A 57671-nucleotide genomic window follows, 5' to 3' on the forward strand; every position below is an offset into this window, starting at 1 on the left:
TTAGCTTCATTTCTGAAGCTAATAATTTTTGTTTGTTTGCACGATTTTGTTTGTTTAGTTTTCAAAGAACAATGTAATTTAAAACTTTTTTTCAAGTAGTCGTTCAAAAGCGACTCCATTAATTTATCATATCTCACATCATGATGTCAACAAGTTATTTAATTTCTTTTTTCGTTTGTTGACTCACTCGGTGAGGACGAGATTTAATATAACATGATAAATAAATGTTTGCAATATAATTTTAAAAGTTTTTTCAAATCTAATAGGTAAAGCTTTATTCCTTCATTAACATCATATAATAAATAGACTGTTAATCGTTACTCGTTTATGTGTAAAATCAAAGTAGATGTTTTTTCTTCGAAACAAAACTTCAGTCTTCAGACTGTGTAATTGGACGTGAACCTATGATGAGTAGTGTCGATATCGATATATTAATTAAATTAGGTATTTCTGCTGTTTTTGGACTTATTATCGGTCTGGAACGAGAATTAAAAAGGAAACCAGTTGGATTAAAGACAAGTCTAGTGATTTCTGTTGTGAGCTGCCTGTTAACGATTGTGTCAATTGAATCAGCGTACATGTTTCCTGATTCAGGTGATGTTAAAATTACTATGGACCCTCTACGCTTAGCAGCACAAATTGTGTCGGGGATTGGTTTTTTGGGTGCGGGTGTTATCTTAAGAAGGGGAAATGATAGTATTTCAGGATTAACGACAGCAGCCATGATATGGGGAGCAGCTGGAATTGGCATAGCTGTCGGCGCTGGTTTTTTCATAGAGGCTTTTGCCGGGGTTGCATTGCTTATACTTAGTGTGGAATTTGTTCCATTTTTAATGAAGATCATTGGTCCGAAACAATTACGGGAAAAAGAAGTCATGTTGCACTTGTTTATTAGAGATCAAAATCAAATTGATAAGGCGATTTCTTTCTTATTAGAAAAAAATTATATTGTTCGTAGACTTAAGATTAAAGATTTAGACAACGGGGACCATCTTGTTCAAATCTTAGTTGCAGTGGATTACCGTGAAAAGACAACCGATGTGTATTCCTCTGTTTCGAATTTAGAAGGTGTTCAGAAAGTTGAAATCGAAAGTATTGGCTAGAAAAAAATTTATGTAAATACAAAATTTTCTCTTGCAAGATAATAGTAATACAGATATAATTTTTCTTGTACCAATCAACTGGGGGATTAGCTCAGCTGGGAGAGCGCTTGCATGGCATGCAAGAGGTCAGGGGTTCGAGCCCCCTATTCTCCATTTTTTTAAAACCCTTGACCTTCAAGGGTTTTTTTCATTTCTACTTTAAAAGCAAATGGGACTGAATCATGTTCAGTCCCATTTTTCTTTTTATTTTTGATTTTTTTAAATGTATATTATCTTGGACCTTTTCTTCCCGAACCTGTTTTTGTACTGTTCCTTCCAGCTGAAACTGGATGGGACCTTTTTTCAGAGGCATTTCTTCCTCCAGATCTATTTTCCCTTTTTCCAGATTCATTTCGATTTCGTGATGTACCTGGCCGAGCCTTTCCCTTACTACCGTTATCTTTTTGACCAACAAAACGGCCTTTTTTCTCTTCATCCGCTTCACTATTACCATTATTTTGCTTTGGAATGATGATATTTAGCTCGTGCTCAATTGTTTCGAGCATGGGCCTGTCTGCAGAAGAATAAAAGGTAATCGCAAGACCTGTCATTCCTGCTCTGCCCGTTCGGCCAATTCGATGAACATAGCTGTCAGCATCTTCAGGGATATCATAATTAAACACATGGGTAACACCTTCGACATCCAACCCTCTTGCCGCCACATCTGTAGCAATTAACAATTGTATTTCCGCATCTCTAAAACGCTTCATTACTCGTTCCCTCTTCGCTTGAGACAAATCACCATGTAATTCATCGCAAGAAAAGCCATTTGCTTTTAGCACATCAAAAAGTTTACTTACTCTGCGTTTTGTCCGACAAAAAACTACCGCTAGATAGGGACGATACGTTTCCACTAATTGAATAAGTGTCGCTTGTTTTGCACGATCCGTTGTATGAATCGCAATTTGCTTCACACTTTCTGCAGGTCCCTGTGTTTTTTCAACTTGAATATACTCAGGATTACGCATATGCTTTTTGGCCAGTTGACGGATTTCAGGCGGCATCGTGGCTGAAAACAGCATCGTTTGCCTGCTTGCCGGAGTTTCTCTTATTATATCCTCCACTTCATTGAGGAACCCAATATGAAGCATTTGGTCTGCTTCATCCAAAACAAGAAAGGATATTTCTGATAAACGAATGGTTTCACGTCTAATATGATCTAATAGTCTGCCGGGAGTCCCAACAACAATTTGCATGCCCCTTTTTAATTTTTTCAACTGTTTATCGACATCCTGCCCTCCGTAAACAGCAAGGACATCAACGCCGTTGATGTCTGATATTAATTTTTCAATTTCCTCAGTAATTTGCAATGCCAGTTCTCTCGTAGGCGTCACGATAAGCGCTTGTACTTGCTCCGCCTCAAGGTTAATCTTTTCTAAAATTGGCAGGATAAATGCAAACGTCTTTCCCGTTCCTGTCTGCGCCTGCGCTATTATATCGGTACCCTTCAGCACTGATGGAATCGCTTGTTGTTGAATCGGTGTTGGCTTTGCAATTCCGTGACCGCGTAATTTTTCCACGATTGGACTTGAAATACCTAGTGATGAAAAATCTGACAAAAAAACCCCTACCTTCTATTTAACCTATCCCATTAATATTGATTGTTTATCAGTCCAATTGCAAATATACTTTTTCTTTCTCGTTAAAAATAATATAATGCTCAAAACATTTGTTGCCTTTTTCGATTAAACCAACTATAATTTCTGTATATTAAAACCAACTTAATTCATCGGAATAGTATACTTTGGAGGTGGAGAATCATATGAACCAAAATAGTTTTCTCATCATTCATGGCTTAGGCGGGAGCGGAGCGGATCATTGGCAAACATGGCTGGCCCATGAATTAGAACAAAGGAATCAACATGTTTGTTACCCAACCTTCTCAAACTTTGATTCACCTATTAAGAAAGTCTGGTTGGAGGAGTTGTCAGCTTCAATGAAGGCGATTCCGGAGGAAAACAATCTAACTGTCATTACACACAGTTTAGGATGCATACTTTGGCTTCATTATATCAGTAGTCAAAATAAACAGATTGCCAAAAGAGTTATTCTGGTTGCCCCACCTTCTCCATCAATCATTCTCTCAGCGGCAAAATCTTTTTATCCCGTTCCACTAGTTGGAAACCATCTAAAGAGAACAGCCGAAGAGATATTATTTGTCCATTCATCCAATGATCCCTATTGCAGTATGAATGATACAAAAAACTATTTTAATCTCGGGCATCCTTCCGTTACTATATCAAATGCAGGTCATATTAATCCGAAGTCAGGACATGGGAAATGGCATTGGATCTTAGACTTGTCTCTTTCTCCTAAAGAGTTAAATCAATATATATGCTAAAAAAGAAGGAGTGACATCTCCTTCTTTTTTAGTTTTTTCCACTGTTCTTATCCATTGATAGGTTAGTACTTTTTGATAAAATAATAGCTTGTACTTCCAAAATCCTTTTTGTCCAGTATCGTAAAATTCTGCACACTGCACCAAGCCTGTAGATTTTCTCTAGCGCTAGGGTCATTAAAAATAACCTCTATTATTTGACCTCGTTCTAAACTTCCCATTTTTAATAATAGGTTGTTTATTAATTCGCCAATACCTGCCAATTCTCCATCATAGATTAAATCAGGAATATAATGTAGTGCCATTTGGCTCTCCTTTAATAAATATTCATAAATATTACAAATTAAGAATCTCCTTTATTATAAGGAAATGATATGCTTATATAAAATCATTTTATCTATTTTTTCAATCATAATTAATCGATTATTTAAATACTTTCAGGAGATGACAGACATGGATTTGCATCAGTTGTATGTTTTTACAAAGGTGGTTGAACACAAAAGTTTTTCAAAGGCGGCAGAAGATATTTTTTTAAGTCAATCTACCGTTAGTTCTCATATTCAAGCATTAGAAAAGATGTTAAATATGAATCTTTTTGACCGTGTCGGAAGGGAAAGTATTCTTACTCCTCAGGGGGAACGCTTGTATCAATGGGCACTAAAACTCTTGCTCATTAAAGACCAAGCCTTGCTAGATTTAAAAGAGGGAATGACAGACCTCCGCGGAATGATTCGGATTGCCGCAAGTTCAGTTCCAGGGCAATTCATGGTCCCGCGAATGGTCAAGCAGTTTAGGGAACATTATCCTGAAGTGACGTTTCATATTAACCAATACTCTTCAAAAACAGTGGCTGAAAAGGTGCTTAATGGTTCAGTAGATGTGGGAATTTTAGGTGATAAGTACGAAAACGATAAACTGCATTATATTCCTTTATTAAAGGAAAAATTAGTCCTCATCACATCGAACCAAAACAAAATTGAAGGACCTGTCAATATCGAGGAACTTTTGGATTATCCTTTCGTGATGCGTCATTCTAACTCAGGAACGAATGCTCTTTTGGAACGCTTCCTTAAAAAGAGTAAGATTCATAAGGACCAATTAAATATTATCGCCTATACCGAAAGCGGTCAGAGTTTGATGCAATTTGTGATTCAGGATATTGGCATATCGATTATTTCTGAAATCGCTGCCAGTGAATATTCCTCAAAAAATATGCTTAAGATGCATGAAATCAATGACTTTAATCACGAAAGATATTTTTATCTGGTATACAACATTAATAAAACACAATCACTTTTATCAAAATTATTTATTGAAGAAGCGAGGGAATGAATTGCATTGCCAAAGGAAAACAAATTAATAGATTATTTAATTTTAAGTGGGAATTTTTTCTAGATAATAAAAATAAATACTGGAAAAACTAAATACATAAGACAGAGTGACTCCTCCCCTGAAAAATAAGTAGGTCACAAGCTAATTGGAGTGTTGCGTCATTGTCCATCAAAAAAAAGATGCCGTTGATTTTTTGCTTGCTGGTCTTTTTGATTTTAGTATCCAATAATACTATTCATTATCTTCGCTCAAAAAATCAGCTGCTCGCTAATAATGAAAGAGAAATTGAGATGATCACTCAAGAAGTGTCATTCCAAGTTGATAATATAAGAAAAGGTTCATTATATGTTGAAGATATTCTTGGCAGAGAATTAAGGATGGCGTCGTTAGCTATTAAGAATGCACTACCGCCAAATTATCAGGACATAACCAATGAACGGCTAAAAAAACTTGCACAAGAAGTAAGGGTCTCACATATAACCCTGTTAGCGAAAACGAAGGATGATATTATTGGTGTTAGATCCTCCGACCTAAAAGAAATAAAAATGTCTACAAAGGGTTGGGGCTATTGGTATGATGCCTACCAACAACTTTTCGCCTTAAAACCTGTTTCTGTTGGAAAAGGGTTAACCTTACCTCATTTTTGGTCAGGTCCAATTGAAGTTGCTTCCTCCAATCCAGATCATACGGATAAATGGGGCTATTTTTTTGATGGGACGACCAACTATATTATCAATCCCTACTTTCGTGACAATGAAGTACTAGACTATGAAAGACGGTTTGGTCCCGGGCAGGTCATTAAAGGTTTTACAAAAGACCGGGGAGTTTTAGAAATAACTGTTTTCAATCCCAAAAACTTTGGCAAAAAGAAAGAAACTGTCCATTTAAACGGTAATAGTTATATTCGTATATCAGCCCAACAAATTTGGTATGGGTCCTATAAGTATCGGAACGAAAAAGTGGATGCATCATTTATTCAACGGGCGATACAAACAAAACAAGTACAGACTTACAGGGATGATATTCAGGGCAAAAATTTGATGAAAACCTTTGTACCGGTTTTTTCAACCCCCGCAAAGCCATTTGTGATTGGTCTAGTCTATAATTACGGACTCATTAAGAAGGAACTCACGCATGAACTTTTTGTCCATTTACTACTCTCCTTCGTGATTATGATTATCGTCCTTATTATCAGTTTGATTTTTTCCCGTTCGATTACACAGCCAATCGGTTATATTGTGGAACAAGTGAATAGTATCGCTCAAGGAAACTTTGGTAATAAATTACACTTAAAACGAAAAGATGAATTAGGCCTGCTGACTGAAAATGTGAATGCATTATCCAATCATTTGCAGAATTATGTCAGTGATTTAAATAAGAGCAAGGAGTTTATTGAATTCCAAGCCTATCATGACCCATTAACCGGCTTGTCAAACAGAAGGTATTTTCAGGAAAAGTTAAAACCTTGCATCGATCATGCGAAAGAAACCGGTGAAACGGTGTCTATCTTATTCATTGATATGGATCGTTTTAAACAGGTCAATGACTCTTATGGTCATAACAAAGGAGATGAAATACTAAAAATCGTTGCCGAACGGCTTACTGAAAGTTTACCTAGTGATCATAGTATCATTACTAGACAAGGTGGCGATGAATTTATTATATTGCTAATGAATTTTGATCTCACAGCTACAAAAGCAGCAGCAGAAAAAGTTGTCAATAGTCTTAAAAAAACCTATCTGTTATATGGCAACGAAATTTATCTCAGTGCAAGCTGTGGGATTAGTTTATTTCCAGACCATACAAAAAATATCGACAAGCTTGTCGTCTATGCTGACATTGCTATGTACTCAGCGAAAAAGCAAGGCGGAAACAAAGTTATTGTTTACACAGAAAAATTATTAGAGTCAAACATCGAAAGGCCCAAACTCGAAGCACGATTGCGGAAGGCCATTGAAAATGGAAAGGTTGAGGTTTATTATCAACCGAAGCTTACTGTAGATTTAGGTAAAATATTTGGAATGGAAGCGCTCGTAAGATGGAATGATGAAGAATTCGGATTCGTCTCACCTGAACTATTTATTTCGATTGCTGAAGATATTGGCTTGATTCATCCTTTATGGGAATTTGTTATGAAGGAAGCATGTCTTCAGGTGAGCAAGTGGAATCTTAACCGCTCCGAGCCTCTCTCTGTTTCAGTTAATTTCTCGGCCCATCAATTTCAAGAACCTTGCAGCATGGTAGAAAAAGTCAAAGAGGTTCTGAGCGAAAGTCAATTGAGTCCTAGTAATTTTGAAATAGAAATTACCGAAAGTATCCTCCTCAATAATTCAACAGAAATTGTTCAATCACTTAAATCACTTCAAAGTATGGGTATCGCTATATCGATTGATGACTTTGGAACAGGCTATTCTTCCTTAAACTATTTGAAGAATCTACCGATTAATACCTTGAAGATTGATAAATCATTCATCCAAGACATACATGAAGATTATGCAAATTCAGAGATCCCGGAAGCAATTATTAATCTTGCTCGCAGCCTCCATCTCAATGTCATTGCAGAGGGTGTCGAAAAAGAGCATCAAAGAGATTTTTTACTATCGAAAAACTGCACTCAAATGCAGGGCTATTTATTTAGCAAACCGTTAAACTCAGAGGAATTTGAACGACTTCTTCAAAAAGAATAAAAAAAGGGAGAGATTATTTAATAAATCTCTCCACCGTTTTAACACTGCTTCCACAATAATCTATATTCAGTAATTTGGCAGACATCGTTGAGAATGCACTTTGCAAGCCTGATACAAGCTGGTTCCCTCTCCCTTTCTCAGTAAAACAAAGAACAGTTGGTCCCGCACCGCTCAGTGCCACTCCGAAAGCACCATTGGATTTAGCGACCTCTTCTATTTCTTGATAAAGGTTTATTAGCGGTTTTCGGTAGGGCTGGTGAAAAAGGTCCTGCTCCATCATTTTCCCTGCCATCTCCCAATTTTGAGTTAATAAAGCCGCTACCAAAAGATTGGCAGTGGATGAGGCTTGAATGGCTGCTTCCCGGGAAAATGTTGCTGGAAGCACCCCGCGAGAATCCTTTGTCAGGAGAATCTCGTCAGGAATAACAGCAACCATCTCAAAGGAAATATTCGAAATGCTCAGCATGTCTACTTCATTTTGTTGATAGGAGCCGATAACCAGCCCTCCGAATAAAGAAGCACCCACATTATCAGGATGACCCTCAATCTCAGTTGCAATTAACAGCTTTTCTTTTTGTGTGAGTCCTATTCTTCCAATCTTGTCAGCAAGTTCAATCCCCGCAACGATTGCTGCAGCACTTGAACCAAGCCCACGTGCTAAGGGAATATCACTGTCGACTTTTATTTTACAAGGATGTAAGTCGATTCCATAGTTTGCAGCTGTTTTAATCGCAATTTGACAGATAAAATGAGTCTCATCGGATGGAAAGTCCAATAATTCATCACTAGCCGACTGAATCTCCCACTTTACACTTTTCTCCACTTCTAACGTTAAATACAAATCAACAGCAAGTCCCATTGAATCAAAGCCTGGGCCAAGATTAGCTGTACTAGCCGGTACTTTTATGACAAAGCGATCATTTAGAGTCATCCTTTGACAACTCCTCGAATATGATATGTCACTGCTTTTTCGTTATTTACTGGTAAAAATTTTTTGTACGCTTCTAACAATCCCGGCCATCTCATAACGACTTTCGCACCACCTTATAGGCACTCTTTATTTCCTTGACTGCATTAAGATCATTTAATTCTTGTAAAATTTGATCGTAATTAGTTAACGAAGCTCGATGCGTTACTAATACAATTTCAGAGGTTTCATTTTTCTTAACTGGCAGCTGTAGGATTTTTTCAAAGCTGACGCCGTATTTCGCAAAGATTGTCGTAATATCAGCGAAAACACCAACCTCGTCCCGGACATGAATCCTTAGGAAATATTTAGAGTACTTCTCGCCATTGTCTTTTAGTTGTTTCGGATATTGAGGTGTCACAGCACTTCGTCCATTTACCCCTAGTCGTAGATTTTTGATGACCGCAACTAAGTCTGAAACAATGGCAGTGGCAGTTGGCAAGCTTCCAGCACCAGGTCCATAAAACATAGTTTCGCCTACCGACTCACCATAAACATATACAGCATTATACTCATTTTGTACCGAAGCAAGTGGGTGATTGTTTGATAAGAAGGTAGGGGCTACACTTACCTCAACTTTCTCCCCTTCACGATGGGCATAACCAATTAGTTTCATGGTATATCCCAATTGTTTTCCATAACGCAAATCTTCATCAGTCACCTTTGAGATACCGGATACTTGGACATCTTCTAAATCGATATGCATCGAAAATCCCAATGTCGCTAAAATCGTCATTTTACGGGCAGCATCTAGTCCTTCGACATCCGAGGTTGGATCTGCCTCGGCAAATCCTAGTTCCTGTGCTTCCTTTAGGACCTCCTCATAGGAACGGCCTTCGTCACTCATCTTTGTTAATATATAATTGGTTGTTCCATTTACAATACCCATTAGCTGCTTAATACGGTCCGAGGCAAGTCCATCGACTAATCCGCGTAGAATAGGGATACCACCGGCCACACTTGCTTCATAAAACAAATCACAGCCATGTTCAGAAGCAACTGTTAGCAGCTCAGAACCATGCAAAGCCATTAAATCCTTATTTGCTGTTACAACATGCTTGCCTTGACGAAGGGCAGTGATTAAATAATCTTTTGTATCCTGTACTCCGCCCATAACCTCAATTACAACATCAATTTCCTTATCGAAAAGGATTTCATCTGCGTTTGAGGTTAAAACCTTAGTATCTATTTCAACCGGTCTTTCTTTATGTAAATCTTGAACAAGTATCTTTTTTATGATAACTGGGCAACCCACCTGGTGGATTAATTTATCTTGATTTTTTTTAATGATTTTTACTACCCCACAACCCACAGTACCTAAACCTAATAACCCAATCGAGATTGCTTTCATGATTAATCCTCCCGCTCCCCTGTCCACTCAGGACACACATTTGTTTTTCTATTGTAGACATTATATGATTCTCTTTATTTTTTTACAATAGGTTTGTTTCTAGCAATTATACTGTAAACGGTTACTATCGCGCCATAAAAGGATTTCAAATTTGATTATTTTTTAGAAAAATTTGAAATTTCTTTTTTTATCACCTATAATAGCCCTTTCAAATCAAGCACCGTATCTAGAATATAGTCTGCTTCGTGCTTTTCAAAGTCACTTCTCGCATCTTTTCCTGACAGACCGGTTAACACCGCGGCAAACTGGCAGCCTAGTTGTCTTGCCGCTAGCAAATCAGCCAAAGAGTCTCCGACAACTAGAATTGTCTCCGCATTTTCAAGCGGTAATAATGTATTTAAACACTCCAGTACCGATGCCTCTTTTCCAAGTAGTCCCATGATATAGGTAAATGGATGCGGCTTCGACAGCGATTTCCGTTCAGGAAGCTCTTTTTCCGCCTTTAACACTTCATCAGCGGTGATGATTCGTTTTTCATCAAAATGCTTCAACCAATCTAAATGCTGAAATGGCTGAATCGTTTCAAGCTCTGGCCTGCCAGTTCCGATTCCAATCGAGAATCCTTCTGCATTTAGGAATTGAAATAACTCATCAATTTCCTGCTTCGGAGCTAATGTCGTTTCATTTGTGAGAAAGCCCTCTTTTCCCTTTTGAACCGATGGTCTCGCTGTAGAGGCGAGAACATGATCATCCCCCACATACCATTCTTGGGAAACATGCTCACAAACAGACCAAAGCTCACCCTTTTTAAAAATAGAAGTTTCTACTCCAAGTTTCTTTGCTGCTAGATCATTCAAATAACTAAACAATTCCTGCTTCGTTGCCTCTGAGTGTGCAAACTCCTCCACAAACAAACGGAAATCCAGCTTTACAGGATAATGACTTAACACCTGACCAATCTCCAATAATGTTTCTCTTGTAATTGGTGCCTGACACCAATTATTGACTTTCTCATATTCTGTATCCTTAATTTGTGACAACAGATAAATGAGTTGGTGGCAGAATGATAGGTAGATCATGTCCCAGTTGGCGTTTAGGCCGCGTGATTTCATAAATTTGAGTACTTTATCATTTTCAAATACTAACTCTCGTATTTCCTTGATTTGCTCTTCGTTATAGTTCGTTACAAACTGCTCTGGTTCGAGCCCCAAATAATTACTGCTAATCAACATTTCCCAGACCGTTAAAGCAGAAGCATCAAAATAGTGCTCCTCGCTTAAAAGTACCCCATCAACGTCAAATAAAATTGTTTTAATCACTTTCTCCACCCTCTTTTCCCAGTATACTTTTATACGTTATCGTAACACAGCAAGGTAAACGATTTGAAGTAAATTGTTCAATTAAACAGATATTAACAAAATATTAAAAAAGAACAAGCCGTGTCCGAAGTTTTCGGACTCCACGGCTTGTTCTTTTTACTATAAAGCTATCGTTTTAATTAGACTTTCTTTACTATAGGCTCTTATAAATCCAGACCTATTGATATATATTTTACTTCTAAAAACTCTTCGATGCCGTGGTGCCCGCCTTCACGGCCAAGACCGCTCTCCTTAAAGCCTCCGAATGGGGCTTGAACAACGGATGGAAGAGCATCATTCAAGCCAATAATTCCATACTCCAGTTGTTCTGTGATTCTAAAGGAGCGGCTTAGATTTTCTGTATACACATAGGCAGCTAATCCGTAACAGGAATTGTTTGCCCGTTCAATCACTTCCTCTTCCGTTTTAAAAGTAGAAATAGGAGCGAGGGGGCCAAAGATTTCATCCTGCATACATTCCATCCCATCCTTAATATTGGTCAATATGGTTGGAGCATAGAAATAGCCGCTGTCTTCCGCAGGCATAAGTCCACTATAAGAGACTATCCCACCCTTTTCAACTGCATCCTTAACCAATCCTCCGACTTTTCTATAAGCGGCTTCATCAATTAATGGACCGATATCCGTTCCTTCCTCAAGTCCGTTACCGACTTTTAGCTTTTCTACTTCTCCTTGAAACAGCTTAATAAATTCATCTGCAATCCCTTCTTGTACATAAACACGATTTGTACAAATACAGGTTTGACCCGCATTACGGAATTTAGATTGGACAAGTCCTGCCGCTGCTTTTGCCAAATTCGCATCATCCATTACGATAAACGGGGCATTTCCGCCAAGTTCAAGTGATACCTTTTTGACTGTTTCCGCAGCACCACGCATCAAGGTTTTTCCTACCTCTGTTGACCCGGTAAAGGTAATCTTTGTCACGCGTGGGTCTTTCAGCCATACTTCCCCTATTTCTGACGACCTTCCTGTAATTACGTTCAAAACACCGGCAGGTATGCCTGCTTCATGGGCAAGCTCAGCGATTTTTAGTGCCGTTAGCGGAGTTTGGTTTGCTGGCTTTACAACAGCTGTACAGCCTGCAGCAAGTGCCGGCGCTACTTTTCTGGTAATCATTGCTGCTGGGAAATTCCACGGCGTAATTGCGGCGATCACGCCAACTGGTTCTTTTCTTACCAATATTCTTTTATTGGGATGTGATGCCGGAATTGATTCACCGTACACACGTTTCCCCTCTTCGGCATACCAAGAAATGAAGCCATTTGCATACTGAACTTCTCCAAGTGCTTCTTTGAATGGTTTGCCTTGCTCAATTGTCATAATCCGAGCAACTTCATCCTTGTTTTCATCAATTAATTTAAACCATTTCATCAACAGATGGTAGCGTTCTTCCGCTGTTTTCTTTGACCAGATTCTGAAGGCTTTACTGGCCGCATCCACTGCCTCCTCTGCTTCATATGCTCCTCCTGTTGGAACGGCACCGATTACTTCCTTTGTGGCAGGATTGATAACTTCTGTTAAAACCTCATAGTCATTACCCACCCATTCTCCGTTAAGATACATGGGATAGATTTGATAATTTTTCTTAACAATATCCATCTTATTCCCCTCCAACAGTTAAAGCAGGATCATTTTTATAGACAGCTTCGATTGCTTCTTCAAGAATTTGTAAGCCTTCTTCGAGTTGGTCATCCGTGATTGTAATCGGCATAAGGAGACGAATAACATTGCTATAAATCCCTGCACTAAGTAACATCAAGCCACGTTCCGCAGCCGCTTTCACAATTTTCCCGGTTGCTTCTTTATCCGGTGTTTTCGATTGTCTATCCTTGACCATTTCCATTGCACACATCGCACCGAGGCCGCGAACATCACCAATGCCTTCGAAACGCTCCGCTAGAAGGTGCATCTTTTCAAGCACTCGGTTACCTATTTTCCGTGCCCGGTCATTGAGTTGTTCACTTTCAATGATATCCAATACAGTTAGCGCTGCCCGGCATCCAAGTGGACTGCCTGCATACGTTCCGCCGATTTCACCGACTTCAGCGCTATTCATAATTTCCGCCCTGCCAATCACACCGCTAATAGGCACCCCAGCCCCCATTGATTTCGAAATTGTCATTAAATCAGGAATCACATCAAAATGATCAATCGCAAAGTATTTTCCAGTCCGTGCGAACCCAGTTTGGATTTCATCTGCAATAAACAAGATCCCATACTGTGTACAGATTTCTCTGACCCGTTTCACAAAGGCGGTGTCTGGCACGATAAATCCGCCTTCGCCCTGAACAGGCTCAATCACGACAGCCGCAATCGTTTCAGGGGCGACTTCTGCAACTAAAAATTGTTCAAATTGCTCGATAATCATCGCGCTATATTGCTGCTCATTCATTCCTTCCGGACGGCGGTACATATAGGGATAGGGAGCCTTGTAAACTTCTGGTGCGAATGGTCCAAAGCCATACTTATAGGGTTTCACTTTACTTGTCATTGTCATCGTCATTAATGTCCGGCCATGGAACCCCCTCGTAAACGAAACAATTCCTTGGCGTTTTGTATATTTTCTGGCAATCTTTACGGCGTTCTCCACCGCTTCTGCACCACTGTTAAAAAAAGCAGCCTGCTTGTCAAAATCACCTGGCGCAAGCTCGCATAACCGCTCGGCTAAATTAATATACGATTCATACATCATGACATTAAAGCCCGTGTGGATATATTGACTTGCCTGTTCCTGTAACGCTCTAACTACTCTTGGATGTGAGTGGCCAACGTTTATCGTCCCAATCGCACCTGCAAAATCAATGTAACAATTACCGTCCACATCTTCGACCAGGGCTCCTTGTGCCTTTTTAACAAAGGCTTGGCTGTTATTTGAGATTCCTTTTGGGACATATTTATTTCTTCGCTCCAATATTTCCTTTGATTTCGGTCCGGGTATCTCTGTTTGGAGCTTAACATATTTCTTTTCCACTTCTGTGCTCCCCCTTTTAAAAAAATCATTATCCATTTATGTGTTCTAATACTTCTTTCAAGGTGTTGACTACTTTATTGACTTCTTCATAACTAATCGTCAATGCTGGCTCGATACGAATGGTTTTTGAGTTTATCAATGTCCCTGCAACTAGGATTCCTCTGTCGAACATTCCTTTTGAAACTTCATAGCCGATTTCATCTTGATGGAATTCTATTCCAATCATTAAGCCTTGACCACGGATTTCCTGAACCTTATCTTCATGACCTTTTGCCGCTTTTTTCAGTTCTTCAAGGAAATAGGCTCCTACTTCGGCTGCTCTTTCCGGTAACTTTTCTTCGATTAAAACCCCAATCGTCGCAATCGCTGCTGCACATGCTAATGGATTGCCACCAAAGGTTGTTGTATGCATAAACGGATTATCAAACCAGCTCTTGAATACATTCTCCGTGGCTACAACTGCACCTGCGGGCATTACACCGCCGCCAAATGCTTTTGCCAGACAGATAATATCCGGGACTACTTCATATAATTCTGCGGCAAACATTTTTCCCGTCCTGCCCATTCCTGTTTGTACTTCATCAAAGATAAGCAAGGAGCCGTACTGATCACAAAGCTCCCGAACCTGTTTTAAATAGCCTTCCGGTGGAAGAATAATTCCGCCTTCCCCTTGAATCGGCTCTAAAAGAACTGCCGCCACATCTTCGCCAACAGCAGCACAGACTTCAAACGTTTTTCTCATCATGTCAATATCGCCAAAAGGCACATGTCGGAAGCCCGGGATTAATGGTAAAAATGGTTTTCTGAACATCCCTTTCGCCGTCCCTGACAACGAGCCTAAGCTTTTCCCGTGGAACGCACGTGTCGTAGAGATAAATGTTGTCCGCTCACTGTACATCTTTGCTAGCTTTAAGGCTGCTTCCACACTTTCAGTCCCGCTGTTTGTAAAAAAGGCATACTTTAAATCTCCTGGAGTGATATCAGCTAAAATTTTTGCTAACATCGCACGAAGTGGATCGAGCAAATCCTGACTATGAAGCGCCTGACGTTTTAATTGGTCCGTTACTGCCTTAACAACTTTGGGATTGCGGTGCCCTACATTATAAATACCAAAACCGCCAAGGCAATCAATGTATTCCTTACCATTAACATCCTTAAAACAGGAACCATTATCCGACCATTCCACAGCTGCAAATTGGCCACCTTCAGTAACTGTCTTGCGGTATTCCAGGAATCCCGGGTTTACGTGTTCCCGGAAACCGTCAACCGTTTCTTTGGTAATCCAGGCCGCTTCCACTTCATTTATTTCCTCTTTTTCTATTAAACTTAGAACCTTATTAATATATTCACTTACATTTTGATTTTGCTCACTTTTTAATTCTTGTTTGAAATCGATACTCATATTTTATTCCTCCAATTTTATGTTTAGTTGGAAAACCAGCCAATAGGTTCTACCTGTAAATTGATATTAATCTGCTTTATTTCCTGAAATTCTTCCAGACCGAACGTTCCAAGACTGCGGCCAATCCCACTTTGCTTGTAGCCGCCCCATGGTGCCTCGTTATACGTCGGATGGTAGGAATTGACCCATGTAATCCCTGCACGCAGCTTTTTAATGACACGGAGACCCTTTGCACCATTATTGGTAAACACACCACCTGCTAAACCATAAATCGTACCATTTGCAAGTTTAATAGCTTCCTTTTCGTCCTTGAACTTCTGGATGACAACAACAGGACCGAAGATTTCCTCCTGGACAATTCGCATCTCTTGGTTCACATTGACAAAAACGGTTGGTTCAACAAAATAACCTTTTTCTAACCCGTTACCAACAATCCGTTTTCCACCGCATGCAATCTGCGCACCTTCTTGCTTGCCTATTTCAATGTAAGAAAGAACTTTTTCTAAGTGTTCCTGACTGACAAGCGGGCCCATCTCTGTTCCAGGGGCATTCCCGGGTCCTACTTGAATTTGCTTTGCTCTTTCAACAAATCGATCGACGAATTGATCATAAATGCTTTCTTCAACAAGGATTCTTGAACCTGCGGAGCATACTTGACCAGAACCTGCGTAGATACCAAATAAGGCATAATCGACTGCGGTTTCAAAGTCGGCATCAGCAAAAATGATATTAGGCGATTTACCGCCTAACTCTAAAGAAACCTTCTTCATCGTATCTGCTGCTGTTTTCATAATATGCTTACCCGTTTTCGTACCGCCTGTGAACGAAATCATATCGACCTCGGGGTGGGAAGCGATTTCATTTCCAACCACCGTGCCAGCACCCATCACCATATTGGCTACCCCTTTTGGCAATCCGACTTCTTCAAAAATTTCAAAAAGCTTTTTCGGGGTAACAGGTGTCACCTCAGATGGTTTAAAGACAATTGTATTTCCTGCAGCTAAGGCAGGAGCGATTTTCCAAACACTCATTAACAGTGGATAGTTCCACGGAACAATTAAGCCGCAAACACCGACGGGTTCACGGACAACCATTGCCTGCATTGGATCGGCGACATGATAGGTCTGTCCATCCGGCTTTGTAATCATTCCTGCATAATAGCGGAAACAGGCAGCTGCATCACCGACATCAAAGCCTGCTTCTCGCAATGGTTTCCCGTTATCCATCGTTTCTAACTGAGTTAATTCATCGGCATAAGCATCAATTTTATCAGCAATTTTTAATAAATAGGAGGCTCTTTCCTGAGCAGAAATCCCGGACCAGACTCCCTCCTCGAAAGCTCTTCGTGCTGCATAAATGGCTGAACGAGCATCAGCGGCCGTTCCTTCAGGGGCATATGAAATGACCTCACCATTTGCAGGATTAATGACTGGGCGTGTTTCTTGATTTTCGGCATCTTTCCATTCGCCATCAATAAACATCTTCAGGTTTACAACTCGTTTCTTTACCTCGACCATTTAAATTCCTCCTTTATTCACCCTCACTCTCATTATTGCAAGAAGCGTGCCAAAATCTAATGCCTTTCAAAATAGGCTTCCTTCAAAATATTCAAAAAACATTATGCAAATTTGCATAACCCTATTATTTCTTGCATAACAAAAAAAACTGCTTTAGATCTCAATGATCTAAAGCAGTTTTTACAGGGTAGACAAGTTTTCCATTTTCATATTTTTCTCATTTAATATTTTTTGGTACTTCCTGCTCACGGATGATTGGCTGATTCCTAAGGCTTTAGCAGCTTTCGTTGTTGTTTTGTACTGATTCATTGCCATTACAATTAACTGCTCCTCGACATAATCGACAGCCTCCTGCAAGGGAATGACCCTTGTGATGACAGGCTTCATCTTTTTATGTTCAAAGCCCATTGATAAAAATTGACTGACGAACTCCGCATCAATTGATGCATGTTCGGCAGTAACTACTAATCTTTCAATAATATTTTGTAGTTCCCTGACATTACCCGGCCATGGATAAAACTCTAATACATTAATCGCATCAGGGGTTAAATGGTAATTCCGCTCATATTTCTCATTCAATTGCTGAAGGAAATGAAAGGCGAGCAGCGATATATCCTCTGTCCGTTCTCTTAACGGCGGAATGTGAATCGGAATGACATTCAAGCGATAGAACAAATCCTCGCGGAAGGTGCCCTCTTCTACCATTTTCTCCAGCTTTTTATTTGTCGCCGCGATAATCTGCACATTCACCTTAATGGGCGTAGTACTTCCAATTGGAATGATTTCCTGCTCCTGCAGAACTCGTAACAATTTTACCTGTAAATGGATTGGCATCTCACCGATTTCATCCAGAAACAAAATTCCGCCATCTGCCTGTTTAAAGTATCCTTCTTTTCCATTTTTATCTGCACCCGTAAAAGACCCTTTCGAATAGCCGAAAAGTTCACTTTCGAGTAAATTTTCCGGTATTGCCCCGCAGTTTAATTTAAGAAATGGCTTCGCCTGGCGCCTGCCTAATTGATGGATTGCTTGGGCAATCACTTCTTTTCCGACTCCGGATTCACCGTAAAGAAGGACTGTCGAAGAAAAATCGGCTATTTTCTTAGCTTGATTGATAATCATCTCCATTTTTGGGCTGCAGTAAATAAGTTTTTTCAAAAAGCGGTCCTTACTTTTAAAATCATCCAATTCCTTTTTATATTGTTCTGATATTTTTTTAATTTCATGAAGTTCACTTTTTAATTTAGTTGTTTCGGTAATATCACGTGATGCAATGATAATTCGGTCGAGTTCATTCTTTTCATTAAAGACAGGATTTCCGACAGCAAGAATTTTTCTTCCAGCCTTCGTTTCTTGAACCACGGAGACCTTTTTTCGCTTTTCCAAAACAAGTCTTGTGACCGATGGTGTAAACAACCCTTGGTCCTCAAGTTCGAGGATATTTTTCCCAATTAGTAGTTTTAAATCGACGTTCCAAAAATCCCGAATGAAATTTTCACTGTATCTGAGGAGCTCCCCTTTGTTATTCACGACGAGGATTTCATCATAGATACTGGACAAAATCGCATTCAGGTCTTTATTTAAATCTTTAATATATTCAATTTCCATCGCCATTTCTTCAACCATGGGCAAATCCTGAGCAACAATGATGATGCCATCGACTTCATTCTTATAGTTTAAAATCGGGCTATAATCGACAAGAATCCCTATTTCATTTTTAATGACCAGATGATTCAGCAACGTCTTGCCCGTTGCAAATACCTTATCAAGATGGGTTCGGCTAAAGATTTCATCTGCAGGAAGATTCTTAATCTTTTCGGCGGTTGATCGAATCATTTTTAATCCGGCTTCATTATAATTAATAATTTGTTTTTCTCTATCTAATACAAAAATCCCCATTGGAATCGAGGTTAAAATAATTTTTAGTAAGTCCACACTTTTATTTTCCTGTCTAAAAAGTTCCGCCAAAACGTCTTCTCTGCGAATATAACCTGCTGGTAAACCGTCATCGCCTCTAACGATGGCAAAGGGTTCGCCAATAATTTGGAACAAAACAGGCAAGGATATTTGATCGCTCAGATGGCAGATACTATCTATCGATTTTGCTTCTTCAAGCAGGGAGGCAATCGTAACTTGTTCTTTTTTATGGTTTTCCAGTAATACATAAGCAAATAAGTAATTTTGCCTTTTAAAAAACAAAAAGGGTTCCTTAAGGTTTTTTAAGGTAGACTGAAAAACAGCTTCATTTTCATCTACGTCTATTGAAATAATCGGTTTTACTTTTTCTTTGGCAACGGAAAACATGGTTACTTCCCCCCTTATCACCTTATCAATCTAATACTATCACTTTATGTGCAATAGTATAAATTAAATATTGCAAAAAAAAGAAGATGTGCGTCCCATCTTCTTTTTTCCATCCATTAATCGCTGCCAGTTACAAATAAATCTTCCTTTATATACGCCAGGACCATCCCCGGAATTACATAATCACCTTCCTGCACCTCAAGTGATTTAACTTCGCCGCTCAAACAAGTCTGAACTGGTTCTAATTCACCTGATTCAGATTTAATCATAAATAAGTTTTCCCATTCATAAATTCTTGACTCGCCCTTTATCGAAATCTTTTCCACCTGACCATGACAAGGGCTAATAACTACACCATAATACATGGAATATCACCCTCTATTCTATTTAATACTGCTCCTGAAATGGCCGTGTCTGTAATACTAAACTGAAAAATTCTTGAAATTCCGGGATATCCTCTTTTTCAATCCCCAGCCTTTCTGCCCAATGATGGTCTGACAAGGTATCTTCCTGGCAAAGTAAAACCATTTTTCCCGACTGAATCGAAGTAACCATCGCCTTCCCAAAAAACTGCTCTGAATAACCAATTGTCAAATCGTAGCGATGGTTATTCGAAATTAAGCAAAAGTAATGTAACAGTTGCTGTTCTTTTTGTTCAGTTAATATATCAAGTGTCATAAAAAGCAACCTCCCCTGTTAAAATTTCAACCAGCCTCGAAGCCTGGAGGCCTCTGCCAGCTTTTGAATTCCTTCAATATAAGCAGCAACTTTCATATTAACTCCATATCTTTTGGAGGTATGATAAACCTTTAAAAAGCTGGCTGTCATTTTTTCCTTGAGCCGCTCATCGACGATTTCCTCGGTCCAGTAATAGCCTTGATTGTTCTGACACCATTCAAAATAGGAGACAATAACTCCGCCAGAATTGGCAAGAATATCAGGGACAACAAGTATTTCTCGCTCATCAAGTATATTTAATGCTTCTTTTGTGGTAGGACCATTGGCTGCTTCAATGATAATATTGCAATTTAGCTTGCTCGCATTATATTTATTGATGACCCCTGAGATAGCTGCCGGAATGAGGACATCACATTCTTTTTCTAATAAATCCTGATTTGAAATTGAACTATTAAAGCGATTAGAAATAATGCCAAATGAATCTCTATTTTCTAATAGATAAGGAATATCTAAACCATTTTCATCATATAAACCGCCGAGCATATCTCCGATTCCAATTACTTTTGCGCCAAGCTCATCTAAATACCGGGCAAGGTAACTGCCGACATTTCCAAACCCCTGAATGATGACCCGGGTATCTTTTAAGTGCATTTTCCTTAATTCACAAACCATTTGCAGCGTATATAATACACCTTTTGATGTCGCTGTTTCCCTGCCCTTCGATCCCCCCAATGCAATTGGCTTTCCGGTGATAAAACTAGGAGAATCAAATTCACGGATATGATCATATTCATCGAGCATCCACGCCATAATTTGCGAGTTCGTATACATATCAGGTGCAGGAATATCCTTTGTTGGACCGACTAGCTGACTTACTGCTCTTACATATCCACGGCTCAACTTTTCCAACTCATCTAAGCTCATTTGACGAGGATCGCAAATGATCCCGCCTTTTGCACCTCCATAAGGAAGGTCGGTAATACCGCATTTTAAGCTCATCCATCCCGCTAATGCCTTTACCTCATCTGCAGTTACGTCCGGATGAAACCGGATTCCCCCTTTCGTCGGTCCTGAGGCATCATTATGTTGAGCCCGGTATCCCTGGAATATTTCTGTTTGTCCATTGTCCATTCGAACAGGGATACTTACTTCTAAAAATCTCATCGGCTTCTTTAGAAATTCGAATACTTGAGTCGGATAGTTCAGGATGTTCACTGCTTCCTTTAGTGTTTCTTGGAACTCAATAAGTGAATTGTCCTGTTCTCTTTCTTTTGTATTCTTCATATCTAGAGATTCAACTGCCATTCTAACACCTCATTTTTTATTGTTACCTAAGGATAAAGCAAGTTTCGTGCCAACTAATACATAGCGGTTTTTATACGGTAATCTGATAAATAGAGCCCATAACTATGAAAATTTGATTGAATTATTCATTTCTGCATACCTTTAAATACCGTATTTAAAACGTAAAAAAGCCAGGCCTGATGCCTGGCTTTTTAAGAAAATTTTTTTGCTAAAAGGAAGAAGTCTTTTCCGCGTCATCGATATTTAAATCCGCAATTTTGATTTTAAAGAATCTAGTTTGGAAAAGCATATAAATGATACCAATGACAATCCAAACAATTCCGCCCATGAGGGCATCAAATTGTAGGTTAGCCCACAAAATTCCCGTTAAACCCGCCCCAAGGATTGGCATGACTAGATAGGAGAAAATATCTTTAGCTGTTTTATATCTCTTTTGGCGGAAGACGAAATGGGCGATGACGGATAAGTTAACAAATGTAAAAGCAATTAACGCACCAAAGTTAATAAAGGAAGAAATCAACTCAAGACTCGGGGCAATCGCAAGCAATGAAACAACTCCAACCAAAACGACATTAAAAACTGGTGTCCTATATTTTGGATGGACATACCCGAAGGTCTTTCTAGGCAATACCCCATTTCGTCCCATAACGTACAAAAGCCTGGATACACTTGCATGGGATGCAAGTCCAGAAGCTACTGTTGCAGCAAAAGCACCTGATAGGAAAATGAGTTTAAAGATGGTCCCACCTACAAACAAACCAATTTCCGGTAGTGTATCATCCGTTATCTTAAAGTTCGATACATCCGGAAACAATGCTTGGGCGAAGTAACTACAAACGAAAAAGATCGCTCCTCCGATAAAGACTGTCAGCATAATCGCTCTCGGCATCGTTTTTTGGTCAATCGCTTCTTCTGCATACATGGTTACTGCATCAAATCCGATAAAGGAAAAACAAACCACTGTTGCCCCTGTCAAAATGGCCCCAAGGTGGATATCTGAATGAAAAAGCGGTGTTGCAGTAAAAATTGTTCCCTGTCCCATTCCCTTGGAAAGCTGGACCAAAGCAAGGACAATAAATGCGACAATTAACACCACCTCAAAAATAACAAGCAGTGAATTTAAACTGGATGTCTTCCCCATACTCCAAGCATTAATCGCAGTGACAATTGCTACATAAACGACAACCCAAATCCATGCCGGAACACTTGGAAATACTGATACCATATAAATTCGAATAATCAACGCATTTACCATTGGAAGCAATATATAATCAAGCAACGCTGCCCATCCGACTATGAAGCCAAGATGAGGGTTCATGGTTTCTCGGGTATACGTATAGGCCGAACCGGCACTCGGAAATACCCGGACCATTTTCCCGTAACTTATCGCTGTAAATACCATAACAACCAATGCTGCTAGATAGGCAAGTGGGACCACACCATTTGTTTCCTCAGAGACAATCCCAAAGGTATCAAATACAATGGTTGGTGTCATATAGCCTAATCCAAGCATTACGATCGCCCATAGTCCAAGTGAGCGTTTAAGAGTAGTATTCTCCAATCTAACCATCTCTCCTTTTAAATCCAAAAGTTTATAATCAAGTGGTTGTAAGCCCTTACAATTTGTTTTAAGCGTTGATGGTGTTATAAATTTTTATAAAATAAATTAATGTACGCAGGAAAGATCCTCCTTTCATTTTACTAGAAATATCTAACTATTTAAAATTATTGCAATTTTCATGCCAACTAAGATTTATCTAATCAGTTTGTTTGCCTAAACTTCTTTAAGCTAATTTGCAACTATTTTCATTCTTTTTCCAATGCAATTTTGCATAACCTACGCTAATATGCATAACAAAAAAGCAGTGAATCCATATTAGGAATTCACTGCTTCTTTGTTTATTTTATTGAGTTCAAGTAATACTATAATGGTCTTAGATATTTATCTCGCGAAACGGTGGTTACCGATGGTTACCGTTACTGGACGTGAGTAGATCCACTTACTTACTGCTGTTTTTGGATTATAGAAAAATACCGATCCATTCCCCTGGCCTCTAAAGGCAAGTGCTTCATTCACGGCCTTTTTTGAAGCTGCATCTGCTGCTCGGTTAATGGTACCATTTTTAACAGGCGTGAACGCATAATAGCCACTAGACTTTTCATAAATAACACCCTTAACGGTATTTGGAAAATCAGGACTAGAAACACGGTTAAGAATAACGGTAGCTACCGCTACTTTTCCAGCATACGGCTCTCCTACTGCCTCAGCTCGAACTAGACGGGCCATCAAATCTTTTTCTGCTGCAGTAATCGAAGAATTCGGGATTACTATATTTGTTCCCGCATAAAGAAGACTGCTAGATTTATTGTTTGCTTTTAATAGACTATTAACCGTTACACCATATTTACTTGCAATTTTCCAATAAGTATCACCAGATTGAACCTTATGTGTGGTCGTTGCTGCTTCAGTTGTACCATTTAACGTAAATGCTGACAAAGATAAAATTAGGCCGGTCGCAATCATTAGTTTTTTTAATTTATTCATTTTATGCCCTCCAATATATGACTTGCTTCTCTACTACTAAGGCTAACAGTTGTAACATTCGAATTCATTAACCAAAAAGTGGTAACATACGAACTGCTCAGTTAGCGCCCAGCATGAAGGCTTTCCACTATCAATTGGAACAAATACCCAATATTTATTTACTTCCTAAAAATAACTCAAATGGGTAGTTTAGGAGCGATTATTACATTCTGTTTCAGGAATGTAACACTCAATAAGGCAATATTGACCGTGGGTAACACAAAAACTTCACCAAATTGACAACAAATCCCTATAATTTGCACAGGATTTCCCGTCAAACTTTGGTAATAATAAAGAGAGGATAAAAAGGAGGTATTTTAAATGGAAAATCAGTTAGTCAGCATACTTAACAAACAAATTGCAAATTGGTCTGTTTTGTATACAAAGTTACATAACTATCATTGGTATGTAAAAGGTGGACAATTTTTCACCCTGCATGTCAAATTTGAGGAATTTTACAATGAGGCGGGCCTGCACGTCGACGAATTAGCAGAACGCTTGCTGGCAATTGGCGGAAAACCGGCTGCTACGATGAAAGAGTACTTAGAAATTTCATCGATTAAGGAAGCAACAGGAAATGAAACCGCTGATGAAATGGTTGAATCCGTCATCAAAGACTTCTCGATTATCATTGGCGAACTTAAAGAAGGCATGAGCTTTGCAGGTGAGAAGAATGATGAAACAACAGGTGACATGCTGCTTGCAATCCATTCTGGTCTTGAAAAGCATGTATGGATGCTAACTGCTTTCTTAGGCAGATCTATTTAACTTTTACTTAAACAGTCCAACCAATTTGTTGGACTGTTTTGTTATTTATAATAATTATTAAAAAGGATTGACTTTTATTTAGGAAATCTACTATTATTAAATTAAAGAAACTTACAAATTGGAGGTTTGCTAAATTGCCAACACCTGAAATTATCGTTTATAGCAGCACAGGCTGCCCTTACTGTGAAAAAGTTAAAACGTTCCTAAAAGATCACGGCTTTTCATATGAAGAGCGAAATGCTTCCATACATAAGGAATATTTTGATCAATTAAAGGAACGGAAAATTTATGGAACGCCCGCAACACTCATTGATGGTAAACTTGTTCTCGGCTTTCAGGAGAAAAAATTTAACAAGTTGCTTGGCATTTCGGAAGACCAAGCACCCGTGGTGAGCAATTCACAACCAGAAACAAGCGAAGCAAATGCAGATTCTATTTTTCAATCGGTTCATGATAAAGTTCTTGAGGAAGTCTATGATTTTGTCACCATCGGCGGCGGCCCCGCAGGTGCATCTGCAGCGGTTTATGCTGCACGCGGGAAATTAAAAACGCTTGTCATCGATAAAGCCCCCAAAGCTGGGACGCTTGCAATTACTCATAAGATTGCGAACTACCCAGGTGTGCGCGAAGAAGTAACCGGGCTCGAACTGTTAACAAGAATGCAAGCACAGGCAAAGGATTTCGGTGCAGACTTCGTTCGTTCAACTGTATTGTCGGTTGATTTCTCTGGTGATATCAAAAAAATTGAATTAGCTGAAGGAACAGTCCAAGCTAAAAGTGTCTTCATTGGTGTTGGTGCAAAAGCCCCTTCTGGCAAAATTAAAGGGGAAGAAGAATTTACCGGGCGTGGTGTAAGCTATTGTTCAACCTGTGATGCTGCCTTCTATCAGGACCGAGTTGTCGTTGTAGTTGGTGATAATGATGAAGCAATCCACGAGGCTGAAACATTGGCCAAGTATTGTAAAACAGTGAAATTGTTAATTCCGACTGAATTAAAGGGTGACGTGGATCTTTCTCATTTAGAAAATAACCCAAAAGTAAAGATCTATAAACGTCACCGTGTCAGAGAAATTACTGGGACGGATAGTGTTGAGAAAATTGTTGTTCTTACTGATAAAAAAGAAGAACAAGTATGGGATGTCGATGGAGTTTTCTTATATCTTGGCGGAATGATGCCGGGAACAGACTTCTTAAATGGGGCAGTTATGCGCGATGATGAAGGCTATGTCATGGTAGATGAGTACCTCCGTACAAATGTTGACGGGGTGTTTGCAGGCGGTGACGCAAGAAGAACACCGATTAAACAGGCGGTTATTTCTGCCGCTGACGGAGCGATTGCAGCATTAAGTGCCGAGCAGCATGTCAATAAACGAACTAAATTAAGACCACAATACTCATAAAAAAAGACGGCAGCCGCCGTCTTTTTTCTATGAGTTTTTAAACGAGAATCGTTTCTTTAACCACACCATTAATAACATAAGAAGGTGCTTCACCGTTTAGTACTTTCACGATGTTTTCTGACGCCATTTCCGCCATCGCATCTCGTGCCTCAAAGGTTGCATTCCCGATATGTGGAGTTAGGACAACGTTTTTCAAGCCTTTCAAGCCCTCCCCAATTTCAGGTTCGAATTCAAATACGTCAATGCCCGCTCCTTCAATTTGTTTTTCTTCTAACGCCTTGATAAGTGCTGCTTCATCAACAATTGGACCACGAGCACAATTTATCAAATATGCTGTTGATTTCATCATTTCAAATTGACTTGTGCTGAACATGTGTTTCATAGTCGGATTATAGGAACAATTAATGGTAATGAAATCAGATTCAGCCACTAATTCATCAAATGATACATAAGTCGCATTTAGGGCATTTTCAACTTCAGGGCTTTTTCGATTCGGACTCGTATATAGAACCTTCATATCAAAAGCTGCTGCTCTTTTCGCAACCGCTTGGCCAATTTGACCAAATCCGACAATACCAATTGTTTTTCCAGATACTTCACGACCGCGGAAATAGAGTGGAGCCCACCCGTTGAAGCCAACCGTACGGCATACTTCATCTCCTTCTACGACTCTTCTAGCTGCTGCTAGTAAAAGTGAAAGCGTGAGGTCAGCCGTTGCAGCTGTCGAAGCGATCGGTGTATTGGTAGTTGGAATTCCTTTTGCTGCCGCATAATCAAAATCGATATTATTAAACCCCGCTCCATAGTTCGCAATAATTTTTAATTGGGGAGCTTGGTCAATTACTTCCTTCGTTACAGGGGTAGATAATAAACTTAGCAGGGCGTCCTTGTCTTTGATACGCTCTTTTAATTCTGCTTCAGTAATCAATTTCTCGCCTGCAAATACCTCAACCACGTGATCCTTTGATAACAATTCTAATCCCTTTTGGGGAATCTCACCTGCTACTAAAATTTTTGCCATTACATAACACCTCTTCAGAAATATATGATGGTCTTTCCCATGAATGCAAATATCTGTATTTAATTATACTATATTAATATAAAGAAACTATTAATTTTATTAAAAGTAGCCGTAAAAAAAATAGCTGGCACTAAGTTGCATGATGCCTCTAAGTGCAAGCTGCTTATCGTACACAAATCCACTATTCGTTCGACCTTCTAAAATTCGGGTGTGGCCTTCTTCTCCTTTTTCCTTCTGAGCCCCTCCCTGCCTGCGCAAGCGTAATCAACCCTCCGCCGCACATCATAAGGATCCCGGCTAATTGATGGGCTGTGAGGATTTGGCTGCCAGCAATCAATAATCCTGTTCCAAATATCGCCATGACAATTTTCCTGGTTTGGTATGCCTGCTGCCCGATAACCTTTTTTTCAAAAGACTTAGAAGGTTGAATTCTAATTTCCCCTGATTCTAGCTGATCTATCAAATTAAATACCTTTCGTGATGTGGGGATTACTTTTAAAAAGGTATTTTTAACTTGGTCCAGCACCGTCTCTTTCGCGGGGGTAAAGGCTTCACTGCTCATGATATCTTCCACATAGGGTTTTGTATTCTTAATGAGATCAAAGTCCTTATCTAACCCATTGCAAATGCTAAAAACAGTCATAATGGCTTTTCCTAAAAAAGTAGTTCGAGATGGGATTTGAAAAGGCTGCTCATATAAAAACTCACGCAATTCTTCCAGAGATCCTTCGTTGTTAATCATGTCAACCTTGAAACCATCATCTGAAAAACCAGTAAGAATGACTTTTACATTCTTTGTTAACGCAGACTTATCCGCCTTTTTTCTTAAGAAGCCTAGATCATGAAAGGCTTCAACAATTCCACTGGCATCCTTAAGATAAATTGACATGGCAAGCTTCACCATATTTTCCTTCATATCATTTGAAATATGGCCAACCATCCCAAAATCAATATAGCATAGGGTCCCATCTTTTTTTACTAATAGATTGCCTGGGTGTGGATCGGCGTGAAAGAACCCATCCTCCATCAATTGCTTCAAATATGACAAATAAAGGATCGATGCTAGATTTTTCTTATTAATAGAGGCACCCTCTAGTTTATCAATCTCATTGATTTTTACACCTTCAATAAACTCCATAACGAGCACTTTACTTGTCGTTAGATCCCAATAAACCTTTGGAGTCGTAACTCCTGGAAAGTCATGGAAGGAAACTTGAAAAACTTCAATATTTTTTGCTTCCTTAATGTAGTCTAGTTCATCGGTGATCACTTCTTCAAACTCTTGATAAACGTCCTTTAAATCGACGAACTTGCCAACTTTTGTAAACCTTCTTGCAAAGGCAATCAGTATTTTCAAAGTCGCTAAATCGAGCGTAACTGTTGCTTCAATGCCAGGGCGCATCACTTTAACCGCGACATGCTCGCCCGTTATCAAAACCGCTTTATGCACCTGCCCTAATGAGGCCGCCGCAACAGGTGCTTGGGTAAAGGAATCAAACAGCTTGGAAACCTCACCAGACATCTCTTCTTCGATTCTTTTAATAGCAATCTCTGAATCTACCGGTGCTACCGAATCCTGCAGTTCTGATAAAATATCGGTATATTCCCTTGGTAAAATATCTACACGCGAGCTGACAAATTGACCTAGTTTGATAATGAGGCCGCCCATTTCGACAGCTATCCTAGCAAACTTTTTTGCTTGAGATGTATAAAGGGCCTTATATTTTTGAGTTACCTTATCTTTTTGTGAAAATCTCTTTGTTTTTCCTAACCACCAAAACTGTATAAAAAAGCCGATAAACATAAAAAACGTTTGTCGAAACCTCTTGTTGAATAGTAAGCGTAACATCTCACGCATACTTGTCCTCCCCTTTCATTCACAACTTCCACGGGACAAGCCTGCGTGGTTTTCTTCCAAACTTACAACTTATTCCTTTTCTCCATCGTCCTCGATATCTGTTTCTGTTTTTTCAAATATTTCTTTGGCAATTTTCTCGAACCTTTTCGACTTGTTAAAAAAGAAATTAGCAAACTTGTTCATAATCTCTGATTTCACTAAAATCACTGTTCCCTTTCTTGCATCACCAAAAACAACAAATTTCTCTCCAGACTTAATTCCTAATTCCTCTCGTGCTTCCGCCGGGATTACCACTTGGCCTCTTTCCCCCATACTGGTAGTTCCAAAAATTTTCCCATGATTCATCATCATCACTCACCTCTCCTCTGTAGGATAAATCATACTATTCGTACCAACAATGCACTTCACGGATTATACATATGTCGATATTATGACCGTTACAGGTACTTATCTGATTCCTTTTTTTTTCATAGTCAACGTTTGTCCATTTCAATTGTAAGCCTTCCTGCATAAATTGTTATTAGTTTATAGGTGGAGGAGGTGATAGTTGAATGTCTGAGCATGGTCATAATAACAACAACTTTGCGTTAATCGTTGTGTTGTTCATTCTATTAATCATTGTTGGTACATCCTTTATGTTCTAATTGACTAGTAAAGTTTGAGGCTCTCAACAGGAAAGAGCGGGAAACCATTGGTTTCACCGCTCTTTTCTGTGGAATCTATCTACTTTTTGCTACGTGCTACAATAATTAAGCTGATAGTAATGATCGTAAAAGCAATCAATGCTAATAACGGAATCGTAATAAAACCAAGCCAATTAATATAATCCTTTGAGCAGGGCACTCCCGTTGTGCACATTTCAAACTGTTGTAAGTAAGGAATTTTTTGTAATAATGTATGATAACCCGCAATAATTAAACCAATGATTGACAGCGGCAGAGCATAGTTAGCTATGCCTTTATCATTCCGGTAGACGGCAACCCCCAATATGATAGCCAGCGGGTACATGAATATCCTTTGGTACCAGCAAAGTGTACAAGGAATGAAATGCATAACCTCACTAAAATACAAGCTGCCAAGTGTGGCAATGATGGCAGTTATCCAGGAGAGAAGCAAGGGTTTATTCATACTATTCACCTTTTGAGGCTTTCTCTACCATGTCTTTTAAATCATCAATAGTTTGTCCCTCGAACTTTTTCCCATTAACGTAAATGGTTGGGGTTCCTGTTACACCTAATGTTGCAGCGTAATCCATATCTTTTTGCCAAGCATTATCGGACTTCTTAGATTGGAAATTTTTAACCACCTTGTCAACATCGCTAGCACTAGCCACCTCTTTTAAGGTATCAGTCAAAAAGGCTTCGGTAAAAACATCCATTTTCTCATATTTTGTATCTTCGGGCTGCTTTTTGTAAAGGAGATCATGGAATTTCCAAAACGTATCGTTTCCAAGCTCTTGAAATACAGATTCAGCAAATTTAGCTGATCGAGTCGAATCTACATTGATAAACGAATCATTCATAAAATAAAATTTAGCTTTGCCAGTATCAACTAGTTCCTGTTGGATAATCGGGACGACATCCTTGGTAAAGTTTTTACAATTCGGGCATTTATAATCGCCAAATTCAATAATCGAAACTGGGGCTGATTCCTTACCTAAATATGGCTGATTGCTATAATCGATTTTTGTGGTTGTAGTTTTTTCCTGTTGTTTTGAATGGTTACCCAAGAAAATAAAAGCTAAAATAAAAACCGCAACCAAGCCAATCATCCAAAAAATAAAGGCAGATGATGATTTTGCTTCTTTTTTCTTATTTTTATTATTTTTTGCCATAGTAGTCTCCTTTTTATTTATGGGCTTTTTCGACCAAGATAGTTTAAATATCACTTATCCGAAAGAATAATGCAAATAAAAGGTTCTACTCTAGCTTTTAAGAATATCCTCAATCCTAGCAAGTTCTTCTTCACAGAAATCAAGATTATTAAGAACAGCAACATTTTCCTCAATTTGACTCACTCTGCTCGCACCAATCAGGACAGAGGTAACCTTTCCTCCGCGTAAAACCCAAGCAAGGGCCATTTGTGAAAGACTTTGACCGCGCTCAAGCGCGATGTCATTTAACTTATGGACACGTTCAACCACATCAGCGGTTACATGATCTACACTTAAGAAACCGTTCGGACTTGCTGCACGTGAATCAGCTGGAATTCCTGTCAGGTATTTATTTGTTAATAAGCCTTGTGCTAACGGACTGAAGGCAATTGAACCCACACCATTCTCCTGAAGCACATCCTGCAAGCCACCCTCAATCCAGCGGTTAAACATGGAATACTTTGGTTGATGAATTAATAACGGAGTGCCCAATTGATTTAAGATTTTAATCGCTTCAGCTGTTTGTTCCGCACTATAATTGGAAATCCCTACATATAAAGCTTTTCCTTGACGAACGATGGAATCTAATGCTCCCATGGTTTCTTCTATTGGTGTATTAGGATCTGGACGGTGCGAGTAGAAAATATCGACATAATCAAGTCCCATCCGTTTTAGACTCTGATCCAGACTAGCTACCAAATATTTTTTTGACCCCCAATCCCCGTAGGGTCCTGGCCACATCGTGTAGCCTGCTTTTGAAGAAATAATCATTTCATCACGATAGGGAGCAAAGTCAGTTTTTAAAATTTTGCCAAGCATTTCTTCTGCTGAACCTGGCGGAGGGCCATAATTATTAGCCAAATCAAAATGAGTAATCCCTAAATCAAACGCCCTTCTAAGCATAGCCCGTCCATTTTCATAGGTATCGACACCGCCAAAGTTGTGCCAAAGTCCTAATGAAACGGCGGGAAGCTTTAGTCCTGAACGGCCGCTGCGATTATATCTCATTGCTTCATAACGATTTCCTGAAGCTTGGTAGACCATATTTGTTTCCTCTTTTCTATATGTATTGTTAAACTATTTATAGTTTAACTTAATAATATCAGAACAGAAGGTAAACATTGCATGGTTTGAGTTATGATTCGATATTTTGATAAAATAATCAGACTAAACTTTTTGAGGAGAGAAAAAATGACAACCAACAAAGAATATATCGGTTATATTGGAACCTACACCAAAGGGGACAGCAAAGGTATCTATTCCTTCACGTTAGATACGAATAAGGCTAGAATAGCAGATATTAAAGTAGCTGCCCAGTTAGAGAATCCTACATACTTAACAATTAGTAAGGACAATCGCTACTTATACTCGGTTGCAAAAAAAGGGGAAGAAGGTGGGGTCGTCGCTTTTTCGATCGAGGGGGATGGCTCACTTACCGAGATCAATAGTCAAATGCTTTCTGGCTCATCACCTTGCCATGTGAGTGTAGACAGCAAAAATTGCTATGCATTCAGCGCAAATTACCATAAGGGGTCCGTCGAATCGTATGTCATTAGCGAGGAGGACGGCTCTATTCAACCTCCAGCCTCTATCATTAAACATGAAGGTTCAGGTCCAGATCCACGACAGGAGAAGCCTCATACCCATTATGCAGGCGTCACCCCTGATGAGAATTATCTGGCCGTAGTTGAATTAGGTATCGATGCACTGATTACTTATGCAATTAATGATGACGGCACACTTTCTAAAGAGAAGCTGCTGCCTTTAAAGGCTGGGAGCGGACCAAGACATTTGGTTTTTCATCCGAATGGCAAATTTGCTTATATTATGACTGAATTTAGTTCTGAAGTCATTGGGTTAACCTATCATAAGGAAGATGGCCATTTTACCGAAAAACAGTATATTTCCACACTTCCAGCCGATTTTCCAGAAAATAATCAAGGCAGTGCGATTCATATTTCATCTGATGGGCGCTTTGTGTACGCGGGGAATCGCGGTCATAACAGTATTGCTGTTTTCCGTGTCGACCAAGAAACAGGTGAGCTTAGCTTGGTTGAACGTACTTCTACTGAAGGAGATTGGCCGAGAGATTTTATGTTTGACCCCACGGAGAAATTTATTGTGGCCTCCAATCAAGAGTCCAGTAATCTTGTACTGTATTCACGGGATGAGGAATCGGGGAGATTAACCCTTATTCAGTCGGATATCATTGTGCCATACCCTGTTTGTGTTAAATTCTTACATGTGTAATAGTGAAGACAGGATAAGTGACGAACTTATCCTGTTTTTTTTAATAAAACAAAGGTAAAAAATTAATAATCGGGCCAATACTAAGTGGGAAGCTTTATATGTAAAGGATGTGTCTTCGTTGGATTTCTTCCATAGCCAAGAAACCCTTAGTTCAATTGAATGGGTATTAAGAACGGTTATCGGGTTTTTCTTTTTGCTGATTGTTGCAAAAGTCATGGGTCGGCGCGCCATTTCCCAATTACGTTTACTTGATTTTATTATGGCATTAGTTGTTGGAAATATCATCGCCCATCCATTGTCAGATGAAAGCCTTGGGATGAAGGGTTCGATGATTTCTACCGTTGTTTTGGTGGTTTTGTATACCGGAGGTTTATTAATCAGCTTAAAATCGAGTCGGGTTGAAAAGTTCCTAGATCCAGCTCCATTTCCACTTATAAAAGAGGGCGAAATCAATTATAAAGGCTTAAAGAAAGCTAGAATTTCTATTGATTATTTACTAGCGGAGTTAAGAAAAGAAAAAGTAGAGGATATAAAGAAAGTAGCTCTAGCATTATGGGAATCTGATGGGAAAATCTCGTTTTTTTTGGATCCAAAATATGAAGCACTGACACCTGCAAGTTATCAAAAGAAAATTGAGCCCTTTGACCTTCCGCAGACAATAATTAAAGAAGGGAGTATAGATTTAAAGGAATTAAAACGAAGCGCCCTCGGAGAAGAGTGGCTAATAAATACGCTAAGAAGCCAACACCACACCGAGGTGGGAAATGTTTTACTGGCAACAATTGATAGAAGTAACAAATTAAATGTTTTTTTGTATAAATAATAGATGCTTACAATATAAGCCACTTCATAGAACTGGTGGCTTTTTATTGGGCAAATATACTTTTCGTTAGTACCAATGAAAGCACTTTTAAGAAATTTCTTTTATATAGAATTTTTGTCATGGATAGACTCGACCTTCCTATATTTTTTCAAATTAGACTTATTTCGATAAGCAGGGAAGAATTTTTTATTTGCTTCTTCACCATAATAATTCTCCCACTTCTTTGCCAAGCGTTAGTATACTAGAGGATTGTGAACTTTCTTCCCAATATAAAATGGGAGACGTCCATTTGGATTGAAGCGATACTTAAAATGATATAATGAGTCCTCCCCAATATGCCCTCCACCCAAATGGAATTTTTCTAGTATTGGAACGTACACCAAGGGGGACAGCAAAGGAATCTATTCCTTTACACTTGATACCAACGAAGGAAGAATAGTTGATATTAATGAGGCAGGCACAGTTAGAAAATCCTACATACTTAACAATTAGTAAGGACAATCGCTACTTATACTCGGTTGCAAAAAAAGGGGTAGAAGGTGGAGTCGTCGCTTTTTCAATCGAGGGGGATGGCTCATTTACATAGATCAATAGTCAAATGCTTTCTGGATCATCACCTTGCCATGTGAGTAGACAGCAAAAATCGCTATGCATTCAGCGCAAATTACCATGCGGGATCCGTCGAATCGTATGTCATTAGCGAGGAGGATGGCCCTATTCAACCTCCAGCCTCTATCATTAAACATGAAGGTTCAGGTCCAGATCCAAGACAGGAGAAGCCTCATACCCATTATGCAGGCGTCACCCCTGATGAGAATTATCTGGCCGTATTTGAATTGGGTATTGATGCACTAATTACCTATGCTGTAAATAGTGACGGAACTCTTTCAAAAGCGAATCTTCTTCCTTTAAAAGCTGGGAGCGGACCTAGGCACATGGTTTTCCATCCTAATGGCAAATATGCATATGTCATGACTGAATTTAGTTCTGAGGTCATTGTGTTAACCTATTATAAGGAAGATGGACATTTTACAGAAAAACAATATATATCCACACTTCCCGCTGATTTTTCGGAAAATAATCAAGGCAGTGCGATTCATATTTCTTCAGATGGACGTTTTGTTTATGCGGGTAATCGAGGACACAACAGCATTGCTGTTTTTAGTGTTGATGTAGAAACTGGAGAGCTTAGCTTTGTTGAGCACACATCTACTGAAGGAGATTGGCCAAGGGATTTTATGTTTGACCCAACGGAAAAATTTATTGTGGCATCGAACCAAGAGTCCAGCAATCTTGTCTTGTTTTCGAGGAATAAAGACGCAGGAAAACTCACCTTAATTCAAGCTGATATTGATGTTCCACATCCCGTTTGCATCAAATTTTTACATGTGTAATATCAAGACAGGATAAGTGATGTGCTTATCCTGTTTTTGTTTTTTTATAAAACGAATGTAACAAATTAATAATCCGAGACAATACTAAGTTGGATGCTTTTTATGTAAAGGATGTGTCTACATTGGATTTTTTTCATAGCCAAGAAACACTTAGTTCGTTTGAGTGGATTGCAAGAGCTGTTATTGCCTTTTTCTTTATGCTCATTATCGCAAAAATCATGGGTCAACGTGCCATTTCACAGTTACGGTTATTGGATTTTGTAATCACTTTAGTCTTAGGAAATATCATTGCACATCCCTTATCAGATGAACACCTTGGGATAAAAGGTTCGATGATTACAACCATTGTATTGGTAGTCTTGTATTCGGGGGGGGGGTATTTATCAGCTTAAAATCGACACTCATCGGAAAGTTTCTTGATCCAACCCCCTTTCCACTAATCAAAGAAGGTGAAATCATTTATAAGGGACTAAAGAAAGCTAGAATATCCATTGATCATTTATTAGCGGAGTTGAGAAAGGAAAAAATCGAGGATGTAAAAAAAGTAGCGTTGGCATTGTGGGAGTCCGATGGGCAAGTGTCTATATTTTTGGATCCTCAGTATGAGGCGGTTACCCCGTCAACCTATCAGATGAAAACAGAACCCTTTGATCTCCCAAGAACCATAATTAAAGAAGGTACGATTGATGCAAAAGTGTTAGAGGAATTAAACAAGGAGGAAGGGTGGCTCATAAATACACTTAAGAACTACCATCAAACTGAGTTAAAAGATGTTTTACTAGCTACGTTTGATTGTAAAAACAACTTGAAGATTTTCCTATATAAATAAATGAAACTAAATTACTTCATTTTTCTTCACTTTTTCCGCTTTGCCTTACCACTGTTAAGGACTAGCTGAAACAATAATCAGCAGTAAGCAACAGTCTGGGACAACTGGCTTTTAATGTGGTTAAAGGGAAAGTATACTTAATATATTAGTAAATTGGCCATTAAGACCTAAATATTCAGCCCCTAATGTTTGAATGAAAATGATTCTAGCTAAAAAACTAACGAATAAACTGATAAGTTGGCCGCCAACAGCATAACTGGTCGTGTCCCATTTGTATTCAGGATTGATAGATTTAGGATTTTTAAATCAATCGCAGTATTAGTTCATTTATAATACAACTTGCTTATTTTTATTTTCAATAACTCGGCATGGTACTCCTACAGCAGTACAATTATTAGGCAAATTCTTAAGTACTACAGAGTTTGCTCCGACCATAACATCATTGCCAATAGTTATCTCACCAACTACAACTGATCCAGCGTACAGTGTTACATTGTTTCCGATTTTCGGTATGACTTTGCTAAAATTATTTTCTCCAACTGTAACATTCTGAAATACTCGAAGGCATGTACCTGCGGTAATTGCACCAATAACGACCCCGACAGTATGATACATAAAGAAATCACTACCGATATCAGCTGCCGGTGAGATGTCACAAGAATGTAACAATATATTGAGATACCAAAAAAATTTAGACAATACCTTTAGCTTATGTTGATAACACCATGAACTTAATCTAAAAATAAATACAGCTCTTGAACTACTACCAATTAACAAACGACCTATTAAATTAAGTTTGTTAACTCCCTTAAAATCTTGAAAAATGTACATTAGAATAACACCCCACCTCTATTCGGATTCTTCTTCCATGATCATGATCTCTTCCCAGAGATGTTCCTAGTCCTGTAACCGATTCTTATTCACAAAAAGCCCTGATATTAGCCAAAAATAAGGAGCCACGGAAACGACGCTAATATTAAAAAATGCCTGTACTAGATATCCAATAATAGCCGCTAGCAGGCCAATGGAGAACAACTGCTGGTCAATATCCAATTGTTTTACTTGACTAATCCCTCTAAACACGATGATTGACAAGATAAATAAGTATATTAATAATGCCGGCACCCCCATTGTAAAGGCTATTTGTAAATAATCATTGTTTTCATCATAAATTTCCCCTGTATCTAAATAGTTTTTTATTATTTTTGAATCTTGTGAATAAAAAACTTGTTCAAAAGTATTCGGACCATTTCCAAGCCATAAGTGGTTTGAAATAAGTGGTAAAGAAATTTGCCAAATATCCCAACGGGAAGCACCTACAGAACTGGCATCTTTATTGGTTAGGATTTTATGAACATCATTCGCAATCGTTAAAGCTCGAGAAAAGTACCCCTGGTCAGAAAATAGATTAGAGATAATAAAGATTAAACAAGCTGAAATTATAACAAAGATTAATTTCTTCCAAATCTCCCTCCTATTCCAGGCGACCCAAACTAATATAATAGTTATACTTATAACTATTCCCAGCCAAGCACTCCTTGTCTGTGACTCAATTAAAGAGAGAAACTGAAAACATAAAATAAAAAAAGAAAGAACTTTCCATTTCCTCTCTTGCGATAAGAAATAGTTTGTAATGGTCAAAGGAATGACCATTACCAAATAGGAACCAAAATAGTCCGGATTATCAAAAAAAGAATAAGTCCTTTGACCAAATAGTAACTTATAAACTGAATCCTGAGGCAAAACACTTAGATGATAATACTGAATTACACTATAAAAAGAAGCAAAGAATGAACTTATGATAATAACTTTGTTAAGCCTTTCTAAATGCACTGAATTTAATCGAGAAGCCAAACTAAATAATACTATATAGGACAGCATGATAAGCAATCCTTGGTGCTCTGTCCCCTCCCCAACCCAAGATATTTTGATGGAATGAAGCGTTGAGAAAAAGAGCAGGCATAAAAAAACAACCATAAGTGCTTCCAGTTTTCCTAATTTCCAAATCAACTTATTTTTCCCCAACCAAGCTCTTAAAAGGTGAAAAAGGCTAAGAAGAAAAATCCATCCTATGAAATAATAGGCTTTTGCATTCGCATAATAATAAGATTCTCCCCAGGGATAAATGAGAAATACATATATACCAAAAAAGTAATAAAATAAAGAATTGTACACTTTTTCAATTGAGTAGACCATAAAATAACCTCAAGACTTTAATATTGTTGAACATGCTAATAACTTCTTAAATTTATAAAGATTTAATCCTTTAGAGGAAAAATTCAACTTACGGCAATTTTCTCTTGATTCAAAAACATCCATTAAGGAAAAGTAAGACACAAACTCTTGTCCGAGCACCTATAATTTGTATAAACCTGGTAACACGTTTATCTCCCCCTTAACAATTCCTTAGGAACCTACCAGTGTCCTTGAACCCAACTTTACTTTATTTGTGAAATACTTAATAACATTTTTATCAATGGTTTCGTCAAATTTTCTTGCAAAAAATTGATTTGAGTCCTCAATAAAACTAATATCTTTGGTTGTTAAGCACACCGGAGAATTTTTTTCACTTAACTTCTCTCCCATTCTCAAATACACGAGGTTATTTGAAACCACCTTTGACTGAAAATGCGAGTTCATTATAATTGTGTGAAAAAACCATTCATCAGGAATTAATGCGTTTTCAAAATATTTATGGTACCATTCATTTTCATTTAGGAAGTCAATGATATACGCGGCTACATCTAGTGGTATGCTAAACCATTGAGAACCACAATAAAACTTAAAATCTTCCGGCCAATATTTCGTGTTAGGAAATAAATTGATTCCTTTTCCGTACAAGTGATGTAAAGTTAGTCGATAAATTCTATAAAAATGTATATTGTTGTACCTTCTTACTGTTCCTTTTGGCCAATTAATCTTCATCGCACCTAAATTTTTATTTGAAATATCTCTATTATCCAAAAATACACTATTACTATTTTCATCTAAAAATTCTTTGAATCCCTCCTTGACTAATAAATCTTGACCGCTTCTTAAACAAATAAAGTCATAAGATTTTTGGGAAGCTAACACTTCTTTTAAAAGTAGGATAGTTGTATTAACTTGACTGATGTCACCCCATTCACAATTAATACTATTATCAAGTATCTTTACATTTGGACTTTTCACTATTTTGTTATACATGTATTTATAACTCTTTTGATCTATGTGTACATAAACATCGGCAAGCTTTTCATGTATCAATTGGTTTATAAATAAGTTAACTTGTTCCGGGTTCTTATGAACTTGTAAAATAAATGCTGTACTTGGAACTGAATTCATTTTCTATTCTCCTTTAAACCAATTATTTTTTATAATAAATTTAGTAAAAACGAATCATTAATTATTGAAAATTCAATCAACTTATGTCTGTTTATCCTCAATGATTCCAGGATTCAGGTTCTGTTAACCGAAACCTTTTACAGGCATATTCATGTACTTTAAAGAGAGGTGCGACTCCCAATCACACTAAGAGGCCGGCCTTTAATATGGCTAGCCTTAATTAATGGTTATAATTTGAATAGTACTGTAAGTTTTATCATTAACAACCAAGTTTCGAATTGGTCTGCTTGAATAAATCGTTCGATTTTTTAATTGATTGAACTGATTTCCTTGAAATACTAAATCTTTAATACTAGAGTCTTTATAAAAATCAGTTGACAAAACTTTATCAAAATTGGAAAAGGTATTATTGATAAATAGTGTATTTTGGATTGATGCACCAATTGCCCAAAAAAAGATCGCATCACTATTTCCTTTTCCAATAAAGGTATTCCCCTTTATTAGTGTATCTGTTGATTCAGTCTGAATCGCAATTGCTCTGTTATCGGAGGAAACTTTATTATTGTATATTTTGGTTCCAACTGATTTTCCATAATCACCTTCGACTAATATCCCATTTATCGTTTTTAAATTATTTTTGTAAAGTTGCAAATTATCATTTTGAAACCAAATATTTAAATCTTTAGTGGTAATGTCATTATTATAAATTTTTGCATCGACTGTACAATTAATCGGAATTCTTGAATTCTTCCCCATAACTGTATTGTTATAGAATTCAATTCCATGAAACCTTCCACTATCTCGCCCTCCTGTAATAATAATAGAATAATTTTCAGTTGCACTCGTAACAAATGTATTATTATAAATTTTTGAGTTATAAAGCTGAACTTCTTCAAAAGGCTCAAAGTGTAATGTTGGTCTTCCAATGTCCGATTTACTGAAATTGTTGAATATTTCGATATTGTTTACCTGTTCAATAACTATATTTGAACGATGATTGTTAATTAAAATATTATTGGAAAGAGTTACATTATTGCTAGCCTTTTTAGACCCCGTAACAGAAATGCCATCTCCAACCGCATTTTGCATGCTGCAATTATCAATTACCACATTATTGCTGTCCCAAATAAAAACGGCATGCATATGTTCGATACCTTTTTTATGTTTTTCATAATTTCCGTCAAACGTAATATTTTGGACTTTTACATTTTTTACATCATTGATATTTAAAAGTCTGGTTTGTTCTTGATCATTTGCATTGTCTGTAAGTTTTAATGTCACAAGTTCTCGATTTTCACCAATTAATTTCACATTTGACTTCAAATAAAACGAATTTAATATATAAGTTCCGGCAGGAATATAAACATTCCCCCCACCATTTATACTTGCCTGGTCTATAGCCGATTGAAACGCATTGGTATCGTCTGTATAGCCATTTCCAGCAGCCCCAAAATCCTTAACATTTATTCGGTCGTTTACTGGAGGGGAACTTGGGGTTCCCGGTTTTAATTTCCATTCGGTAATAGTGGTCAATAACACAAGAAAAACAGCAAGTAATAAAATGGAGCTTTTTTTCAAATTATTCCTCCTTTGTGTAATTTAAGGAAAACAATTTACATTCGAAAGGAAATTCTCACTTACCTTGGTTTCGTTTTTTCATTCCTAGGACATGTCACAAATAATACTTTTTTTAACTCATAGCCTACTATTTAGAAATACCACTATGCAATTTAATTCGTTGTTTATCGATCATCCTGTAAGCTAATACACCTAAGAAAAACCAAAACATTCTGGCATTATTTAAGGATATGGCAATTGACCCAATCAACATAATAATTAAAATATCCCTTAATATAAGATTGGTCTCATTCTTGATTTTTTTGCTAAAGGTAACTTTTAACAAAATGGCAGCTAAATACAAGAAAAGGATTGTTGCAAATAACCCGCCCCATTCAGAGTAGACCTGAATATACGTATTATGAGCAACCGATTCAATTCCTGAAACTTTATTAGAGACTACGGGATACATCCCGACACCGACTCCAAACAGGGGAGAAGAACTAATAAGGTGCATCCCTGTCAACCATATAGGAAGTCTGCCTGAACCATTACCATTTATGGCTGCATCAAAATTGGTGAACAAAAGGGAAATTCGTTGAAATTGTACGTATTTGTCCAAATTAAAAGTCAAATTTGATTGAATTAATTGTAAGGTACCACCTAATAACAAAATAATTATTATGGCAGAAAATCCAAATAAAATTGTCTTAACTCTCATTTTGTTTTTTAATATCCCGCCTAAAACAAATAGCATTGTATACATTATTAATGTGATGAACCCTGTTTTGGATCCTGATAGTAAAATACTGAGCATCATGAGGCAGTAAATGATTACCTTGGCCTTCAGCGAAATATTTTTGTTCCGTAAAAAAAAAGGCAATGCGCTGATTTGAATGATTGCAAAATAGTTGGGATCATTCATTAAACCGTTATAACGATCTGCTCCAAAATTATAGATTTGAAGCAGAAATTTCATCCCCAGGATGTTTATGAAAATCCCTATTATCCCTACGAATAGAGCAGTATAGGAATACCACTTCATAGATAAGCGGACCATTTTTTCCTGCGTAAAATTATACCCCGCAAACAGATACATAAATACTGCTGCCAGCTTTACATATTCTTTCATTACTAAATTTATATCAAAAGCCACTCCAAATTTATACGGGGTATAGAAAACAGCAGTTGCAACAATCACTACAGACAATAACAAAAAATACACGAAGTGAAAACCAGGAACTTTGATCCCTTTACAAGCCACGAAAAAGAGCAGAAAGGGAATGATTAAATCACTTAATGAAAAATTGATTCCTCCAAATATACTTGTTTGATTTAAAAAAAAGGAAAATAAAACCACTAGATAAAAATAGAGGTTCCTTTCCATTTCCATATTTTGAACAGCTGTCAGACTATAGATATTCCTCAACCTCCCCTCATATATAAGATTCTCGGGTACTTTCCCTTCTTCATACTTTACATTTCTTCGGTTTTAACGACTCTTCTTGAGAGAACCACCTTGCTTCTATGGAACACGTTTCTGTAAATTTTAGGGTCAACAATGATATTGCCGCCAAGAATGACAATTAAATTCCAAATGGATAGTGTAACGGCATATATAACCCATTCATAAGCATTTTTCGGATTTATTGTTATCAGCCATTGAACAGGAAGCACAGCTGCTATTGATAAAACCAAATTGATGCCCAATTTATAAATTGTAGGTTTTAATGAACTATTCAATATTTTTCTGGAAGCATAAAAAATAATATCCGCTGTCCGATAAATGGAAGAACAGAAAGCACCTATCAGTACCCCTACAGTCCCAAATTTACTGATAAAAATAAATGATGTCACAAGGTTTATAATGCTCTCGGCAATTGCACCATTTCTTGTTTCCTTAAAATGACCGGCGGAATTAATAAGAGTATAGGCCGGAGCTCTGATATTCATGATCACTCCCACAACAATAAACAATATCGCCAAATTCGGCCGTACATAGTTGACATCTGTCACATCTTTAGTATAAATTCCTATAAAAGGAATGATAAGCAAGAAAGTCGTTGTAAAGACCCAGGTAATAAATGCATAAAATATTGATTCATAAATAGTAAAAACCTCAATTACCCTTTGTTTTTCACCCCTAACCAGCAAATCTCCCAACCCCGCCAAAAATGCGCTGGAAAAGGAAGTGACCAGTAAAACAATTGCAGAAAACACCATATTATAGGTTGTAAATACACTGACTTCCTTAAGTCCCAAAAAGATTGTAATTAGAATAATCGGGGTATTTAACACAATAACACCGGCAATTTGCTGGATAAAAACATCCTTTCTTTGTGCAAATGCCGAAGTATCGGGCTTTTCTTTAAAACTAACGTACGTATAATTTTTTTTGACATATGCATATATTATAAAGGCCCTCGATGCAAACATTAAGGTTGCAATACCATTTACAAGAAGGATATTGTATCCAAACTTAATTAAAACTACATAGGATATCAAATTAATTAGCAGACTAATAATTTGGATATTTGTAAATACATAAAACCTTTGGTCAGCTGTTAGCAATACTCTATATTTGCCGATAATAAAGAAATCCAAAAAATTGCTGCTGCCCAATATCAGAACCAGGAAAAATGAAACTTTAAAGCTGACTTGATGCGCAATGAAAAAAGGGTAAATAAATGCGAGCAGTGTGATTAAACTTAAAAATATATATCCGGCACGAATGTAAAATATTTTTGTCGAGGAAAGAATTCGATTGACAGTCGCTTTATCGTTTGATGCTAATGGCTTTAACAAAGCAGTTACCGACGAAAGGCCAATTCCTGCCTCAACTATATTAAAAAAATTAAGAAATTGCCTGATTGATAAAATTAGACCGTTCATTACCGATCCATAAATGGTCATGAACAGCCATGGCAAAACCAGCCAAATTAGCGTATAAACCAGTTGGTAAGACAGATTGGAAATCATAATATAAAAAGCTTTTTTTGTTCTCATGAAAAGTGTGCCGCCTTTATTTTATTTAGCCGCCAGATAAATTCAAATTTCAGCTATCATTTTTTTATGAGAATAATGGACTAAAAGATACCCAAAATCCTTTTTCTTACGGGAACAGGTTCCTGTCTGTAAATATTTTGGCCGTTTATGAGCAATTCAGCATTTTCATTGAAATAAAAGGTGCGGTTAATACCAAATTTTTTTGTGACCCTTTCATAAGCCTCCTGAAGGGAGAAACCTCTTAAATCAGTGTTATGGGCATCTGATGCAATAAAATGTGCCAAATTATGCTCAATAATTTTTTCAGAAAATGATTTAATCCTTTTCCCATAATGACCGAGAATACTACCAGAGGTAAGCTGTGTCAACGCGCCTTCCTGTACCAGTTCAAAAAGGAGATGAATATCCGCGCTCAATGCCCTATTCCTTTCCGGGTGGACAATAATCGGTGTAATCCCTTTTAATAACAGTTCATAAACCACCTCACGGGCGTATGTCGGAACTTCACCAGAAGGAAGTTCTAATAGCAAGTATTGCCCCTTATCACCAAGTGTAAGGACATCATCCATCTCAATTGAAATAAAAATTTCCCGATGCAGCCTTAACTCTTGACCCGGATAGACCGTAAGTGGAATATTTTCCTTTTGCAATAGCTTATTGATTTCGAGTATACGATTTAATATTTTCTTTTTTGAATTTTCATATTGTCCATTTAAATGGTGTGGAGTTGCAAATAAATCGGTTATTCCATTTCCTACTGCAGCATTCGCCATGCCTAAACAATCATTTATATTTCTGGGACCGTCATCGATTTGCGGAAGAATATGACAATGAATATCAATCATATGAATCAAGCCACCTTTAATAATTGTGAGAATTGCAAAAGATTTCTTACAAAAAGAAATATCTGTTAAGCTTCATTTAACCGTAATGACCAAAGTAATCATTTTTCTTTGAAACCACCCCATTCACAACGGCGCCAAGTATCAGAGTATTAGTCTTTTCTAATAATTCCTTCGCCACGATCAACCTGTCCCTTCTAGTCTTGCCGCAGGCAACAACCATGACGACTCCATCACTTTTACTTGCGATAATTTGCGAATCTGTTACCAAAAGTATTGGCGGAGTGTCAAAAATAATATAATCATATGTTTGTTTTAGCTCATCCATAACCTGTTCCATAGCTTTTGAATCTAATAGATCTGAGGGGTTGGGAGGGATGGGTCCGCATGTTAAAACGTTCAAATTTGCTATACTTGTCTTCGAAATTGCTTGTTCCAAGTAAATGTCCTTGTAAGTACACTTGTCATCCCATATTTATTTTTCTCCTGATGAGACAACTGTTTCACTCCCCATTGCAGGTTTAATTGATCTTCCTTTCACCTTTTTATGAACCATTGACATTTTTTGAACTGACCCTAGAACTGGCAGTCCCAAATCAGCAACATCCTGATCATCCTTTATGGTATTGTCCCAGAATTCCAAAAGAAGTGCGGTCCCTAATCCCGATATGAGACCTAATGCGATGGCAACTAAGATATTTAACAGCGGCTTCGGTTTTACAGGGGCAGGAATCTTCTTTAGTTCTGCTTTAGCAAGAATACTCACATTATCGACGTTCATAATGCCTTTGATCTCCTGTTGAAATGTTTCAGACAACGTATTTGCAATTTGAGTAGCTAAACTTGCATTCTCATTTTCTACATTCAAAGTAAAGACTTGTGAATTCGTTTGATTGGTAATGGAAATATCTTTATTCAATTCCTCGAAACTTTGTGTGAGGTTAAGCTTATTAATGACTTTTTCCAGAATAACCGGACTTTTCATAATATCGCTATACGTATTAATTAAATTTACATTACTTTGCAATTGAGTAAGATCAAGTTGTTTGTCCGCATTTTTTTGATTAACTAGAATTTGCGTGGATACCTGATAAACAGGTTTCAATACTAAATAAGATACAGCACCGCCTATTAATGCTGCCGCCAATGTTAAGAGCACAATAAACTTCCAGCGTTTCTTCAAGGTCTTGAAAATATCCATTAAACTCACTGTACTATCCATATTGTCCTCCAATTTATTTGTTTCAAAACAGACCATAATGGAACCCGCCGATCTATAGAATTTCATTTATGTTCCGTTTTTGTTTTTTCCATTTAATAAATACAATCAATGTTTTTTACAGGTCAATCTCGCTACAGGTTTTTAACCATGAAGCCTTATATTACCTGGTTTAACACAATATATTTCTTCTATTTCCTTTATTACCTGATCTATGGAATATTTTTTTACCTTCTTTAGAGACTCATCTCCAAACCGGTTCCTCCTTTCATTGGAATAGAATAAATCCCCAACTGCTTTTGTAAAGCCCTCCACATCATTACACCCTACTATATACCCATTTTCTCCATGTGTTACGAGATCTCGATTACCCCTGCAGTCAGTTACTACCAAAGGACGGCCTGCAGCCATAGCTTCCATTATATTTACTGGAAGCCCTTCTCTTCTAGATGAAGAAACAACCAAATCAACTAAATTTAATAGTTCCGGAATATCCTTTCTAAATCCCAGGAACTTTACTTCATTATCTAAATTTAATGTTTTCACTAAACTTTTGTATTGATATTCTTTTTCTCCACTGCCAGCCAATAATAATTTAATAGTTGGAATTTCCTGTTTTAGCATACAAACTGCTTTTATTAATAAATCTTGATGCTTATTTTCATTTAATTCTGCTGTATAAAGTAATAAAAAGTCATCTTCTTTAAATTCATATTTTTTACGCAATTCCTTCCTATCCTTAGATGACATAGGAGCAAATTTTTCTAAATTTACTCCTACGCCCTGGATTCTATAGATTTTTCCACCTTTTTTTAGTCTGAATTTTTGTGCAGAAAGATAATCTTCATTGTTTATTGTAATGATCACATCAGTCCATCGGGCAGCAAGTTTTTCCATAGAAAAGTATAAAAGCCAATTTTTCCATGGTGCACCTTTAAAAAAATGAAATCCGTGAGCTGTATAATAAACCTTCGTATCAGGAATCTTTTTACAGGCCAATCTTGTTATAAAGGATGCAACTGGGGTATGTACATGGACGATATCATATTTCCCAGTTTTAATAATTTCCATTATTTTTTTGAACGCCAATATATTTAATCCACTAAAAGGAGTCCTCTGAAATTCTACATTTAAAATATGACAGCCCATACTAGCTAACATCTCACTAGGTTTATCTTTAATATTAAAAGCAACGTCAACACTATTTCCTTGTTCAACCAACATTTTGATATGTGGAATTAAAAATGCATTTATCGTATTTGAGACCGTTGTAACATACAATATTTTCATTCCATCACACTTTTCCTTTCCTAGAAATTCCTATTAGAAAATGCCTATGCTCTACATTCTGTAAGATTGCCTCAATCAAAATCTTTGATTAATAGGGCATCTAACCCCCCCCTCACATCACTCTCTCGACGACAAGCGTCTAAGGTTCATAACAACCCACAGAATGACCGAGTGCCTCTATTGATATTGGTAGGGAGACATCACCATATTTTTAAAATTGTTTTATATAAGCAATTCCAAATTCGCCATTAAGAACAATTTGATTAAAAAGAAAAAAAGTTACGAAAGCTTAACACCCTGACAACACTTTTATTCATTAATATGAATATTCAGAAAAATAAAAATTGATTTATCTATATCGTTTAGTAAATTTATAACAGCACCACAACTGCAGCAGCCGTTGTTTTATTATGGGAAATTGAAACTTTATATTTTTCAATATTCATTTTCTTTGAATATTCAAGAGATCTATTGTGAAGAATCATAAAAGGCATTCCATTTTCATTATTTAAAATTTCAATATCATTTGGATGAATAAATTCATTAAATCCGCTTCCGAGTGCCTTTACCGCAGCTTCTTTTGCTGCAAATTTACCAGCTAGACTTTCTATTTTCCTTTTTGCTCCAAGCTTATTTGCAACATCCAACTCATTTTTAGTGAAAATATTCAATAGAGATTTTTCATAATCAAGAAGCTTAGAAATTCTATTTATTTCAATAATATCAATGCCAATATACATAGAAAATTTCCCCAATCCAATTTAAGCAAATCTAATATTCAATGATATAGCAGAAGTCTAAATTCCCTAGTTCGATCATCATTGAACTCCATGTCAACCCTGCACCAAAACCAGCTAGGCATATCTTATATGATCTATATTGCAACTGCTCCCCAAGATTGAATGTAATGGTTGTTGGAATTGTCACACTACTTGAGTTCCCGAAATTAGTAACAACATTATTTGGCATTTTCTCATAGGAAATTTCCATACTATCCGCTAACTTTTCAAGCATAAACCTATTAGGTTGATGAAACATAAAATAATCGACATCGTCCTTGTTAACTTTACTCATTTCAAATAAATCACTTACCATTGGTGGAACTTCTGTTTGAACAAAATTAAATACACTTGTTCCATCCATTATTAAATCATTCTTACTCCTAAGGTTGCTATCACCTGGGTCTTCCAATTCACTAGTTTCCGGTGTAGAAGGCATCCTTAATCCTCCAGCGGGGATAATTAAAGAATTGGCTTTGCTCCCGTCCATTTTAATGTTGCAGTATATAGGAACGTTTTGAACTCCTCTTTCAACAATCGTCACAGAAGCTGCATCACCCACGAGCGGATAACTATTGCGGTCCTTTGATGACGTCTTTCTGCTCAATACATCGGCATTTAATAACACTACTTTTTTAATGGAGTCTTGATCTAAAAGCATAAAAGCCTGAATCAAGCCCAATAAATATCCTGCACATCCTTGATTAATGTCCATACAAATCATGTCTTGTTTTAAACCAAGCCTCCCTTGGATTATGTTACTGGTAGGAGGTATGAAATGATCGGGAGTCTGTGTTACTAGTATTAAAGCGTCTATTTCGTCTTTCTTTAAAAGATTTGATTCAATTAAATGTTCCAAGCCAAAAGCGCATAAATCTGAAACACATGTCTCTTCGTCGACGATTCGATGCTTATTATATCCCATAATTTTTTTCAATCTTAAGGATTTTTCAATAGGAAAGTTATAATTAGACGCTTCATCATCAAACTTTACTTCATTTTTGGGGAGAACTGTCAATATACCTGTTATTTTTTTATTTTGGAAAGTTAGGTTCATAGAGTACCACCACCTTTTAATATAAGTTTGTTGATAGATTCGATATCTTCAAAGTTCTCAGGAATTATATCAGTTCCATTTATTGATATGTGGAAATATTCATCCAGCATTGAAACAAGCGTAATGATATCCAGTGAATCCAGGAAACCATTTTGAATGAAATTGCTGGAATTTCGAAAGTCAAATTCAGGTCGAATCTCTTCTAACATTCTTAAAACCTTTTCCATTTTAATCTCCTTTTATAAATATAGAAACATCAATGTTATCCCTCAACTATGACTTGACCCATCGACAACTTTGCAAAAGTAATCATTTCCTGCATTTCGATTACCTTTGTGCAATAGGAAATCCTTTGTTCATGTAAGTCTCTTTCAAAAAAACCCGATCAATTTTTCCATTTGGATTTAAGGGTAATTTATCTAATTGGATAATTGTGGTTGGTATCATATATTTTGGAACCAAATTCACCAATTGTCTTCTAATATTAGAAACAGTTAAATTATTTTCTGATTCATGTACTAAAACAATTTCCTTTTTTTCAAGATCATATAAAGCACACGCATTAAAAATGGAGTCCAGGCTTAAAGCTGCCATTTCTATTTCCCCAAGTTCAATCCTGTAACCCATATGTTTAATTTGTGTATCTTTTCTTCCAACATAAATGATTTCTTCTTTTTCATTTATATAGACTAAGTCACCGGTTTTATATATTTTTTCCTGATAGTTGCTATTTAAGGGGTTTTGGATAAAGCTTGCATTCGTTTTTACCGGGTCATTCCAATAGCCCAAGGCTAATGAACTGCCTTTTACACATAGCTCACCAATTTCAGTAACCCCAGCCTCTTTGTTATCATTATTTAGAATAATGATATTACTGTTACGGCACGGCTTGCCTATTGGTAATGGTTCATTATCATCAAAGTCGCGGTTAACTATATAATAGGTGCAATCAACAGTAATTTCAGTGGGGCCATATAAATTAGCATATAGGGCACCAGGTAAATTTCTTCTCCAATAATTAAGCTGCTTGGTAGGCATTACTTCCCCAGCGAATAGTATTTTGGTTAAGCTGCAATCCAGCGTTTGACTTAAAATATCAAAATTTGCTACATTAATTAAGATAGAAGGAACCCAAAATATGAAATTAATATTTAGTTCGTTAATGTATTTCATTAATTTTATTGGAAATGCAAAATACTGTTCCGGAATGACTACTAAAGTACAACCGGCAGCTATGGAAAGATAAATATCCAGAGTTGAATTATCAAAATAAAAAGGTGCCTGATTACCAATAATCGTTTTCTCGTCAATATTAAAAGTTGTCTTTGCCCATTCAATATAATCGATAACACCTCTATGTGAAATGACAACGCCTTTCGGGACTCCCGTTGACCCAGAGGTATAAATTGTGTAAATTGGATCTGTATCGATCATATTAATTGATATATGATCTTCAAAAAACTCAACAAAGTTATCCGGTTCCTTATCTATATCCTCAACTTGTATCATTAGATGTTCAGGTACACCATAAGAAAGCAAAATACTTTTATAATGTTTATTTGTAACAATGATTGATGGGTTAAGATTAGATAATATTGCATTTATTCTTGTTTCAGGGGATTTCACATCCATAGGTACATAAAAGTTCCTGCTGTAGAGCGCACCCATAAAGGAAACAATGGCTTCCAATCCTTTTGGCAAAAAAACCCCAATTGGTTGATTACGTTTTTTGGTTTTAGTTTCTATAATAAATCCTAACCATTTTGATTTTAAATCCAATTCATGAAACGTGATACTTCTTTCCCCATCAATGATTGCTGGCTTATTAGGATATTTAATAACTGTCTCTCTTAAATACTCTAATGCATTGATTTTCAAATTAAATTTCTCCTCTTACAAATTAATCTTTCTATTTGCGAATAATCCTAAAATCCTAAAGAAGTCAAAAATAATTTTTATAAGGGTACACTATCTCAGATATCAGAACCAGCCTATTAGCACCATTTGAAAGTGGACCGATGGCCATAATTCGGTGAAGAGAAATAAAAATATTATTAAATATTCATGATTATTTTAAACTTTTAAACCGTCTTCCACTAAATCAATAATATCTCCTAGTTTTTGACAGTTTCTAAGGAATTCTTGGTCTATACTTTTTCCAAAATCCTCTTTAATTAGAGCAAAAATCTCCAATCTGCCCAAAGAATCCCAGCCATCCAATTCATCTAAAATAGTATCAGTTGTTAATACCGTTTCCTCCTCATATAATGCTTCAGCAATTTTTTGAATAAAGTCCTCTTTCCTCATTTTGACCTTCCCTTCTAATTTTAAATTCTTAAAAAACCTTAACGGCTGGATTGCCAAATACTGTTGTATTATTTTTTACCTTACGTGTTACTATACTTCCTGCACCTACTATTGCATTGGTTTGTATATGAATATTTGGCAAAACGGCTGCACTTCCACCAAGAAAAACAGAGTCTTCTATACTAGCGTTGCCCATTACGTTACAGTGGTCACAAATAGTGCAGCCGCTGCCTACTTTTGCATCATGACCTATAATTGAGTAGCTCATTAATGTAACAAAATTACCAATAGTTGCATTGACAGAAATAATTGAATAAGGGGCTAATATAACACCTGTCCCTAAAACAGCATTTTCTGCAACTACTGCTGTAGGATGAATTAAATTTGTGAATTTAGCACCTTTTTTTAAAAGTTGATTACAAATACGAAGTTTATCCTTGGGGTTCCCAATCGCACATAATAAATAATCATCTTTTTGGGGCTTATATTCCTCAATTGAGGATACGACCTTATTATCAATACTTAATCCATTAAGAGCATCTGGATTATCATCAATAAAACCTACTTCTTTCCATAAAATAATTTCTTTTTGTATTTGCTTAGCCCAATATAATACTTCTTTTCCATAACCTCCGGCACCAACGATCAATAATCTTTTCATATTTGCAACTTCTCCTTACAAAAAGTTTATTCGTATATCCTCTTTGAACTAAACCTATTAATGCTCTTTTTTATGGATAAGTTCATAATTTTTCTTTATAAAGAAGTACTCAATTTAAGATACATAAAATTTACAATATATATAAACTTATTATTAATACGGTTGTTATCGTTTTCACAAAAGTAGAAAATATTTTTTAAAATCTGTTAGAGTTCATCCATTAATGCCTGGCTTGAACAATGCCAGCTGTTTTCGGCTTGCATCGATAGGCCGGAAAGAAATTATTTTGTGTCTTTTGACCATAATATTCCTCCCATTTCTCTACTAAAAACTTATACTTCAAAGGGTCGTGTACTTTTCTACCGATATAAAAATTAAGGAGTCCGCTAGGATTGAAGCGGTGCTTGAATTGAAATAGAGAGTCCCTTCCTACATGTCCTCCACCTAAATGAAATGTATGGCATCCGATTTGTTTTCCCCAGAGTGCTATGTTATGGAATTGATAAATGTTTGTTCCGAGGTGTAAGAACTCTTTTTTTGAACATCCTAAATGATAATGTAAGTAGCCACCCTCATACATACATAATGCTGCTGAAATCATTTTCCCTTCATAAAAAACTGCACCAATCATTGAATTTTTCCACAGGCCAATAAGCAGGTCTCTTATATATTCTTCTGAAAAATAATAGTAAGACGAGGCCTTCAATTTATCCATAGTTTCTTTATACAATGTAAAAAATTCAGAGATATGTTCGATAGCATTTTCTTTTTCCAATATTTTAAATTCTAAATTGTTCTTTATTGCTTTATTTAGGTTTCGCTTATGGTTTATGTGGTAATTGTTAATAAGCTCTTCTCTATCTAGTGTTAAATCAATATATACTGTTTCTCTATCATTTATAATATCGAGAAATTTAATTATATATTTGTGATTCATTAAAAGTGGATTAAACCTGATAAACTCACTAATAATATTCTCCTTATTACAGTATTCATCAAATGCTTCCCGAAATCCCTGCAGCACTTCATCATTTGCATCGTCATAAAGCGGGCCTCCAAATCCATAAGGCGTGATTATATCATAAAATTCTTCATTGGAGTTTTCAAAATCAACAAATGGAAGATTAATGAGTCTTTTGATAAATGTATAAACAACCACGTCCCCAAACTGATTATTATAAACAAATAGGTATGGTTCTCCATCTCCGTTAGTTCTGTATAGAGAACAATATGTTCGAAAAAAATATATGTCTTTTTTTAATAACTGCTCTATTTCTTTATCCCATTCCCCTTGTTCTTTATAAGATAGGACTCGATACAATATTTTCACATCCTTCAATTGAAAATCAGTAAAATATTCATTACAAAGAAATGTCTTTATTATTATTTACAGAATTACCTTCGAAAGATGGCATGGTAGTATGTTTATCATTTTTTATATCTTCTGTTTTAATAACCTTCATAACTGTCAAATATAGAATCTTTAAATCCAATAAAAAACTTTGGTTTTCAACATACCATACATCTAATTTAAATTTCTCTTCCCAGGAAATTGAGTTTCTCCCATTTACCTGTGCCCATCCCGTTAACCCCGGTTTAACCAAAAGCCGCTTAGCTTGTTCTTCAGAATACAAAGAGAGGTATTCCATTAACAATGGCCTAGGTCCCACTAAACTAATTTCACCTTTTAATACATTAATCAACTGTGGCAATTCATCTAAACTAAATTTGCGGAGAAAGCTCCCAAAAGGAGTTAATCTAAATTCATCTTCTAATAGCTCTCCATTTTTATCTTTTTTATTCGTCATCGTTCGAAGTTTATAGAGAATAAAAGGCTTACCATGCATACCAGGCCGTTGTTGTTTAAAAATGATTGGCGAGCCTAATTTTATTCGAATGAGTATGGTAATAATTAATAATATCGGACTGAAAATTAATAAAACTATTGATGCAAAGGTGAGATCGAATATCCTTTTCAAACCTATCCCTCCATAATTTACGATGCCCTTTAATAAATGCCTACGGCGGGTGTTTAATCTTTTCTTTTTGGATTAGGAACTAAGTATTTTACTAGAAAAAATTTAAATTACCTTTACACTTATAAATTGATTAATATGTTTCATTTTATTTTTTAATTCTTCTAAACTTGCAAACCTTAAGAAAACATATCCAAGTGCTTTGGTACCGTTATTAAAAATTTCTATTTCTTCCCCTTTTACCTTATAAATAAAATTGTTAATAATATTTTCTTCTATTTCATTACTAAAAATAATATCTTGTAACTCTCCTTTTTTTGTAGAATGAAGTGTATAAGTGGCATAAAACTTTTCCTTCGGTACATTGTTAAAATTTATATCCTTGTTTCCTAATGCTGTCTCTACAATAGCCTTTACAAAATCTATCCCAGTAATAACTTTTAAAAATTCAGGTATCATATTCCCACCATTTCTAGGTCCAATATCAATAAAATAAACTTTCTCATTCCGGCCAATTATTACTTCAATATTTAATGCACCAGTTTTCATTTTTAAAAGAGTAATTAGTCTTTCCAATTCTTTGCGAACTAAATTGGTTTTCTGTTCATCTAAAAATAGCGGATAGCTTTTTCCAATTGGAGCATTGGGATTTATCTGATCATTTCGATGGCAATTTAAAAAACCACAAAACTCCAGCATCCCATCCACAATAAATATGTCCCCGCCAATTTGGTGTTCATGAGTCATTTCAATGAATTCTTCAATTATGACTGTTTTTTCTCTAGAATTTAATATAGCCAAATTAAAGGCTTTATCACATTCATCCATAGAATCAATTCGAGACACTCCTATGCTTGATGCAGAATCTATTGGTTTCACCATTAATGGGAAATGAAATTTATTTAGGTCTTCCTTTGCTTCAATTAATGTTTTATAACTTTTTGCTCTTGGACAATTAAATCCATTATCTTTTAAAAATTTCCTGAACAAGTCTTTTCTTGCTAAAATGGATACCGCTTCATACGGATTAGAGGGCAAATTTAACTTATTGGCTACATAAGAAGCGGTGGGTGCAGCTCTATCAGAGACATAAGCAACGATTCCATTGATATTTTCTTTCGTTGCGACTTCTAAAATTGCGTCTTTATCTGTTGTACTAACACAATAGAACTTGTCTGAATACAGTTGACATGGAGTATTAGTTTGATAATCACAAAGTATTGTATAATACCCTTGTTCTTTTGCATATTTTATGGGAGGAAGTTGCTGAAATGAACCACCTAGAAAAAGAATTTTTTTCATAATTAATACCTCTTTCTTCCAAATAATCCATAAACAAGTGAGATGGCCTTAATATTTATTTATATCCAGATAAAAAAAATCTTGAACCAACTCGAAAAGCTGATTATGTTCTTCGATAAATCCCTTATTTCGCTCCGGATGGACAATAATTGGTGTAATCCCTTTTACTTGAATAGGAGTCCTGGAAATGGAATAACCTTTAACCATAATACCCATAATATTCACCTTTGGCTCGAACGCCGTTTACAACAACACCGAGCACTTGGGAATTTGCCTTCTGTAGCAGCTCCTTCGCTTTCATTCCCTGATCTTTTTTCGTTTTTCCACTTGCTACGACCAACACGACACCATCACATTTATTCGCCATAATCTGTGAATCGGTAACCAGAAGTATAGGCGGGGTATCAAAAATGATAAAATCATATAATTCTTTTAGTTCCTCCATTATGTTTTCCATAGTTTTTGAATCTAATAGTTCAGATGGGTTTGGAGGAATACGGCCGCTTGTTAAAATATCTAAATTAGGGATATTTGTTTTAAATATAGCCTCAACTAAACTTATATCTTTGGTTAGAACGCTTGTTAACCCGTCTATATTACTGACGTTAAAAGCATAATGAACAGAAGGTTTTCTTAAATCTGCGTCCACAAGCACTACCGTTTTTCCCTGCTGTGCCAAAACTATAGCAAGGTTGGCAGATGTTGTCGTTTTCCCGTCTGATGGTTCAGGGGATGTCACTGTAATTGTTTTAATTTCTTTATCAACTGAGGCAAAATTCAGATTATTTCTAATAAGTCGATACTGTTCCGTTATGGGCGAATTTGGTTTATTAAATGCAATTAAATCAACTATTTTTTTATCCCTTATTTTAAACTTTCTGGCCAACAGTTTCACCCTCCATTTTTTTATTGATGGATTCCTTACTCCCTTGTTAATTATTTTTTTTCAATTCTTGTATAGACCCGAGAACCGGAAGCCCCAAATAATCGGCAACATCCTTTTCGTCCTTCAGTGTATTGTCCAGCAATTCTAACAGCAAAGAAATACCCATTCCGGCTATTAAACCTAACACAATGGAAATAGCAATAATTAATCCCTTCTTTGGTTTAATGGGAACAGGCTTATCTTTTAATTCGGCATACGAAATAATAGTCACGTTATCTACATTCATAAGTCCTTTGATTTCCTTCAGAGACGTTTCAGAAACTGTATTTGCAATGTTGACTGCATTTTTAGCTTTATCGGCTTCAACGATTAAATAAAAAACCTGGCTATTATCTTTACTGATAACATTAATATTTTTATTAAGATCCTCCACACTTTGTGTAAGATCAAGTCTTGTAATAACTTTTTCTAATATGGGAGGACTTTTTATGATATCGCTATAGGTATTAATTAAATTTATATTGCTTTGTATACGTCCGGAGTCAAGTAGAGACTCAGCATTTTTCTGATTCACCAGAATTTGTGTGGATGCCTGATATACAGGTTTCATTATAATAAAACAAACAACAGTCCCAATTAAACCTGCCGACAATGTTAGTAGTAAAATTAAATTCCAGCGCTTCCTAAAGATTTTTAAAGTTTCTACAAGACTAATAGTATCCTCCATTTCGTCCTCCAATTATAAGTTCTAGAAAACTGGAATATCATATTTTTCTTTTACTAAGAACTCGAGTAAATTTTTAATCCTTACCTGGGTCAGAATTTTGGTTCTTCCATTTAATGAATTCAATTCATAAATTTTTATCCCGAAACTAAAATTTTTTTAATACAGGAAATTACTCTCATTTGATCCTCCAATGTCATCGCCGAACCGGATGGCAAGCATATCCCTGTTTTAAAAAGTTCTTCAGACACACTCTCATTTTTGGCATGTGGGTAGTATTTGTAATTGCTAAAAAGCGGCTGCATGTGGAGCGGCTTCCAAACATGTCTTGCTTCAATATTTTCGGAGTCTAGAGCATGAAGTAATTCTATTGGTGGTAAATTTGTATTACTCCGATTTATCGTAAAAGTCGTTAACCACCTATTCGAGAAAGTCCCCTCTAATTCTGGCATAAACGAAATACCAGGAATGTGTGCTAACTCTTCTTGATAAGTTTCAAAGATTGCTCTTCTTTTGTTGACTCTTTCATCTAATACCTCTAACTGACTTCTTCCAATTCCAGCTAA

53 protein-coding genes, 1 tRNA gene and 2 pseudogenes (1 of these 56 running past the window's edge) are annotated in these 57671 nt (G+C 36.9%); 12 read left to right on the plus strand and 44 right to left on the minus strand.

Annotated features, from left to right (window positions below):
- Positions 1-407 precede the first annotated feature (407 nt).
- Both BDR01S_RS14560 and BDR01S_RS14565 read left to right on the plus strand, forming a co-directional pair.
- On the plus strand, positions 408-1103 hold the full coding sequence (locus tag BDR01S_RS14560) for an MgtC/SapB family protein (protein WP_066260334.1): 696 nt from the start codon (positions 408-410) through the stop codon (positions 1101-1103).
- Between the two features lie 80 nt (positions 1104-1183).
- Positions 1184-1256, plus strand: a tRNA-Ala gene (locus tag BDR01S_RS14565).
- Between the two features lie 116 nt (positions 1257-1372).
- Here the strand turns inward: BDR01S_RS14565 and BDR01S_RS14570 are convergent.
- Complete coding sequence (locus tag BDR01S_RS14570) at positions 1373-2701, minus strand: DEAD/DEAH box helicase (RefSeq protein ID WP_066258351.1); 1329 nt, start codon at positions 2699-2701, stop codon at positions 1373-1375.
- Between the two features lie 203 nt (positions 2702-2904).
- Here BDR01S_RS14570 and BDR01S_RS14575 point away from each other — a divergent pair, with 203 nt between their 5' ends.
- Positions 2905-3483, plus strand: a complete 579-nt coding sequence (locus BDR01S_RS14575) for an RBBP9/YdeN family alpha/beta hydrolase (protein WP_066258354.1) — start codon at positions 2905-2907, stop codon at positions 3481-3483.
- Between the two features lie 62 nt (positions 3484-3545).
- On the opposite strand, the gene BDR01S_RS14580 is transcribed toward BDR01S_RS14575, so the two are convergent.
- Positions 3546-3785, minus strand: a complete 240-nt coding sequence (locus BDR01S_RS14580; protein ID WP_066258356.1) for a sulfurtransferase TusA family protein — start codon at positions 3783-3785, stop codon at positions 3546-3548.
- Positions 3786-3933: 148 nt separating this feature from the next.
- On the opposite strand from BDR01S_RS14580, the gene BDR01S_RS14585 reads away from it, so the two are divergent.
- Positions 3934-4812 (plus strand): selenium metabolism-associated LysR family transcriptional regulator, encoded by an 879-nt coding sequence (locus tag BDR01S_RS14585; RefSeq protein ID WP_066258358.1) that lies wholly within the window; start codon positions 3934-3936, stop codon positions 4810-4812.
- Between the two features lie 161 nt (positions 4813-4973).
- Positions 4974-7499 (plus strand): EAL domain-containing protein, encoded by a 2526-nt coding sequence (locus tag BDR01S_RS14590; RefSeq protein ID WP_066258360.1) that lies wholly within the window; start codon positions 4974-4976, stop codon positions 7497-7499.
- Between the two features lie 13 nt (positions 7500-7512).
- On the opposite strand, the gene thrB is transcribed toward BDR01S_RS14590, so the two are convergent.
- From thrB to BDR01S_RS14655, 13 genes are all read right to left on the minus strand, one after another.
- Positions 7513-8430, minus strand: coding sequence for a homoserine kinase (gene thrB / locus BDR01S_RS14595; protein WP_066258361.1), 918 nt, complete (start codon positions 8428-8430; stop codon positions 7513-7515).
- A 91-nt stretch (positions 8431-8521) separates the two neighbouring features.
- A complete protein-coding gene (locus tag BDR01S_RS14600) occupies positions 8522-9820 on the minus strand; it encodes a homoserine dehydrogenase (RefSeq protein WP_066260338.1) in 1299 nt (432 codons plus the stop codon).
- 191 nt (positions 9821-10011) lie between these two features.
- Positions 10012-11136 (minus strand): HAD family hydrolase, encoded by a 1125-nt coding sequence (locus tag BDR01S_RS14605; protein WP_066258363.1) that lies wholly within the window; start codon positions 11134-11136, stop codon positions 10012-10014.
- A gap of 203 nt (positions 11137-11339) precedes the next feature.
- On the minus strand, positions 11340-12761 hold the full coding sequence (locus tag BDR01S_RS14610; protein ID WP_157406179.1) for an NAD-dependent succinate-semialdehyde dehydrogenase: 1422 nt from the start codon (positions 12759-12761) through the stop codon (positions 11340-11342).
- A gap of 37 nt (positions 12762-12798) precedes the next feature.
- Complete coding sequence (gabT, locus tag BDR01S_RS14615) at positions 12799-14169, minus strand: 4-aminobutyrate--2-oxoglutarate transaminase (protein ID WP_235846573.1); 1371 nt, start codon at positions 14167-14169, stop codon at positions 12799-12801.
- Between the two features lie 28 nt (positions 14170-14197).
- On the minus strand, positions 14198-15571 hold the full coding sequence (locus BDR01S_RS14620) for a putrescine aminotransferase (protein WP_066258369.1): 1374 nt from the start codon (positions 15569-15571) through the stop codon (positions 14198-14200).
- 23 nt (positions 15572-15594) lie between these two features.
- Positions 15595-17088 carry an aldehyde dehydrogenase family protein gene (locus BDR01S_RS14625; protein WP_066258371.1) on the minus strand — a complete coding sequence of 498 codons (1494 nt, stop codon included), beginning with the start codon at positions 17086-17088 and terminating at the stop codon, positions 15595-15597.
- Positions 17089-17268: 180 nt separating this feature from the next.
- Entirely contained in the window at positions 17269-19392 is a 2124-nt protein-coding gene (locus tag BDR01S_RS14630) for a sigma 54-interacting transcriptional regulator (protein WP_066258372.1), read from the minus strand.
- A gap of 116 nt (positions 19393-19508) precedes the next feature.
- Entirely contained in the window at positions 19509-19757 is a 249-nt protein-coding gene (locus BDR01S_RS14635; protein ID WP_066258375.1) for a biotin/lipoyl attachment domain-containing protein, read from the minus strand.
- 22 nt (positions 19758-19779) lie between these two features.
- On the minus strand, positions 19780-20070 hold the full coding sequence (locus tag BDR01S_RS14640; RefSeq protein WP_066258377.1) for an SAV0927 family protein: 291 nt from the start codon (positions 20068-20070) through the stop codon (positions 19780-19782).
- Positions 20071-20088: 18 nt separating this feature from the next.
- A complete protein-coding gene (locus BDR01S_RS14645; RefSeq protein ID WP_066258378.1) occupies positions 20089-21375 on the minus strand; it encodes a Glu/Leu/Phe/Val family dehydrogenase in 1287 nt (428 codons plus the stop codon).
- Between the two features lie 208 nt (positions 21376-21583).
- Entirely contained in the window at positions 21584-22936 is a 1353-nt protein-coding gene (locus BDR01S_RS14650) for an APC family permease (protein WP_066258381.1), read from the minus strand.
- Positions 22937-23317: 381 nt separating this feature from the next.
- Positions 23318-23920, minus strand: a complete 603-nt coding sequence (locus BDR01S_RS14655; protein WP_066258383.1) for a cell wall hydrolase — start codon at positions 23918-23920, stop codon at positions 23318-23320.
- 360 nt (positions 23921-24280) lie between these two features.
- Here BDR01S_RS14655 and BDR01S_RS14660 point away from each other — a divergent pair, with 360 nt between their 5' ends.
- Both BDR01S_RS14660 and BDR01S_RS14665 read left to right on the plus strand, forming a co-directional pair.
- A complete protein-coding gene (locus tag BDR01S_RS14660; protein WP_066258385.1) occupies positions 24281-24727 on the plus strand; it encodes a Dps family protein in 447 nt (148 codons plus the stop codon).
- 134 nt (positions 24728-24861) lie between these two features.
- Positions 24862-26127 carry an FAD-dependent oxidoreductase gene (locus BDR01S_RS14665; RefSeq protein ID WP_082797434.1) on the plus strand — a complete coding sequence of 422 codons (1266 nt, stop codon included), beginning with the start codon at positions 24862-24864 and terminating at the stop codon, positions 26125-26127.
- A 37-nt stretch (positions 26128-26164) separates the two neighbouring features.
- Here the strand turns inward: BDR01S_RS14665 and BDR01S_RS14670 are convergent, their stop codons facing one another.
- The 3 genes from BDR01S_RS14670 to BDR01S_RS14680 all read right to left on the minus strand — a co-directional run bounded on the left by BDR01S_RS14670 (position 26165) and on the right by BDR01S_RS14680 (position 29357).
- Positions 26165-27148 carry a 2-hydroxyacid dehydrogenase family protein gene (locus BDR01S_RS14670; RefSeq protein WP_066258387.1) on the minus strand — a complete coding sequence of 328 codons (984 nt, stop codon included), beginning with the start codon at positions 27146-27148 and terminating at the stop codon, positions 26165-26167.
- Between the two features lie 181 nt (positions 27149-27329).
- Entirely contained in the window at positions 27330-29006 is a 1677-nt protein-coding gene (locus BDR01S_RS14675; RefSeq protein WP_066258389.1) for an ABC1 kinase family protein, read from the minus strand.
- Between the two features lie 69 nt (positions 29007-29075).
- Entirely contained in the window at positions 29076-29357 is a 282-nt protein-coding gene (locus BDR01S_RS14680; protein ID WP_207629923.1) for an AbrB/MazE/SpoVT family DNA-binding domain-containing protein, read from the minus strand.
- A 200-nt stretch (positions 29358-29557) separates the two neighbouring features.
- On the opposite strand from BDR01S_RS14680, the gene BDR01S_RS24925 reads away from it, so the two are divergent.
- A complete protein-coding gene (locus tag BDR01S_RS24925) occupies positions 29558-29650 on the plus strand; it encodes a YjcZ family sporulation protein (RefSeq protein WP_082797435.1) in 93 nt (30 codons plus the stop codon).
- 79 nt (positions 29651-29729) lie between these two features.
- Here the strand turns inward: BDR01S_RS24925 and BDR01S_RS14685 are convergent, their stop codons facing one another.
- From BDR01S_RS14685 to mgrA, 3 genes are all read right to left on the minus strand, one after another.
- Positions 29730-30134: a disulfide oxidoreductase gene (locus BDR01S_RS14685; RefSeq protein ID WP_066258390.1), complete on the minus strand. Its 405-nt coding sequence runs from the start codon at positions 30132-30134 to the stop codon at positions 29730-29732.
- Position 30135: 1 nt separating this feature from the next.
- Positions 30136-30840, minus strand: a complete 705-nt coding sequence (locus tag BDR01S_RS14690; protein ID WP_066258392.1) for a DsbA family protein — start codon at positions 30838-30840, stop codon at positions 30136-30138.
- Between the two features lie 90 nt (positions 30841-30930).
- On the minus strand, positions 30931-31923 hold the full coding sequence (gene mgrA / locus BDR01S_RS14695) for an L-glyceraldehyde 3-phosphate reductase (protein ID WP_066258394.1): 993 nt from the start codon (positions 31921-31923) through the stop codon (positions 30931-30933).
- A gap of 147 nt (positions 31924-32070) precedes the next feature.
- On the opposite strand from mgrA, the gene BDR01S_RS14700 reads away from it, so the two are divergent.
- The 4 genes and pseudogenes from BDR01S_RS14700 (at position 32071) to BDR01S_RS26740 (ending at position 36175) form a co-directional block, all read left to right on the plus strand.
- Positions 32071-33129, plus strand: a complete 1059-nt coding sequence (locus BDR01S_RS14700) for a lactonase family protein (RefSeq protein ID WP_066258396.1) — start codon at positions 32071-32073, stop codon at positions 33127-33129.
- A gap of 118 nt (positions 33130-33247) precedes the next feature.
- On the plus strand, positions 33248-33952 hold the full coding sequence (locus tag BDR01S_RS14705) for a DUF421 domain-containing protein (RefSeq protein ID WP_066258397.1): 705 nt from the start codon (positions 33248-33250) through the stop codon (positions 33950-33952).
- Between the two features lie 333 nt (positions 33953-34285).
- Positions 34286-35346 (plus strand): annotated as a pseudogene (locus tag BDR01S_RS14710) (lactonase family protein).
- A gap of 122 nt (positions 35347-35468) precedes the next feature.
- Positions 35469-36175 (plus strand): annotated as a pseudogene (locus BDR01S_RS26740) (DUF421 domain-containing protein).
- Positions 36176-36502: 327 nt separating this feature from the next.
- On the opposite strand, the gene BDR01S_RS14725 reads toward BDR01S_RS26740, so the two are convergent.
- The 23 genes from BDR01S_RS14725 to BDR01S_RS14830 form a co-directional block, all read right to left on the minus strand.
- The gene (locus tag BDR01S_RS14725; protein ID WP_066258402.1) at positions 36503-37006 is read right to left on the minus strand and encodes a serine O-acetyltransferase; all 504 of its coding nucleotides are present in this window, start codon (positions 37004-37006) and stop codon (positions 36503-36505) included.
- A 66-nt stretch (positions 37007-37072) separates the two neighbouring features.
- Positions 37073-38056 carry an O-antigen ligase family protein gene (locus BDR01S_RS14730; protein ID WP_218007873.1) on the minus strand — a complete coding sequence of 328 codons (984 nt, stop codon included), beginning with the start codon at positions 38054-38056 and terminating at the stop codon, positions 37073-37075.
- Positions 38057-38581: 525 nt separating this feature from the next.
- The gene (locus tag BDR01S_RS14735) at positions 38582-39499 is read right to left on the minus strand and encodes a beta-1,6-N-acetylglucosaminyltransferase (protein WP_066258406.1); all 918 of its coding nucleotides are present in this window, start codon (positions 39497-39499) and stop codon (positions 38582-38584) included.
- A gap of 216 nt (positions 39500-39715) precedes the next feature.
- A complete protein-coding gene (locus BDR01S_RS14740) occupies positions 39716-41077 on the minus strand; it encodes a glycosyl hydrolase family 28-related protein (RefSeq protein ID WP_066258407.1) in 1362 nt (453 codons plus the stop codon).
- Between the two features lie 127 nt (positions 41078-41204).
- Positions 41205-42485 carry an O-antigen ligase family protein gene (locus BDR01S_RS14745; protein WP_066258409.1) on the minus strand — a complete coding sequence of 427 codons (1281 nt, stop codon included), beginning with the start codon at positions 42483-42485 and terminating at the stop codon, positions 41205-41207.
- A gap of 47 nt (positions 42486-42532) precedes the next feature.
- The gene (locus BDR01S_RS14750; RefSeq protein WP_066258412.1) at positions 42533-44062 is read right to left on the minus strand and encodes a lipopolysaccharide biosynthesis protein; all 1530 of its coding nucleotides are present in this window, start codon (positions 44060-44062) and stop codon (positions 42533-42535) included.
- 80 nt (positions 44063-44142) lie between these two features.
- The gene (locus BDR01S_RS14755) at positions 44143-44907 is read right to left on the minus strand and encodes a tyrosine-protein phosphatase (protein WP_066258414.1); all 765 of its coding nucleotides are present in this window, start codon (positions 44905-44907) and stop codon (positions 44143-44145) included.
- 76 nt (positions 44908-44983) lie between these two features.
- Entirely contained in the window at positions 44984-45343 is a 360-nt protein-coding gene (locus BDR01S_RS14760; RefSeq protein WP_066258416.1) for a tyrosine-protein kinase family protein, read from the minus strand.
- A gap of 36 nt (positions 45344-45379) precedes the next feature.
- Entirely contained in the window at positions 45380-46126 is a 747-nt protein-coding gene (locus BDR01S_RS14765; protein WP_066258418.1) for a YveK family protein, read from the minus strand.
- A 141-nt stretch (positions 46127-46267) separates the two neighbouring features.
- The gene (locus BDR01S_RS14770; RefSeq protein WP_066258420.1) at positions 46268-47413 is read right to left on the minus strand and encodes a glycosyltransferase family 4 protein; all 1146 of its coding nucleotides are present in this window, start codon (positions 47411-47413) and stop codon (positions 46268-46270) included.
- Positions 47414-47784: 371 nt separating this feature from the next.
- A complete protein-coding gene (gene acpS / locus BDR01S_RS14775) occupies positions 47785-48153 on the minus strand; it encodes a holo-ACP synthase (RefSeq protein WP_066258421.1) in 369 nt (122 codons plus the stop codon).
- Between the two features lie 31 nt (positions 48154-48184).
- Positions 48185-49249, minus strand: coding sequence for a 3-oxoacyl-ACP synthase III family protein (locus BDR01S_RS14780; protein WP_066258423.1), 1065 nt, complete (start codon positions 49247-49249; stop codon positions 48185-48187).
- Positions 49246-49476 carry a phosphopantetheine-binding protein gene (locus BDR01S_RS14785; protein WP_066258425.1) on the minus strand — a complete coding sequence of 77 codons (231 nt, stop codon included), beginning with the start codon at positions 49474-49476 and terminating at the stop codon, positions 49246-49248. The genes BDR01S_RS14780 and BDR01S_RS14785 overlap by 4 nt, the downstream gene beginning before the upstream one ends.
- A gap of 100 nt (positions 49477-49576) precedes the next feature.
- Positions 49577-51127, minus strand: a complete 1551-nt coding sequence (locus tag BDR01S_RS14790) for an amino acid adenylation domain-containing protein (protein WP_066258427.1) — start codon at positions 51125-51127, stop codon at positions 49577-49579.
- Between the two features lie 195 nt (positions 51128-51322).
- Positions 51323-51556: an acyl carrier protein gene (locus BDR01S_RS14795; protein WP_066258429.1), complete on the minus strand. Its 234-nt coding sequence runs from the start codon at positions 51554-51556 to the stop codon at positions 51323-51325.
- Positions 51557-51584: 28 nt separating this feature from the next.
- Positions 51585-52217, minus strand: coding sequence for an acetyltransferase (locus tag BDR01S_RS14800; RefSeq protein ID WP_066258430.1), 633 nt, complete (start codon positions 52215-52217; stop codon positions 51585-51587).
- A gap of 220 nt (positions 52218-52437) precedes the next feature.
- On the minus strand, positions 52438-53538 hold the full coding sequence (locus tag BDR01S_RS14805) for a GNAT family N-acetyltransferase (RefSeq protein WP_066258432.1): 1101 nt from the start codon (positions 53536-53538) through the stop codon (positions 52438-52440).
- Positions 53539-53578: 40 nt separating this feature from the next.
- Complete coding sequence (locus tag BDR01S_RS14810) at positions 53579-54196, minus strand: sugar transferase (protein WP_066258434.1); 618 nt, start codon at positions 54194-54196, stop codon at positions 53579-53581.
- Positions 54197-54298: 102 nt separating this feature from the next.
- Positions 54299-55495 carry an ATP-grasp domain-containing protein gene (locus BDR01S_RS14815; RefSeq protein ID WP_066258436.1) on the minus strand — a complete coding sequence of 399 codons (1197 nt, stop codon included), beginning with the start codon at positions 55493-55495 and terminating at the stop codon, positions 54299-54301.
- Between the two features lie 48 nt (positions 55496-55543).
- Positions 55544-55711 carry a hypothetical protein gene (locus BDR01S_RS25370; RefSeq protein WP_157406177.1) on the minus strand — a complete coding sequence of 56 codons (168 nt, stop codon included), beginning with the start codon at positions 55709-55711 and terminating at the stop codon, positions 55544-55546.
- Positions 55695-56384 carry a CpsD/CapB family tyrosine-protein kinase gene (locus BDR01S_RS14820; protein ID WP_066260342.1) on the minus strand — a complete coding sequence of 230 codons (690 nt, stop codon included), beginning with the start codon at positions 56382-56384 and terminating at the stop codon, positions 55695-55697. Before BDR01S_RS14820 ends, BDR01S_RS25370 begins: the two co-directional genes overlap by 17 nt.
- Positions 56385-56427: 43 nt before the next feature.
- The gene (locus BDR01S_RS14825) at positions 56428-57108 is read right to left on the minus strand and encodes a YveK family protein (protein ID WP_066258438.1); all 681 of its coding nucleotides are present in this window, start codon (positions 57106-57108) and stop codon (positions 56428-56430) included.
- A 134-nt stretch (positions 57109-57242) separates the two neighbouring features.
- Positions 57243-57671 carry the 3' portion of a DegT/DnrJ/EryC1/StrS family aminotransferase gene (locus tag BDR01S_RS14830; RefSeq protein WP_066258439.1) on the minus strand. Its footprint extends 684 nt past the window's final position, so only the last 429 of its 1113 coding nucleotides appear in the window; the start codon falls outside the window, past its right edge; its stop codon occupies positions 57243-57245.

This window comes from Neobacillus drentensis NBRC 102427, assembly GCF_001591445.1.
Classification (GTDB): domain Bacteria; phylum Bacillota; class Bacilli; order Bacillales; family Cytobacillaceae; genus Neobacillus; species Neobacillus drentensis.

Bases quoted from the DNA above. Each gene is read 5' to 3' on its own strand.
- BDR01S_RS14630 (WP_066258372.1), bottom strand. From the start codon at position 19,392: ATGTTTTCCGTTGCCAAAGAAAAAGTAAAACCGATTATTTCAATAGAC.
- BDR01S_RS14625 (WP_066258371.1), bottom strand. From the start codon at position 17,088: ATGGTCGAGGTAAAGAAACGAGTTGTAAACCTGAAGATGTTTATTGAT.
- BDR01S_RS14685 (WP_066258390.1), bottom strand. From the start codon at position 30,134: ATGAATAAACCCTTGCTTCTCTCCTGGATAACTGCCATCATTGCCACA.
- BDR01S_RS24925 (WP_082797435.1), top strand. From the start codon at position 29,558: ATGTCTGAGCATGGTCATAATAACAACAACTTTGCGTTAATCGTTGTG.
- acpS (WP_066258421.1), bottom strand. From the start codon at position 48,153: ATGTATATTGGCATTGATATTATTGAAATAAATAGAATTTCTAAGCTT.
- BDR01S_RS14815 (WP_066258436.1), bottom strand. From the start codon at position 55,495: ATGAAAAAAATTCTTTTTCTAGGTGGTTCATTTCAGCAACTTCCTCCC.
- BDR01S_RS14780 (WP_066258423.1), bottom strand. From the start codon at position 49,249: ATGAACCTAACTTTCCAAAATAAAAAAATAACAGGTATATTGACAGTT.
- BDR01S_RS14585 (WP_066258358.1), top strand. From the start codon at position 3,934: ATGGATTTGCATCAGTTGTATGTTTTTACAAAGGTGGTTGAACACAAA.
- thrB (WP_066258361.1), bottom strand. From the start codon at position 8,430: ATGACTCTAAATGATCGCTTTGTCATAAAAGTACCGGCTAGTACAGCT.
- BDR01S_RS14700 (WP_066258396.1), top strand. From the start codon at position 32,071: ATGACAACCAACAAAGAATATATCGGTTATATTGGAACCTACACCAAA.
- BDR01S_RS14580 (WP_066258356.1), bottom strand. From the start codon at position 3,785: ATGGCACTACATTATATTCCTGATTTAATCTATGATGGAGAATTGGCA.
- BDR01S_RS14620 (WP_066258369.1), bottom strand. From the start codon at position 15,571: ATGAGTATCGATTTCAAACAAGAATTAAAAAGTGAGCAAAATCAAAAT.
- BDR01S_RS14635 (WP_066258375.1), bottom strand. From the start codon at position 19,757: ATGTATTATGGTGTAGTTATTAGCCCTTGTCATGGTCAGGTGGAAAAG.
- BDR01S_RS14560 (WP_066260334.1), top strand. From the start codon at position 408: ATGAGTAGTGTCGATATCGATATATTAATTAAATTAGGTATTTCTGCT.
- BDR01S_RS14610 (WP_157406179.1), bottom strand. From the start codon at position 12,761: ATGTATCTTAACGGAGAATGGGTGGGTAATGACTATGAGGTTTTAACA.
- BDR01S_RS14825 (WP_066258438.1), bottom strand. From the start codon at position 57,108: ATGGAGGATACTATTAGTCTTGTAGAAACTTTAAAAATCTTTAGGAAG.
- BDR01S_RS14675 (WP_066258389.1), bottom strand. From the start codon at position 29,006: ATGCGTGAGATGTTACGCTTACTATTCAACAAGAGGTTTCGACAAACG.
- mgrA (WP_066258394.1), bottom strand. From the start codon at position 31,923: ATGGTCTACCAAGCTTCAGGAAATCGTTATGAAGCAATGAGATATAAT.
- BDR01S_RS14800 (WP_066258430.1), bottom strand. From the start codon at position 52,217: ATGAAAAGATTATTGATCGTTGGTGCCGGAGGTTATGGAAAAGAAGTA.
- BDR01S_RS14765 (WP_066258418.1), bottom strand. From the start codon at position 46,126: ATGGATAGTACAGTGAGTTTAATGGATATTTTCAAGACCTTGAAGAAA.
- BDR01S_RS14735 (WP_066258406.1), bottom strand. From the start codon at position 39,499: ATGAATTCAGTTCCAAGTACAGCATTTATTTTACAAGTTCATAAGAAC.
- BDR01S_RS14725 (WP_066258402.1), bottom strand. From the start codon at position 37,006: ATGTACATTTTTCAAGATTTTAAGGGAGTTAACAAACTTAATTTAATA.
- BDR01S_RS14660 (WP_066258385.1), top strand. From the start codon at position 24,281: ATGGAAAATCAGTTAGTCAGCATACTTAACAAACAAATTGCAAATTGG.
- BDR01S_RS14770 (WP_066258420.1), bottom strand. From the start codon at position 47,413: ATGAAAATATTGTATGTTACAACGGTCTCAAATACGATAAATGCATTT.
- BDR01S_RS25370 (WP_157406177.1), bottom strand. From the start codon at position 55,711: ATGGGTATTATGGTTAAAGGTTATTCCATTTCCAGGACTCCTATTCAA.
- BDR01S_RS14655 (WP_066258383.1), bottom strand. From the start codon at position 23,920: ATGAATAAATTAAAAAAACTAATGATTGCGACCGGCCTAATTTTATCT.
- BDR01S_RS14575 (WP_066258354.1), top strand. From the start codon at position 2,905: ATGAACCAAAATAGTTTTCTCATCATTCATGGCTTAGGCGGGAGCGGA.
- BDR01S_RS14645 (WP_066258378.1), bottom strand. From the start codon at position 21,375: ATGGCAGTTGAATCTCTAGATATGAAGAATACAAAAGAAAGAGAACAG.
- BDR01S_RS14670 (WP_066258387.1), bottom strand. From the start codon at position 27,148: ATGGCAAAAATTTTAGTAGCAGGTGAGATTCCCCAAAAGGGATTAGAA.
- BDR01S_RS14795 (WP_066258429.1), bottom strand. From the start codon at position 51,556: ATGAGGAAAGAGGACTTTATTCAAAAAATTGCTGAAGCATTATATGAG.
- BDR01S_RS14785 (WP_066258425.1), bottom strand. From the start codon at position 49,476: ATGGAAAAGGTTTTAAGAATGTTAGAAGAGATTCGACCTGAATTTGAC.
- BDR01S_RS14750 (WP_066258412.1), bottom strand. From the start codon at position 44,062: ATGAGAACAAAAAAAGCTTTTTATATTATGATTTCCAATCTGTCTTAC.
- BDR01S_RS14640 (WP_066258377.1), bottom strand. From the start codon at position 20,070: ATGACACTTGATATATTAACTGAACAAAAAGAACAGCAACTGTTACAT.
- BDR01S_RS14690 (WP_066258392.1), bottom strand. From the start codon at position 30,840: ATGGCAAAAAATAATAAAAATAAGAAAAAAGAAGCAAAATCATCATCT.
- BDR01S_RS14730 (WP_218007873.1), bottom strand. From the start codon at position 38,056: ATGCTGTCCTATATAGTATTATTTAGTTTGGCTTCTCGATTAAATTCA.
- BDR01S_RS14755 (WP_066258414.1), bottom strand. From the start codon at position 44,907: ATGATTGATATTCATTGTCATATTCTTCCGCAAATCGATGACGGTCCC.
- BDR01S_RS14680 (WP_207629923.1), bottom strand. From the start codon at position 29,357: ATGATGATGAATCATGGGAAAATTTTTGGAACTACCAGTATGGGGGAA.